The organism is Sinorhizobium sp. NFACC03 (assembly GCF_900103435.1).
In the GTDB taxonomy this organism is placed as follows: Bacteria; Pseudomonadota; Alphaproteobacteria; order Rhizobiales; family Rhizobiaceae; genus Ensifer.
In genome coordinates this window covers 166,960-220,437 of sequence record NZ_FMXF01000001.1, presented here as the reverse complement: position 1 = coordinate 220,437, position 53,478 = coordinate 166,960, and the positions used below count along the sequence as shown (strand labels likewise).

The 53,478-nt window shown below is 59.8% G+C and carries 69 protein-coding genes (1 of these 69 only partly in view); 24 read left to right on the top strand and 45 right to left on the bottom strand.

What is annotated here, in order from left to right; translation table 11 throughout:
• The 7 genes from BLU35_RS01105 to BLU35_RS01075 all read left to right on the top strand — a co-directional run.
• Positions 1-802: the 3' end of a bifunctional rhamnulose-1-phosphate aldolase/short-chain dehydrogenase gene (locus BLU35_RS01105; protein WP_093231942.1), read on the top strand. The gene continues 1,298 nt to the left of window position 1, outside the view; only the last 802 of its 2,100 coding nucleotides appear in the window; its start codon lies off the left edge, out of view; it ends in the stop codon at positions 800-802.
• 14 nt (positions 803-816) lie between these two features.
• Positions 817-2,112 carry an L-rhamnose catabolism isomerase gene (rhaI, locus tag BLU35_RS01100; RefSeq protein WP_093231941.1) on the top strand — a complete coding sequence of 432 codons (1,296 nt, stop codon included), beginning with the start codon at positions 817-819 and terminating at the stop codon, positions 2,110-2,112.
• A gap of 156 nt (positions 2,113-2,268) precedes the next feature.
• Positions 2,269-2,523 carry a GlsB/YeaQ/YmgE family stress response membrane protein gene (locus BLU35_RS01095; RefSeq protein ID WP_057248181.1) on the top strand — a complete coding sequence of 85 codons (255 nt, stop codon included), beginning with the start codon at positions 2,269-2,271 and terminating at the stop codon, positions 2,521-2,523.
• 143 nt (positions 2,524-2,666) lie between these two features.
• Entirely contained in the window at positions 2,667-2,855 is a 189-nt protein-coding gene (locus BLU35_RS01090; RefSeq protein ID WP_057248180.1) for a hypothetical protein, read from the top strand.
• A gap of 88 nt (positions 2,856-2,943) precedes the next feature.
• On the top strand, positions 2,944-3,405 hold the full coding sequence (locus tag BLU35_RS01085; protein ID WP_058323563.1) for a YbaK/EbsC family protein: 462 nt from the start codon (positions 2,944-2,946) through the stop codon (positions 3,403-3,405).
• A 120-nt stretch (positions 3,406-3,525) separates the two neighbouring features.
• On the top strand, positions 3,526-3,912 hold the full coding sequence (locus BLU35_RS01080) for a DUF930 domain-containing protein (RefSeq protein ID WP_057248178.1): 387 nt from the start codon (positions 3,526-3,528) through the stop codon (positions 3,910-3,912).
• 512 nt (positions 3,913-4,424) lie between these two features.
• On the top strand, positions 4,425-5,672 hold the full coding sequence (locus BLU35_RS01075) for a glycosyltransferase family 2 protein (RefSeq protein WP_093231940.1): 1,248 nt from the start codon (positions 4,425-4,427) through the stop codon (positions 5,670-5,672).
• A 90-nt stretch (positions 5,673-5,762) separates the two neighbouring features.
• On the opposite strand, the gene BLU35_RS01070 is transcribed toward BLU35_RS01075, so the two are convergent.
• Both BLU35_RS01070 and BLU35_RS36815 read right to left on the bottom strand, forming a co-directional pair.
• Positions 5,763-5,984: a hypothetical protein gene (locus BLU35_RS01070; RefSeq protein ID WP_093231939.1), complete on the bottom strand. Its 222-nt coding sequence runs from the start codon at positions 5,982-5,984 to the stop codon at positions 5,763-5,765.
• Positions 5,985-6,238: 254 nt separating this feature from the next.
• On the bottom strand, positions 6,239-6,550 hold the full coding sequence (locus tag BLU35_RS36815; RefSeq protein ID WP_093231938.1) for a flagellin: 312 nt from the start codon (positions 6,548-6,550) through the stop codon (positions 6,239-6,241).
• A gap of 340 nt (positions 6,551-6,890) precedes the next feature.
• Here BLU35_RS36815 and BLU35_RS01060 point away from each other — a divergent pair, with 340 nt between their 5' ends.
• Positions 6,891-7,721, top strand: a complete 831-nt coding sequence (locus BLU35_RS01060; RefSeq protein WP_143032879.1) for a hypothetical protein — start codon at positions 6,891-6,893, stop codon at positions 7,719-7,721.
• A 60-nt stretch (positions 7,722-7,781) separates the two neighbouring features.
• Here BLU35_RS01060 and BLU35_RS01055 read toward each other — a convergent pair whose 3' ends face one another.
• From BLU35_RS01055 to ligD, 4 genes are all read right to left on the bottom strand, one after another.
• Positions 7,782-8,255 carry a toll/interleukin-1 receptor domain-containing protein gene (locus tag BLU35_RS01055; protein ID WP_093231936.1) on the bottom strand — a complete coding sequence of 158 codons (474 nt, stop codon included), beginning with the start codon at positions 8,253-8,255 and terminating at the stop codon, positions 7,782-7,784.
• Positions 8,256-8,259: 4 nt separating this feature from the next.
• Entirely contained in the window at positions 8,260-9,213 is a 954-nt protein-coding gene (locus BLU35_RS01050; protein ID WP_093231935.1) for a caspase family protein, read from the bottom strand.
• A 10-nt stretch (positions 9,214-9,223) separates the two neighbouring features.
• Positions 9,224-9,595, bottom strand: a complete 372-nt coding sequence (locus BLU35_RS01045) for a TIR domain-containing protein (protein ID WP_093231934.1) — start codon at positions 9,593-9,595, stop codon at positions 9,224-9,226.
• Between the two features lie 137 nt (positions 9,596-9,732).
• Positions 9,733-10,713: a non-homologous end-joining DNA ligase gene (gene ligD, locus BLU35_RS01040; RefSeq protein ID WP_093231933.1), complete on the bottom strand. Its 981-nt coding sequence runs from the start codon at positions 10,711-10,713 to the stop codon at positions 9,733-9,735.
• A 108-nt stretch (positions 10,714-10,821) separates the two neighbouring features.
• On the opposite strand from ligD, the gene BLU35_RS01035 reads away from it, so the two are divergent.
• Positions 10,822-11,373, top strand: a complete 552-nt coding sequence (locus BLU35_RS01035; RefSeq protein ID WP_093231932.1) for a hypothetical protein — start codon at positions 10,822-10,824, stop codon at positions 11,371-11,373.
• A gap of 73 nt (positions 11,374-11,446) precedes the next feature.
• Here the strand turns inward: BLU35_RS01035 and BLU35_RS01030 are convergent, their stop codons facing one another.
• From BLU35_RS01030 to BLU35_RS36580, 4 genes are all read right to left on the bottom strand, one after another.
• Positions 11,447-11,746, bottom strand: coding sequence for a hypothetical protein (locus BLU35_RS01030; protein ID WP_093231931.1), 300 nt, complete (start codon positions 11,744-11,746; stop codon positions 11,447-11,449).
• A 168-nt stretch (positions 11,747-11,914) separates the two neighbouring features.
• Entirely contained in the window at positions 11,915-12,367 is a 453-nt protein-coding gene (locus BLU35_RS01025; protein WP_093231930.1) for a hypothetical protein, read from the bottom strand.
• A complete protein-coding gene (locus tag BLU35_RS01020; RefSeq protein WP_093231929.1) occupies positions 12,360-12,902 on the bottom strand; it encodes a type II toxin-antitoxin system HicB family antitoxin in 543 nt (180 codons plus the stop codon). The genes BLU35_RS01025 and BLU35_RS01020 overlap by 8 nt, the downstream gene beginning before the upstream one ends.
• Positions 12,899-13,150: a type II toxin-antitoxin system HicA family toxin gene (locus BLU35_RS36580; protein WP_093231928.1), complete on the bottom strand. Its 252-nt coding sequence runs from the start codon at positions 13,148-13,150 to the stop codon at positions 12,899-12,901. The genes BLU35_RS01020 and BLU35_RS36580 overlap by 4 nt, the downstream gene beginning before the upstream one ends.
• A gap of 618 nt (positions 13,151-13,768) precedes the next feature.
• Between BLU35_RS36580 and BLU35_RS01010 the strand changes: the two genes are divergently transcribed.
• A complete protein-coding gene (locus BLU35_RS01010; protein ID WP_143032878.1) occupies positions 13,769-14,437 on the top strand; it encodes a hypothetical protein in 669 nt (222 codons plus the stop codon).
• A 9-nt stretch (positions 14,438-14,446) separates the two neighbouring features.
• Here BLU35_RS01010 and BLU35_RS01005 read toward each other — a convergent pair whose 3' ends face one another.
• The 3 genes from BLU35_RS01005 to BLU35_RS00995 form a co-directional block, all read right to left on the bottom strand.
• Positions 14,447-14,812, bottom strand: coding sequence for a DUF1515 family protein (locus BLU35_RS01005; protein ID WP_353615010.1), 366 nt, complete (start codon positions 14,810-14,812; stop codon positions 14,447-14,449).
• Between the two features lie 12 nt (positions 14,813-14,824).
• The gene (locus tag BLU35_RS36005) at positions 14,825-15,058 is read right to left on the bottom strand and encodes a hypothetical protein (protein WP_502688131.1); all 234 of its coding nucleotides are present in this window, start codon (positions 15,056-15,058) and stop codon (positions 14,825-14,827) included.
• A gap of 128 nt (positions 15,059-15,186) precedes the next feature.
• Positions 15,187-16,074 carry a chitinase gene (locus BLU35_RS00995; RefSeq protein WP_093231924.1) on the bottom strand — a complete coding sequence of 296 codons (888 nt, stop codon included), beginning with the start codon at positions 16,072-16,074 and terminating at the stop codon, positions 15,187-15,189.
• A 203-nt stretch (positions 16,075-16,277) separates the two neighbouring features.
• Between BLU35_RS00995 and BLU35_RS00990 the strand changes: the two genes are divergently transcribed.
• Entirely contained in the window at positions 16,278-16,505 is a 228-nt protein-coding gene (locus BLU35_RS00990; RefSeq protein ID WP_143032877.1) for a hypothetical protein, read from the top strand.
• On the opposite strand, the gene BLU35_RS00985 is transcribed toward BLU35_RS00990, so the two are convergent.
• The 8 genes from BLU35_RS00985 to BLU35_RS00945 form a co-directional block, all read right to left on the bottom strand.
• Entirely contained in the window at positions 16,488-16,751 is a 264-nt protein-coding gene (locus tag BLU35_RS00985; RefSeq protein WP_093231922.1) for a hypothetical protein, read from the bottom strand. The two genes, BLU35_RS00990 and BLU35_RS00985, sit on opposite strands and share 18 nt — an antisense overlap.
• A gap of 511 nt (positions 16,752-17,262) precedes the next feature.
• Positions 17,263-17,946: a hypothetical protein gene (locus BLU35_RS00975; RefSeq protein WP_093231920.1), complete on the bottom strand. Its 684-nt coding sequence runs from the start codon at positions 17,944-17,946 to the stop codon at positions 17,263-17,265.
• Positions 17,947-17,957: 11 nt separating this feature from the next.
• A complete protein-coding gene (locus BLU35_RS00970) occupies positions 17,958-19,484 on the bottom strand; it encodes a hypothetical protein (protein ID WP_093231919.1) in 1,527 nt (508 codons plus the stop codon).
• A complete protein-coding gene (locus BLU35_RS00965) occupies positions 19,484-23,581 on the bottom strand; it encodes a phage tail protein (RefSeq protein WP_093231918.1) in 4,098 nt (1,365 codons plus the stop codon). The genes BLU35_RS00970 and BLU35_RS00965 overlap by 1 nt, the downstream gene beginning before the upstream one ends.
• Positions 23,582-23,589: 8 nt before the next feature.
• Positions 23,590-23,994 (bottom strand): DUF6950 family protein, encoded by a 405-nt coding sequence (locus BLU35_RS00960; RefSeq protein WP_093231917.1) that lies wholly within the window; start codon positions 23,992-23,994, stop codon positions 23,590-23,592.
• 4 nt (positions 23,995-23,998) lie between these two features.
• Complete coding sequence (locus tag BLU35_RS00955) at positions 23,999-24,592, bottom strand: DUF2163 domain-containing protein (RefSeq protein ID WP_093231916.1); 594 nt, start codon at positions 24,590-24,592, stop codon at positions 23,999-24,001.
• Positions 24,589-25,242 (bottom strand): hypothetical protein, encoded by a 654-nt coding sequence (locus BLU35_RS00950; RefSeq protein ID WP_093231915.1) that lies wholly within the window; start codon positions 25,240-25,242, stop codon positions 24,589-24,591. Before BLU35_RS00950 ends, BLU35_RS00955 begins: the two co-directional genes overlap by 4 nt.
• Entirely contained in the window at positions 25,242-27,131 is a 1,890-nt protein-coding gene (locus tag BLU35_RS00945; protein ID WP_093231914.1) for a phage tail tape measure protein, read from the bottom strand. Before BLU35_RS00945 ends, BLU35_RS00950 begins: the two co-directional genes overlap by 1 nt.
• 140 nt (positions 27,132-27,271) lie before the next feature.
• On the opposite strand from BLU35_RS00945, the gene BLU35_RS00940 reads away from it, so the two are divergent.
• Positions 27,272-27,451 carry a hypothetical protein gene (locus BLU35_RS00940; RefSeq protein WP_093231913.1) on the top strand — a complete coding sequence of 60 codons (180 nt, stop codon included), beginning with the start codon at positions 27,272-27,274 and terminating at the stop codon, positions 27,449-27,451.
• A 238-nt stretch (positions 27,452-27,689) separates the two neighbouring features.
• On the opposite strand, the gene BLU35_RS00935 is transcribed toward BLU35_RS00940, so the two are convergent.
• The 14 genes from BLU35_RS00935 to BLU35_RS00870 form a co-directional block, all read right to left on the bottom strand.
• Complete coding sequence (locus BLU35_RS00935) at positions 27,690-28,091, bottom strand: hypothetical protein (RefSeq protein ID WP_093232305.1); 402 nt, start codon at positions 28,089-28,091, stop codon at positions 27,690-27,692.
• 11 nt (positions 28,092-28,102) lie between these two features.
• Positions 28,103-28,513, bottom strand: a complete 411-nt coding sequence (locus BLU35_RS00930) for a phage tail tube protein (protein ID WP_093231912.1) — start codon at positions 28,511-28,513, stop codon at positions 28,103-28,105.
• Between the two features lie 33 nt (positions 28,514-28,546).
• Positions 28,547-29,011: a hypothetical protein gene (locus tag BLU35_RS00925; RefSeq protein ID WP_093231911.1), complete on the bottom strand. Its 465-nt coding sequence runs from the start codon at positions 29,009-29,011 to the stop codon at positions 28,547-28,549.
• 1 nt (position 29,012) lies between these two features.
• Positions 29,013-29,306 carry a hypothetical protein gene (locus BLU35_RS00920; RefSeq protein ID WP_093231910.1) on the bottom strand — a complete coding sequence of 98 codons (294 nt, stop codon included), beginning with the start codon at positions 29,304-29,306 and terminating at the stop codon, positions 29,013-29,015.
• Between the two features lies 1 nt (position 29,307).
• Positions 29,308-29,637, bottom strand: a complete 330-nt coding sequence (locus BLU35_RS00915; RefSeq protein WP_093231909.1) for a head-tail joining protein — start codon at positions 29,635-29,637, stop codon at positions 29,308-29,310.
• Positions 29,634-30,056 (bottom strand): hypothetical protein, encoded by a 423-nt coding sequence (locus BLU35_RS00910; RefSeq protein ID WP_093231908.1) that lies wholly within the window; start codon positions 30,054-30,056, stop codon positions 29,634-29,636. The genes BLU35_RS00915 and BLU35_RS00910 overlap by 4 nt, the downstream gene beginning before the upstream one ends.
• Positions 30,057-30,139: 83 nt before the next feature.
• Positions 30,140-31,168 (bottom strand): major capsid protein, encoded by a 1,029-nt coding sequence (locus tag BLU35_RS00905; protein ID WP_093231907.1) that lies wholly within the window; start codon positions 31,166-31,168, stop codon positions 30,140-30,142.
• A 27-nt stretch (positions 31,169-31,195) separates the two neighbouring features.
• On the bottom strand, positions 31,196-31,552 hold the full coding sequence (locus tag BLU35_RS00900) for a head decoration protein (protein WP_093231906.1): 357 nt from the start codon (positions 31,550-31,552) through the stop codon (positions 31,196-31,198).
• Positions 31,553-31,554: 2 nt separating this feature from the next.
• Positions 31,555-32,109 carry a hypothetical protein gene (locus BLU35_RS00895; protein ID WP_093231905.1) on the bottom strand — a complete coding sequence of 185 codons (555 nt, stop codon included), beginning with the start codon at positions 32,107-32,109 and terminating at the stop codon, positions 31,555-31,557.
• Positions 32,110-32,132: 23 nt separating this feature from the next.
• The gene (locus tag BLU35_RS00890) at positions 32,133-33,041 is read right to left on the bottom strand and encodes a S49 family peptidase (protein ID WP_089043282.1); all 909 of its coding nucleotides are present in this window, start codon (positions 33,039-33,041) and stop codon (positions 32,133-32,135) included.
• Entirely contained in the window at positions 33,038-34,759 is a 1,722-nt protein-coding gene (locus BLU35_RS00885) for a phage portal protein (protein ID WP_093231904.1), read from the bottom strand. The genes BLU35_RS00890 and BLU35_RS00885 overlap by 4 nt, the downstream gene beginning before the upstream one ends.
• Positions 34,756-34,992 carry a gpW family head-tail joining protein gene (gene gpW / locus BLU35_RS00880; RefSeq protein ID WP_093231903.1) on the bottom strand — a complete coding sequence of 79 codons (237 nt, stop codon included), beginning with the start codon at positions 34,990-34,992 and terminating at the stop codon, positions 34,756-34,758. The genes BLU35_RS00885 and gpW overlap by 4 nt, the downstream gene beginning before the upstream one ends.
• Before the next feature lie 8 nt (positions 34,993-35,000).
• Positions 35,001-37,040, bottom strand: a complete 2,040-nt coding sequence (locus BLU35_RS00875) for a phage terminase large subunit family protein (RefSeq protein WP_093231902.1) — start codon at positions 37,038-37,040, stop codon at positions 35,001-35,003.
• Positions 37,037-37,699 (bottom strand): hypothetical protein, encoded by a 663-nt coding sequence (locus BLU35_RS00870; protein WP_176907098.1) that lies wholly within the window; start codon positions 37,697-37,699, stop codon positions 37,037-37,039. Before BLU35_RS00870 ends, BLU35_RS00875 begins: the two co-directional genes overlap by 4 nt.
• Positions 37,700-37,913: 214 nt before the next feature.
• On the opposite strand from BLU35_RS00870, the gene BLU35_RS00865 reads away from it, so the two are divergent.
• Positions 37,914-38,396 carry a hypothetical protein gene (locus BLU35_RS00865; RefSeq protein ID WP_093231901.1) on the top strand — a complete coding sequence of 161 codons (483 nt, stop codon included), beginning with the start codon at positions 37,914-37,916 and terminating at the stop codon, positions 38,394-38,396.
• On the opposite strand, the gene BLU35_RS00860 is transcribed toward BLU35_RS00865, so the two are convergent.
• The 9 genes from BLU35_RS00860 to BLU35_RS36575 all read right to left on the bottom strand — a co-directional run bounded on the left by BLU35_RS00860 (position 38,397) and on the right by BLU35_RS36575 (position 46,347).
• Entirely contained in the window at positions 38,397-39,143 is a 747-nt protein-coding gene (locus tag BLU35_RS00860; RefSeq protein WP_093231900.1) for a hypothetical protein, read from the bottom strand.
• A gap of 232 nt (positions 39,144-39,375) precedes the next feature.
• A complete protein-coding gene (nusG, locus tag BLU35_RS00855) occupies positions 39,376-39,924 on the bottom strand; it encodes a transcription termination/antitermination protein NusG (protein WP_286161419.1) in 549 nt (182 codons plus the stop codon).
• A gap of 94 nt (positions 39,925-40,018) precedes the next feature.
• Positions 40,019-41,266 carry a helix-turn-helix domain-containing protein gene (locus BLU35_RS00850; protein ID WP_093231899.1) on the bottom strand — a complete coding sequence of 416 codons (1,248 nt, stop codon included), beginning with the start codon at positions 41,264-41,266 and terminating at the stop codon, positions 40,019-40,021.
• A gap of 58 nt (positions 41,267-41,324) precedes the next feature.
• The gene (locus BLU35_RS00845) at positions 41,325-41,564 is read right to left on the bottom strand and encodes a hypothetical protein (protein WP_093231898.1); all 240 of its coding nucleotides are present in this window, start codon (positions 41,562-41,564) and stop codon (positions 41,325-41,327) included.
• A complete protein-coding gene (locus tag BLU35_RS00840) occupies positions 41,561-43,354 on the bottom strand; it encodes a DNA cytosine methyltransferase (protein WP_093231897.1) in 1,794 nt (597 codons plus the stop codon). Before BLU35_RS00840 ends, BLU35_RS00845 begins: the two co-directional genes overlap by 4 nt.
• A complete protein-coding gene (locus tag BLU35_RS00835; RefSeq protein ID WP_093231896.1) occupies positions 43,341-43,655 on the bottom strand; it encodes a hypothetical protein in 315 nt (104 codons plus the stop codon). Before BLU35_RS00835 ends, BLU35_RS00840 begins: the two co-directional genes overlap by 14 nt.
• Complete coding sequence (locus tag BLU35_RS00830) at positions 43,652-45,472, bottom strand: hypothetical protein (protein ID WP_093231895.1); 1,821 nt, start codon at positions 45,470-45,472, stop codon at positions 43,652-43,654. The genes BLU35_RS00835 and BLU35_RS00830 overlap by 4 nt, the downstream gene beginning before the upstream one ends.
• Positions 45,469-45,948, bottom strand: coding sequence for a phage regulatory CII family protein (locus BLU35_RS00825; RefSeq protein ID WP_093231894.1), 480 nt, complete (start codon positions 45,946-45,948; stop codon positions 45,469-45,471). The genes BLU35_RS00830 and BLU35_RS00825 overlap by 4 nt, the downstream gene beginning before the upstream one ends.
• 237 nt (positions 45,949-46,185) lie before the next feature.
• A complete protein-coding gene (locus tag BLU35_RS36575) occupies positions 46,186-46,347 on the bottom strand; it encodes a helix-turn-helix domain-containing protein (RefSeq protein ID WP_353615015.1) in 162 nt (53 codons plus the stop codon).
• A gap of 123 nt (positions 46,348-46,470) precedes the next feature.
• Between BLU35_RS36575 and BLU35_RS00815 the strand changes: the two genes are divergently transcribed.
• The 11 genes from BLU35_RS00815 (at position 46,471) to BLU35_RS00765 (ending at position 51,845) form a co-directional block, all read left to right on the top strand.
• Entirely contained in the window at positions 46,471-47,196 is a 726-nt protein-coding gene (locus BLU35_RS00815) for an XRE family transcriptional regulator (protein ID WP_286161418.1), read from the top strand.
• 449 nt (positions 47,197-47,645) lie between these two features.
• The gene (locus BLU35_RS00805) at positions 47,646-47,828 is read left to right on the top strand and encodes a hypothetical protein (RefSeq protein WP_093231891.1); all 183 of its coding nucleotides are present in this window, start codon (positions 47,646-47,648) and stop codon (positions 47,826-47,828) included.
• A 145-nt stretch (positions 47,829-47,973) separates the two neighbouring features.
• Complete coding sequence (locus BLU35_RS00800; protein ID WP_093231890.1) at positions 47,974-48,216, top strand: hypothetical protein; 243 nt, start codon at positions 47,974-47,976, stop codon at positions 48,214-48,216.
• Positions 48,213-48,533 (top strand): nucleoside triphosphate pyrophosphohydrolase family protein, encoded by a 321-nt coding sequence (locus BLU35_RS00795; RefSeq protein ID WP_093231889.1) that lies wholly within the window; start codon positions 48,213-48,215, stop codon positions 48,531-48,533. The genes BLU35_RS00800 and BLU35_RS00795 overlap by 4 nt, the downstream gene beginning before the upstream one ends.
• A complete protein-coding gene (locus tag BLU35_RS35505) occupies positions 48,526-48,699 on the top strand; it encodes a hypothetical protein (RefSeq protein ID WP_176907096.1) in 174 nt (57 codons plus the stop codon). The genes BLU35_RS00795 and BLU35_RS35505 overlap by 8 nt, the downstream gene beginning before the upstream one ends.
• Positions 48,692-49,207 carry a hypothetical protein gene (locus BLU35_RS00790; protein WP_093231888.1) on the top strand — a complete coding sequence of 172 codons (516 nt, stop codon included), beginning with the start codon at positions 48,692-48,694 and terminating at the stop codon, positions 49,205-49,207. The genes BLU35_RS35505 and BLU35_RS00790 overlap by 8 nt, the downstream gene beginning before the upstream one ends.
• Complete coding sequence (locus BLU35_RS00785; RefSeq protein WP_093231887.1) at positions 49,207-49,608, top strand: DUF4326 domain-containing protein; 402 nt, start codon at positions 49,207-49,209, stop codon at positions 49,606-49,608. The genes BLU35_RS00790 and BLU35_RS00785 overlap by 1 nt, the downstream gene beginning before the upstream one ends.
• Entirely contained in the window at positions 49,605-50,132 is a 528-nt protein-coding gene (locus tag BLU35_RS00780; protein ID WP_093231886.1) for a hypothetical protein, read from the top strand. The genes BLU35_RS00785 and BLU35_RS00780 overlap by 4 nt, the downstream gene beginning before the upstream one ends.
• Positions 50,132-50,503 carry an HNH endonuclease signature motif containing protein gene (locus BLU35_RS00775; protein ID WP_093232301.1) on the top strand — a complete coding sequence of 124 codons (372 nt, stop codon included), beginning with the start codon at positions 50,132-50,134 and terminating at the stop codon, positions 50,501-50,503. Before BLU35_RS00780 ends, BLU35_RS00775 begins: the two co-directional genes overlap by 1 nt.
• On the top strand, positions 50,503-50,763 hold the full coding sequence (locus BLU35_RS00770) for a helix-turn-helix transcriptional regulator (protein WP_093231885.1): 261 nt from the start codon (positions 50,503-50,505) through the stop codon (positions 50,761-50,763). Before BLU35_RS00775 ends, BLU35_RS00770 begins: the two co-directional genes overlap by 1 nt.
• Positions 50,763-51,845 (top strand): tyrosine-type recombinase/integrase, encoded by a 1,083-nt coding sequence (locus tag BLU35_RS00765; RefSeq protein ID WP_093231884.1) that lies wholly within the window; start codon positions 50,763-50,765, stop codon positions 51,843-51,845. The genes BLU35_RS00770 and BLU35_RS00765 overlap by 1 nt, the downstream gene beginning before the upstream one ends.
• A 12-nt stretch (positions 51,846-51,857) precedes the next feature.
• Here the strand turns inward: BLU35_RS00765 and BLU35_RS00760 are convergent, their stop codons facing one another.
• Complete coding sequence (locus BLU35_RS00760; RefSeq protein WP_093231883.1) at positions 51,858-53,186, bottom strand: PIN-like domain-containing protein; 1,329 nt, start codon at positions 53,184-53,186, stop codon at positions 51,858-51,860.
• Between the last annotated feature and the right edge of the window lie 292 nt (positions 53,187-53,478).

The window sequence follows — 53,478 nt, the reverse complement described above, 5'->3', positions numbered from 1 at the left end:
GAGCCTTGCCGGCCGCATTGCGCTTGTCACCGGCGGCGCCGGTGGCATCGGCAAGGCGACGGCCAACCGGCTGATGCAGGAAGGCGCGTGCGTGGTGCTTGCCGATATCGACGAGACGGCGCTTGCGGCTGCCGAAGCCGAGCTTTCCGCACGCTACGGCAAGGATTTCGTGCGGTCCGTCGGCATGAACGTCACCAGCGAGACCGCGGTGGAAGGCGGCTTCGCCGACACGCTACTAGCTTTCGGCGGTCTCGACATTCTCGTGTCGAACGCCGGCCTCGCCTCGTCTGCCGTCATCGAAGACACGACGCTGGCGCTCTGGAACAAGAACATCGAGATCCTGACGACCGGCTATTTCCTCGTCTCGCGTGAAGCCTTCCGCATCTTCCGCCAGCAGAAGGCCGGCGGTAACGTCGTCTTCGTCGCCTCCAAGAACGGTCTTGCCGCCTCCCCCGGCGCCTCGGCCTATTGCACCGCCAAGGCGGCCGAGATCCACCTCGCGCGCTGCCTGGCGCTCGAAGGCGCTTCCGCCCAGATCCGCGTCAACGTCGTCAATCCGGATGCGGTGCTGCGCGGTTCGAAGATCTGGACCGGCGAGTGGAAGGAGCAGCGCGCGGCGGCCTACAAGATGGATGTCGACGAGCTCGAGGCGCATTATCGCGAGCGCTCGATGCTGAAGCTCAGCGTCTTCCCCGAGGACATCGCCGAGGCAATCTACTTCCTCGCCTCCGACATGTCGGCGAAATCGACCGGCAACATCATCAATGTCGACGCGGGCAACGCCCAGTCCTTTACCCGCTGATCGAGGAGAGTTTCATGACCACGACGATGATCAGTCAGGCAACGGTCGAGGCCGAGAACGACAGCCGGCTCGCCGCACTTCGCCGGGATTATGACAGCCTCGGCGAGAGACTCGATCGGCGCGGCGTTGCTATCGACGCGATCAGGCGCAAGGTCGCCGCCTATGGCGTCGCCGTCCCCTCCTGGGGTGTCGGCACCGGCGGCACGCGCTTTGCCCGCTTCCCCGGCAAGGGCGAGCCACGCAACATATTCGACAAGCTTGAGGATTGCGCGGTCATCCAGCAATTGACCAGGGCGACGCCGACCGTCTCGCTGCACATTCCGTGGGACAAGGTGAGCGACATTTCCGAACTGAAGCAGAAGGGCACGTCGCTCGGCCTCGGCTTCGACGCGATGAACTCCAACACCTTCTCCGACACACCGGGCCAGGCGCACTCCTACAAGTTCGGCTCGCTGTCGCATGTCGATGCCGCAACCCGCCGCCAGGCGGTGGAGCACAATCTCGAATGCATCGAGATCGGCCGGCAACTCGGCTCCAAGGCGCTGACGGTGTGGATCGGCGACGGCTCCAACTTCCCCGGCCAGAGCAATTTCACCCGCGCCTTCGAGCGTTATCTCGATGCGATGAAATCGGTCTATGCGGCGCTGCCAGAGGATTGGCGGGTCTTTACCGAACACAAGATGTTCGAGCCGGCCTTCTATTCGACCGTCGTTCAGGACTGGGGCACAAACTATCTGATCGCGCAGGAGCTCGGCCCCAAGGCCCTCTGCCTCGTCGATCTCGGTCACCATGCGCCGAACGTCAATATCGAGATGATCGTCGCCCGCCTCATCCAATTCGGCAAGCTCGGCGGTTTCCACTTCAACGATTCGAAGTACGGCGATGACGATCTCGACACGGGCGTGATCGACCCCTATCGGCTGTTCCTCGTCTTCAACGAGCTGGTGGATGCGGAAACGCGCGGCGCCAAGGGATTCAAGCCGGCGCATATGCTCGACCAGAGCCACAACGTCACCGATCCGATCGAGAGCCTGATGACGAGCGCGACCGAGGTTTGCCGGGCCTATGCCCAGGCGCTGATCGTCGACCGCGAGGTACTTGAAGGCTGCCAGGAAGACAACGACGCGCTGATGGCGAGCGAGACGCTGAAGACTGCCTTCCGCACCGATGTCGAGCCGATCCTTGCGATGGCGCGACTTGAGAGTGGCGGAGCGGTGGCGCCCGTCGCGACCTATCGGAAAAGTGGATACCGCGCGAAGGTCACCGCCGAACGCCCGGCCGTTGCCGGCGGCGGAGGCGGGATCGTCTGATACCGATCGAGCAGCGCCGTGCCCTTGTCTTGGGGGTCCGGCGCCCCGGCCATCATTCAAATCTCAAAAAATCGCTGCGCGATGAAATTGTCCTCTATCTGATTTCGATTCCTGATCTATCTTTCCAATCGAGATCCAATGGAAAGGGGACCATTCATGGGTATTGAAAGCATTCTCGTCTTCCTGATCGTCGGCGCGGTCGCCGGCTGGCTCGCCGGCCTCATCGTCAAGGGTGGCGGATTCGGCCTGATCGGCAACATGGTCGTCGGCATCATCGGCGCCTTCATCGCCGGCTTCCTCTTCCCGGCGATCGGCATCAGCCTCGGCAGCGGTATTCTCTCGGCCATCCTGCACGCGACAATCGGTGCGGTGATCCTTCTGGTGCTGATCCGCATCGTCAAGCAGGCCTGAGCCCACACCGTTCGGCGGCAGCCGCCTTCGCGCATGGAACGGCCCTCGGCCGTTCCATCTGGACGCGCGAACAGGGCTGTAGCACTGTGATCTGCTGGACGGGTCACCGGACGGAACACCGCACTTGCCAGACGGAGGCACGCATGAACGCGCTTTACACCGACAAGATCGAGACGGCGCTCAGGTCTTTCATCGCCGATCACCCGGGAACGCTGTCACGGGATCAGGCGATCGCCACGATCCTCGAGAACTGGTTCACCAGCCATGGCTATCTGCCGCCTGGGCAAGAAGGCCGGCGCCCCGAAGACCTTGACGCTTCCAACGACGACTGAGAGATTTGCCCGCCGAAGCCGAACGTCGTGACGGTTGTTCGCAACGCGGCCGATCGCCATCGCTTTTCAATAACGTGAATCCTTTGCCATGAGCCTGACTTCCGTCAAAGACTTCTTTTCCCAGCACGCCCCAGATATCGATGTCATCGAGCTTCAACAGAGCACCGCCACGGTTGCGCTTGCGGCCGAGGGCCACGGCGTCGAGCCGGCGCAGATCGCCAAGACACTGGCGCTTCGGGTTGGCGACGATGTGATCCTCATCGTCACGCGCGGCGACGCCCGCCTCGACAACAAGAAGTACAAGGCCCGCTTCGGCACCAAGGCCCGCATGCTCGGCTTCGACGAGGTGGAAGCGGAGACCGGGCACCCGGTCGGCGGCGTCTGCCCCTTCGGTCTTGCCAAGCCGCACAGCATCTATTGCGACTTGTCGCTCAAGGCCTACGACATCGTCGTGCCGGCCGCCGGTGCCACCAATGCGGCGGTGCACATCAGTCCCGCCCGCATCGTCGAACTGACCGGGGCCGAATGGATCGACGTGTCGGAAACGTAGTTCAACGTTTCGGAAACGTGATCTGCCTTGGAATGGCCACAAAGCTTAACTGAAACCGCAGGCGCGTCCCGGAGTGATTTGCCGGGTCCGGTTCTTTTTCATCGCAGGAGTCCGTCGAGCATGAAGACAATCGCGTACCCGCTCATCTTCGCCGCCACATGTTCCCCGGCGCTGGCGATGGATCAGTCCCTGGTGCGCCAGTTCGAAAAGCTCGACCCGCAGACCCGGCTCGAACAGCGGTGCGATACCGAGGCGATGGAGCGCATCAACGCCGACAAGTCGACCTTCAAGCCGGACAAGGTGATCGCCTACACCTTCGCCGAGCCGGTCGTGAAGGAAGACAAGATGAAGGCGCTGGGCGCCGTGTTCCGCAGCAAGGGGGAATGGTACAAGCTGAAGTTCAAGTGCCGCACCGACGCGGAGCACCTGGATGTCCTGTCTTTCGAATACAAGATCGGCGAGCTTGTGCCGCACGAGAGCTGGGACGAGTTCTACCTCTACCCCTGACGGGCGCGCCGCCCGAACCTTTGACCGTCGTTAGAGCACAGCCATTAGAAACAGCAGCGAGCCGAGCGAAAGCGCGGCCATGATGCTCATCAGCATCTTCATCATATGGGCTGCCATTTCGTACATCCTTGTCTCTGCTCCCTTAGGAATGAACGAATGCGTCTGCTTTCGGGCATGTGGCTCGATGAAGACCGGGTTCGAGCGCCATTGTTACAACCATCGAGATTGCGCAAGCATGGTTAACAAATCGCTAACGGGGGTCCTGCTCACCCTCTGCACAGCTGCCGCCTGACCGGCCTTTATTCAAGACAAGGCTCACGCAAGATCGAAGCGGAATAACGGAGCGTAGGATCGGCCTTCTCTGCGCGCTGCCCCTTGCGCCCTGAGGCGCCCGATCCCTGCCGTTGCATCGCCAGCCACCGCTGTTCTCGTGCCGGCGTGCAAGCAAACGAGACGCGACCGGCGGTCTGCGGAAGGCCCGCTGTCGCATGTGACTGACAATGGAGAGGCGAGTGAGCCAGGTTAAGCTGAGCATCTGCATTCCCACCTATAACCGCGCGCCCTTCCTCGAAAAGGCGCTCGGCTACTTCGTCGAACTCTACCAGTTCTCCTTCAAGTACGAGATCATCATTTCCGACAATGCCTCCACCGACGGCACCCGGGAGATCGTCGATCGCTTTGTCGCCAAGGGGTTGCCGATCCGCTATTTCCGCCAGTCGGAGAATTTCGGCGCGATTCCCAACGTCATCAGCGCCGTCAGCCGCGCGGTGGGCGAATACACGCTCTACCTCGCCGATGACGACGTGCTCATCAACGATGGCTTGCGCGAGGCAATCCGCTATCTGGATCTCAATCCGGAAGTGACGGTGTGCTTTGCGCCGTGGTACACACACGACGAGATCGACGAACGTGACGCTGCGCCGTTCTTCTCGGTCGATAAGGATACCAAGTTCAAGAAACGGGACTTCGAGCCGGTTTTCGATTTTCTCGTCGACCGACATGTGTTTCCCGAGATTGGCATTTACCGGACCTCGGCGCTGCGCTCCGCCTGGGCGCCCCGGCACTTCGCCTATTGGGCCTTCTCCTATCTCGCACATTTTCTGGAACTGGGCGCCGTCACCTTCCTGAAGAAGCCTTTCTATCGCCAGGTGATACGCTCCAAGATCGTCCGCGATCGGCCACAGGCCGGCCACGCCGAGACGCTGACGGCATGGGATACGTATCGGGGCGGTCTTGAGTACTTCCTCTACAGCGGCGCCAAACGCGGTGCTGTCAAGCTGACTGCCGATCGCCGGGCCTATTTCGATGCGCAGATCAGGGATTTCACCATGATCCGCATGAGCGTTGCCTTGCGCATGTGGATGATGAAGAAGGACTACGTTCGCGCCTATGAACTCTATACGCGGCTAATGCTGGCCGGCTTCGAGCACCATCCCGACGTGCAGCAGGCAAGAGGGGCGCTGCCCCTCATGGTCGCTCTTCAGACTGTCACGTGGCATACAAACGCGATTGCAGAAATCGACCGGCTTGTTCTTCACGGCGTGGACGACCACCGCGCGATCGAGGAACTGTTGCGCGAGTTGGGCCTGCGCTCCGAAATCGCTGTCGTGCCGGCAACGACACAATTGACAGCGGACGAGGTTGCCCGCACCGCCGTGTTCATTACCGCCGATAGCGACCGCAAGCAGTATCTGCGCAACGGCCATCCGCCGAACATGGTGGTCAGCGAAGGCGATATTCTCAGTCATGTTCTGATCTAGAACGAAAGGGCGCCACGGCGCCCTTCCTTGTTTTCAAGACCGTGATCGAGAGCCGCCGGCTTTTCGGCCGATTGCTCCCACGTGCCTTTCCTACTTGCGCATGATGCCCTTGTAGTAGGAGCCGTTTCTCGGCGGCGGGCGGTTTACGGTCTTTCCGGGCGGATTGTACTTCTCGGTCCGGTGGCCTTCGTTGACCGGCGTCGGCGATACGCCCTTGTAGTAGCTGCCTCCTGCGAAAGCCGGAGCCGCGGCACCGGCGGCGATCGTTGCCGCGACGAGAGTTGCTAAAGAAAGCCTGGCAAATTTACGCATTTCTAATCCTCGGTTGACCCTGCCACGACCCTGTTTTTGTTGTGGTTTCGTGGCATCAATTACGCGGCGAAGGCATTCGCCGCTCAGGTCCTCCCGGGCGTGAGAATAGGCGGAAGCTGCGACGAACATGTAACGCAGGTAACAGCCGTCGATTCCCACCTTCGCTAAAAGCGAGGATCGATGCCCGATCAGCGACGTGCTCGAACCTTCTCGGCTGCGATGCTTTCGTCATCGCTTCGCGACGACGCGATCACTCAGCGGAAAAGCTGCAGGATGTTCTGCGCATTGGAGTTGGCTATCTGCAAAGCCTGGATTCCAAGCTGTTCCCGCGTCTGCAATTCCTTCAGCCGCGTCGACGTCTCGTTCATATCGGCATCCACCAAACGTCCGACCCCCTTTTCGATGGTGGCCATCAGCGTCTGAGCGAAGGTCGTCTGCAACACGACTTCAATGTACTGAATGTAGGAATCGAGCGACTGCGGGTTCGCGGCGACATCGATATCCAGGAAGTTGCGTCGCCGCCGCGATCCGCTTTCGCGAGATGCTGGTGCAGGAGTGGACGACATATTGAGGGCAAACGAGTGACGCAACGCTCAGTAAACGCCGAACGTGGCTTTCAAGCTTTTCGAGACCAAACATTCAAGGAGATGACTTATCTTTGATGGTGCCCGGAGGCGGGCCACCTGAATCAAGCAAAATTAACCCCTTATCGGAATGCTGGACACGGGTTCGTCCAGCATTTTTGTTATGTTTTTTGGCGGTAGTGTCCAGCCCCCGCAGAGGGGCACGATACCGAACGACAAACACGAGGTTTTAACCTTTTTGGAGGACGAGCTTGATTTGATGCGCCTCCTGCATTTGCAACGGTAAGGTGCGAGAACAAGGGGCTAACTGACGGGGGTGAAAGTGGCAAAGCTTGCAAAAAAGAAACAGTGCTTCGTTGTAGGACCAATCGGAGGGGAGGAGAGTGACGATCGAGTCCACGCGGACTGGTTGCTGGAAGAAATTATTCTTCCGGTCTTCGAGACGCACTTCGCGAGCTTCGAGGTTACGCGCGCCGATAAGATGAGCGCACCAGGCCGCATCGACGCGCAAGTGATCACCTCGCTCTTGGAGGCTGACTTGGTGATCGCAGACCTTACAACTTTAAACCCAAACGCATTCTATGAAATAGGCATTCGACACACGATCCAAAAGCCGATTGTCCACATGCATCTTGAAGGGCAGACGATCCCATTCGATATCGCTTCTTTTCGATCGCTTAGGTTTCAGCGCAAATGGCCCCGAGACCTAAAGAAAGCTAGAGAAGGCTTAAAACAAGCTGTAGACGCTGCGATCGATCCGGATCATATCATTGATAACCCAGTGACTTTCTCCCGCGGCAAAATCGAAATCTCGCAAAGTGCTGCGCCAACCGAAAAGATCTTCCTACAGGAACTCGAAACGGTCTCAAGCAGACTAGACCGGATAGAGCAAACGTTTGCTGACGACGCGCGATCAACGCGACGGGACGATCAATACGGCCAGCTTATTTTCCGGATCAGGTCGAAGAATACGACGTCAGAGCAGAACTTTTACGACAGACTTACTCCAGTGATGTCAAAGCTCAAAAGTGCCGAATTGAAGAGTGTCGGGAGTGCAGGAGCCGTTTTGGCGATATCCGCTGAGAAAAATGACCTGCACAAGATTCGCCAGTGGTTGACCTTAGAACTTGGTGAAGATTTTCTCGTTACCTAACTCAAAAAAGCAGAGGGCCGGGCGGTCAATGAACCTTGCCGGCCTTCAGCTCTCCTGCCGCTACTGGCCCAAGCTCTTTCTCAGTGTGTCGTAGAATTCGCGCGTCGAGCTCGGGCGCGCATCTTGGTGACCAAAACCGCGCTTATAATTGTAGCTCGTCTCGGCTGCTTTCGATGCTCGCGCGTATAAATCAAGATCATATTCGCTTCGCAGGTATGGCCACTTGCGGAGAAACTCTGGCGGCATAGTACTTCCTCCCGCATACGTCGCCAGGGGAAAGTCTTTTTCGGTGGCAACCCCGATCTCCCATGGCACCCACCACGATTCCCGTGTCTTTTCCGAGATTACAGCGAGCAACTGATTGCACTTTCCCATCTCCTGCTGGATATGGCGCGCGAGATCCTCGCCACGAGTAAGATTGGGATCGATGACATCCAAATAAGAATCTATGCTGTGATAAGAGCGCAGCCGGTCGGCGATTTGTTTTGCAAGCGAACTATCCGCGTGCTGATGTGAAATGAATACTTTTGCCATTATTTTAGATCAAACCCTTCTCAACTAGACGACGGTAGTGCTCGCCTAGCGCCGTCAGTCTCACTGCCTTACTTTCCATTGCTGCGTGATACATGTGCGGCGCTCCGACCGGCACCAACAAATTCACGCGGTTGTATTTCTGTAGGACCGCAAAAACGACCGTTTTGTCGGGATCTGGGTTCATACTTTCAGGCTCGTACTCGGGGCTCAATTGAAATTCGAACCCGGGTTTGGGGAAGAACTCCGCGATCCGTCTGAGTTCGCCCAACCCAAGTGGGGGCTGCACAGAGCGCAGGGAGACGAACGTCTTTACATTGGTTTTGAAGACCGGCCTCTGAGCCCAAGGCCCCAAGGATTGATCGACGTGGGCATACACTCCACCCGGCGTGACCGCGCCAACCAAATTTGACGCGGCGCCGCCCAGCGCGTCCACAAGAAGACTTGTGAAAACACCCGAACCATTTTCTTCTGTTGCGTATTGCTCAGCCGTGGAAGCCGTTAAGATCGTCATTCCATCTGAGAGTTCAGACATGGCCGGATTGCCCGCGTCCTGCGCAACGCCACCGCCATGACAACTATCCAGGATAACGACTTTGTTGCGAACCTTCGAGGCGTTTGCAAACCCCATCACATCCGACAAAGAGAGGCCATCATGTCCCGTCCTGGTATCCGTGGCACACAAATACCCGCCGACAGCTTCGATGTAGCCGTGCCCAGCGAAATAGAAAAGCGCGATCTCCTCATCGCCGGCGAACAAGTCCTTAACGGACTCTCGAAGCTCTTGACGTGAAACCGTATCGTTTGGACCTGTCGCGGTCAGCAACTTAACGCCGAAGTTTACCGACCCATCGGCGTTGCGCTCTAACATAGCTTTCACCGAGTGCGCATCGTTGACGCAGCCATGAAGCGAAGAAATACTGTTGTAGTAATCTATTCCGACGACGAGAGCTTTACGCATTACAATTCCCTCAAATACGGTCGATGAAATTACGAATATTATCCCAAGTCCACGCGACAGTATTTACGCCATCCAGGCGCGTACGATCATCGGTATAAATCCAAATCCCGAGGATTGGTTTTCTTTCTTCTTTCGCGCATTGAATCTCCCACTTCTGACCGGATGATTGCAGCGAGTTCTTGCTCGCCAGCACTATTACACCGTGGGATCTGCGAATGCGGGTCCGCACCTTCTCCTTCCAGTCGGCCGCATAGGCCTCCTTAACAGACATGTCGACGTACTCGAACGGCGAATTTGTGTGGAGCGACTGGCCTTTTAAGAAATCACGGGAACGCTCATCCTCGATCGCGAATGCTACGAAAACTACTTTTCTCTCGGCCATTTTTCTCCCCAACGCTCAATTGCAGTTCGGAGGCTATCAATTGCATTGATAAGTAGCCGACCGCAGCGACGCACATGGTATTTTTCCTCGCCGCTCAACCATCGGTGACGGGGATACAGACACCCGAGCGGAAATAGTCAACGGTCGTCAAGTTCACAAACCTCTACGAGGCCATTCATCTCGCGCACAGCTTTGAACGAAGGGTGCCGAAGCTTGCCGTCCTGCGTCCAAGCGCGATACTCGATCTCGGCGACCAGCAGCGGCCGAGCGAAGACTGCGCCTTTGCGTTTCAGAGCAACCGCCGGCCGATCGGCCGGGATTGCGTTGAGTAGTTCGCGCAGCATCACCGATTCCTGATTGCTCCACCCAGTGCCGCACCCGCCGACGTAGACTAGGTCGTCCCCCTTCCGTGCCGCTAGCAACAACCGACCGATCGCGCCCGGCATCGTCGACGGCTCGTAGCCGACGATCGCGAAGGTGTCGCGCCGAACGCATTTGATCTTGAGCCATTCAGGCCGGCGGCCCGATCGATAGGGGGCGTCTCGCCGCTTCGCGATGATGCCTTCGAGCCCGAGCTCGCACGCGGCGCGGAAGAAGTCAGCGCCGTCTGCGTGCACCTCCTCGGAGAAGCGGATCGCGCCAGTCCTGCCGGCGACGATCGGCTCAAGCCGGCGCCTGCGCTCCGCCAGGGGCAATGATCGCAAGTCGTCGCCGTCGAGGTAGAGAAGATCGAAGGCATAGAAAATGATCTCGCTCGGCTCGTGCAGGCTCGGCTTCTTGCCGATTGCGCGCTGTAGCAGGCCGAAATCTGACCGCCCTTGGTCATCGAGCACGACAGCCTCGCCGTCGAGGATCATGGAAGCGTGCCCGAGCTCGCGCGCCTCGGCAACGATCGAGGCGAATTTCTTCGTCCAGTCATAGCCGCCGCGGGTGATCGCGCTCACCTCACCTCGCTCGACATGGATCGCCAGTCGGTATCCGTCCCACTTCACCTCGAACGCCCACTCTGGTCCTTTCGGAGGTTTGTCAACGAGGGTTGCGACACATGGCTCGATGCGCCGCGGCATAGGATCCGCCGGCGGCGCTGAAGACGGTTTCTTCCGTAGTGTTTTAGCCATTCCGCATTAACGCATGGAACGGAGAGAATGTCGCAAGCTAAAGCTTGACGACAGCTTGACGTGCTGGACTGCGGACCCATGATGAGGCCGTCAAGATAGGGGCGATCCATGAAGTGCATCTCTGAACTTTTGACGGGATTGGCGGGAGCGACCTTGGTCGTCATCAGCGCAGTTCAACCGGCGAAAGCTAACGGTGACAATGGCGAAGACCCATCTTGTGAAATCGTCAACTTCGCATACGCTGCAACCATGAACGCTACCCGGTCGAGCGTGACGGTTTATACCGAGCAGGACGATGGATCTTTAGTGTTTACTGCCGATTTGCGAACCCAGTCAGGTACTAATTATCTGAAAGATTCAACGCGAAAGCAATGGATCCGCTACCCACAGACAAAGTGGGTCCCAGCGGACCGATTTGGCCCAAAAATAACTGACTGTGTATTTAAGGGTGATGAAAGTCATCTGGATCTCGCAGCAAAGCACTATTCAGCTATCCGTCATGAGGGACCGCAGGTCTCTAAAGTGGATTTTTGGATTACGCATGACGATGGACGAATTGTAAAAATGCGAATTGGGCCGTGGGGAGTCAAGCTTAAGTCCGGACTAGGAGTAATTGAAATCCGGAAGTTCGATGATGAGGCATTAACCCCTCCGCCCTGATCCGCAGCCGCGACAGACTTGCGGTTCCATTCGAACGGCATGTTCGATGCTTTGTCGAAACCCTCAAGCGGAATCACATTGTCCGATCGTGCATTCGTCGCAGGCACCAATCCCAATAGGTCTCGACCATTTCCGAGGCCTCGCGCGCAGTATCGCGATAGCCCTGGTTTGGCGTCGGCGGCGATCCTCGAAAGGTCCGAGGGACCGACCCGGCCCAATGCCACCGTCCGGCGGTCGGGCCTCCGGTCTCTTTCCTGAGGCGGCCGATGTAGCCGGGGCCGCCGAAGCCGAGCCAATCGAAATCAGTCGGCGGATCGTTCGCGTCCAGTTCAGTGCGGCGCCACTGGTAGCGGGGCTGGTAGGGATCGGTCATGATCTAGCATGTGATCGCGACGAGCAGAAATTCAAGCCGTCTGGAACCTGTTGCCGCCATGGCCGTTTATGCTGCACAGGCCTGAGTGTCCCCTTTTGGACAGCGCACCCTTTCTTGGCCCCACGTCACGTCGGGGCCATCTCTTTGCTTGTCGCGTGACGTTCGGATTTAGGAGGAAGCTTCTTCGTCCTGTCGTATCTCTACCCCACTCGGCGTAACCGGCAGCGGCGGAAACTCGATCCTCATCTGGTGCGACAGAAGTCCAAACAGAGATGTGAATTGACTCCAAACGATAGTTCCAGCGTATCCCTTCGCCACCGTTTCTATACTTTCCAAACTTCCGCCTTCCGAAAAAACGGAGCAAGCATATGCGGCGGAAATTTGGATGAAGCTTTCCTCATTCTCAGTGTGTTTTTTACCTACCGCAACGTGGCAGGTGAAACCAAATAAGCCGTCGGTCAATTCCTGCAGGTTGGATATATAAACGTCATATGTAAGCCTGTACTCTTCTTCACTATCTGGTTCGTTTACATAAACGTCCACATCAAATAGCGTTAAAAACCTTATCTGATGCTTATTTTGCGAAGATGGCGGCTGTTTCGATTTGGTCGCCTTAGGCATTCGCCTTGCCCCAAGGTTGAAGTCGCTTTTCACCAACAGCGACTAGACCGCTCAGATTAAAGCGTTCGGCGTGAACCGTCTCAGGATGATTTCGCCCAGAGTGAGCGACAACAAATTCGGTGTCTGCCTGAAGGGTGCGCAGGGTGCGAATGGCGCGCATTTCACTGTCTTTGCGAGCGATCACTCCATCGAACCGATCAACGAGCCTGCCGCAATCAAGCTTTTCTGTGACAGCCTGGCATACCCAAGCGTTCAAAGAGATGCCGTCCTCGGCTGCGGCCATTGCCACTTTTCTGTGTTGCTCAGGCGTCATCCGTACGTTGAATGAGCCCTTAAACGGCGGCTCAGGATTACGACCCAACTCCTTACAAGTTTCGAGGTAGTCATCGATTAGAGCGCGCGCAGCGCCCTCGGCCTCGGAGGCCTTGTCGCACTCAGCCACGAGTAGATCGCTGATGTGAAGGACTTTCACGAAAAGTGTGCCCTCCTCATATTCAACAGAAGCCTGATAGCCCTTGTAGCTGACCGTTTTCATATCTGCTTTCTCTCTCTGAGCAGGTCCTGGATCTCGCGCACCTTATAAGCCTTCACCTCGTTACCCGGGTGAGGCTCATGCAGCAGGATGAGTTGTTTGGTTTCGGCATGCGCAAACTTCCGCCCGCTCCCACCTTTGGACTTCAATTCCTCGTATCCCAACCCAGACAGCAACCTTACAAGCTTAGGGAATGGGAACGCCGCTTTGCAGCTTTTGAACTCCGATATCAACGACTGCAGCCGCGACATAATCAACCTATTGAACGTTTGCCATGCGCGACTGTTCCAGAGCAACTGAAATTCAGTTGCACCTTGGTCGTATAGTTAATGATCGTTACTGGCAAGTTAAATCCTGTCCATGATTGCAGGGAGCGAATCTTTCCGCAAAAGTAGCAGGACAGCAGTCAGCGCCGCAACTGCCGCCTTCGACCCGCTGGAGTATCTCCTTGATCACCTTCAGGTCGCCGGCCGCGACGGCGCCGGCCATCATTGCACTTTTCTGTGCGTCCGCTGGGAAAACATCTTCCTCCGCCAGCCACAATCTGACATTGTGCGCCACCGAAAGGAGGCAGCTCATGTCCTACGATTGGGAAACCACCAGACGGCAACGGTTTAGACACGCTCGGGTTTGGCTTTTGATCGCCTTGGCAGCTTGGCTGGTCGTTCTAGCTCTTGCGCCATAATTTCGCGCGTCGTTACCTCCTCAACTGCCCGCCTTCGACCCGTTGCAAAATCTCTTTGATCACCTTCTGGTCGCCTGCCTGCTGGCTGTCGCGCGATTGCAGATTGTTGGTTGGTGTAGCATCTAGCCGTTGCATGTGAAATTGTCTCGAAAGGCGGCAATTCCGCACCTCAAGAGGTATGACGATGACTTCGCAGGCGGACCAGGCAATCGTCGACGAAACTCGGCTGTTAGGATTGCTGGTTCAAAACATCGCCCGCGAAACTGTGCAAGAATTTGGGGGCTTGCCGGGCGTTGCTGGTGATGTCTTCTCCCACGACTTCATGTCTACGTGGGAATGGGCATCAGGACTTCTTGTCGAACTGGCCGTCGCGACGCCTTTGAAGCCGACTGAAGGCGGGTTTGTCTGCTATTTTCGACTTGAGATCAGTGTCGACGAAATTGCAAACAGCTTTTGCACGAGACCTCATCCTGGCCAAGCGATCTTCGACAAAGTTCTGTCTCACTGGCTGTACTGCCAAAGCAATGTGGTACCGACGACGCGGAGCCCGTTCCTGCTCCAACGAGGTCCATTAGGAAAAGCTATGGAAGAGGTTTGGTCGATCATGGAGCACCTTGCGAACTCCGGCTACGCCACTGCTTTGAAGGACTACCGGTACTTGTGGACCGACAAGGCTGCAGGTGCAATGACGGAGATGCCGGCGAAGGCGTGGAATGAAGCGCTCGACGCGTGGGTTGACCAGCCCGAGGAAGCTCCGCCAGTTTCGGACATCGAAAAACCGGAAGATGAGAGCACTCCTTTTCTTCAGAAGTTATGGCATGAGCTTCGCGTCGCTTGGCGAAACAAACCTTAACCCTTCTTCTCACACCTTTCCGAGAATGACGAATACGATCCGGCGGATAGCTTCCGCAAAGCTCACGCCGAGCGCCATAGCCGCGATCCCCGTGACGCCGAGTGCGCCGATGCCCATCAACTTCCAGCGCTTCACGTCATCGGTGACTGGCTTCATCTCGGAGACATCCTCGCCGATCGTGGCAACCGAAGCCTCGACGTGCCCAACGCGGTCGACAAGCTGATCCATGCGTTGGTGAACGGCGGCGCGACTAGTCGCCGCCTTATCCTCGGCTCGCACCGATCCCTCCTCCAACCGCCGGATAGATTCCTGCAAGCCTCGCATGCCCGCGACCAGCTCCCCAAGCTGACGGTGAACCGCCGCATCAATTTCCATTGGTGCCATCCCTTAGCGCCCTTCCCCGTGCCGCTCGCATTCCGTCTTCGTCCAGATCGCCGCGGCGCAGATGCCCACGGCAGTCCGGTCAATCTTCCGCTGATCTTCAGTCGTCGCCCCTCGCGCGCCGATCAGATCCGTGCCGACCACGCGCCGGAGACCGTCGACACTTGCCGGCTCCGTGGTCCCACACGCCGCCCCGATCGAGGCATAGGTCAAAATAACTGCGAGCATTGCTCGCTGCATCACCGCTCGCATCGTTCTGCCTTTCAATCTTGGTGATGACCGACCGGGCGCCGTCCTCGTGGATCTCGACAACCAGCCAGACGATGCCGGCGAGCGCGAGCCCGCCGGCGATGATACGCGGCCACATCTCAACGAGCCGGGGCGCGGTTCACCGACCAGCGGCCGGTGAGGAACATGAAAGCCGCGATCGAGCCGATAACGATCAGCAATGCCGCGATACCGAAGCCGTAGGGATTGTTGACGCCGAGCAACGCCGAGAGACCCGCACCGCCGAACAGACTGCCCACGGTCGTCAAGGCCGTGCCACTCTGCCCGGCCGGCACGTCGTCTGCCTTGGCCGCTTCCGGCCTCACGTCCGGCAGCTCGGCCGGCGCACGCGACGCCTCGATCGCGTCGAGGAAGTTCTGGTAATAGCCGGCGATCAGCTTCGCCTTGTTGGTGCCGTTTATGATCGCGCGCGCGCCGACGGGATCGTTTGCCGTCTGGTTGAAATAGTCGGCGAGCTTCTTGCCGGTGAAGATGCCGCCGATCATACCGTCGAAGAGGATGCGGACGGCGGTTGCCATTTCGCCAGCCGTCTCCGGCGTGTCAGCGATCCCGAACCTCGAATAGTTCGACTTCCCGGTGATCTGTGCGAGACCTCGGCCGCGATAGCGCCAGCCGTCGTCGACCGCCGTGTTGCCCATCCGATAGCCATAGACCTTGTTCGCCAGCTTGCGCGGATTGCGGGCGAGAGGCTTGGCGGTGGCGAGATCGGGGAAGCGCGTCGGCCAGACCTGCGTCAGCCGCTCGGCCGAGTAATTCAGGTTCTCGGTCACCGGCTGCATCTCGCCGCCGGTTTCGAGGAACGTGGTCGCCAGCATGTAGGCGAGATGACGGCTGTCGATCACCTTGCCGATCGCCTGGCGCCGATCCCACTCGTCGAGTATGGCATTGAGGCCATCGATCTGGGTCTGCTTCAGGCGACCGCCAAAAGGCGCGCGCCTCGCATAGGCGAGGAACGTCGTTCTGTTCATCTGATTTACCTCTTCGATAGGAAAACAGGCCACCATGCCGCTCGGCATGAAGCCGGCAGGGGAGCATGATGGGCTATGATTGGAACGGCGCTCGCAGGCGCCGGATGAAGATGGTGCGATTCGGAACGGCCGTCGCACTGGCGGCCTTACTGGTATCGGTCGCAGCGCAGGTGGTGACGCGAGCGATCTGAATGGAGACAGAGATGGATACCGCAAAGCTGCGATACCGCATTAACCTGCTTGACGACGGTTCTGTCGTTACCGGCGACGGCGAGTATCTGGGCACTTGGGATACTGACGAGACCGACGCGCTGTATCGATTTTCCCCAGACGGCGCGGCAAGCCCACTACTAATTCACCCATTTCGTAAGTTTCTGTGCGAAGCGATTGACACGTGGAACAGCCAGAACGCCTTAGAAGCCGGACTTTAAGCCAGGCTCCTTTTCAGATTCGTTTGATATCGCCGTCAGCGCGCCAACCACACCCGATTGCGTCGTCATCTGTGAGACGCCGAAGCGCGCACGCATGCCGGCGACAAAGTCCGGATCGTGGCTCTCCAACGCCGTCAGGGCCTCATTAAGAGCGGCCACCACCGTGTCCAGGCTGGTCGCATGGCGTTCGTTCTCTTCCTGGGCGAGCGCCAGTTGTTTCTTCAGGGATGTAGCAACAGGGGTCATTCCAGCTTACAAAGTACCTTGCGAATATCCATTTGATGAGGGAGCTTGAGAAAAGCACAATCAACGGGGACATATATGAGGCGAATATGTTTGTTGGTCTCGCTGGTCATTATTCTCCTAGTGCCGTTTTCGATTTGGGCAAGCGATGCGCCAAAAGGTCGAGAAAACTTCGAGCGCAAGGCTGAAATCATGCGAAAATACCCCATGGCTCGACTTCGCTTCATCCAGACCTGTTCCACATCTCTACTAGAGAGTGTGGGTGATGATGAAAGGTCCGAGATCGCGCGCCTCAATGGTATGCCCGCAGCGGAAGTTGTCGCGGAAATTTGCGGGCGCATAGTCAGGGGTATGGCCTCCGGAGCACTCACATACGAAATTTATAGGCGGTGGCTCGCAACATGGAGTGATGGAGCGCCGGTTGCAATTCCTGATTATAAGTAATGCTCCTATCACGGCTTCGGACCAAAATCGGATGATTGCTTTCGCCAGTTCCGCGCCAAGAGAGGACATATCAGGCTCCGAAATTGACGTTGGAAGCCGTGTGAATCGCCTCGGCCGTGGCTGCCTCTGTAACGGCCTTCTTGGCGCCGAGGCGCTTAGCCTCGATGCCGGCCGAGATCGTCTGCCATTGCTCGAAGGTCGCGATGATCTCGGTAGCCTTGACCTCGACCGTGACCCCGTCGACCGCCGCCTCCGCGACGATGTGCGGGATCTCGGTTGCGGCTGCCGGCGGATCGGCGACGGCCGCACGTGCCTCCGCCAGCTTCTGCTGGTAGGCCATGACCTGACCGGAACCGGGCGTGATGAAATTCCGCCGATACTTTTCAGCTTCGCGGTCGATCTTGCGGATGGCGTCCGCTCGCAGCGCAGCGAGATCAGGAGCAGGCTGCACCGGATCCCACGATGCGAACAGGCCTGCGAGCGACGGCGGGACATCGGGCCACTCCGATACCGGGTTGTCGACGTAGGCGTCTTCCTGCTTGCCGAGCTGCGCGACGATGGCGTCCCGATCGGGCGCCGGCAGCATCGCCGTGACGCGGCCGGCGATCTGGAACCAATACTCGCGCTCGTTCATGATCTGCTGCCGGCCGAGCCACCAGGCGATGGCCGCCATCGAGCGATGGACGGTTCCGGCCGCCATCGCGGCATGAAGCGCTTCCATCATCGGATTGTAGCTGTTCTCAATGCTGTACATGCGGGGTTCCTTCAGGGTTGGGGGATGCCGAAGATGAAGTAGCGGATGCCGCCGGGCGCGTAGGCGCCGGAGGTGCGCCAGTTTCCGGGACTGTCGGCGCGATTGTAGTAATCGCCGACGTTACCGGCGAAGGTGTAGAACCGGGCGTTGTTGGCCGTCAGCTCGCAATAGGTGCTCTCCCCGGCGTGGGCTTGCCCGCTGTAGGGGTACTTCAGCCGCTTCACGAACGGCAGGCGCCACATTGCGCTCCACGACATCGGCAGGTTGTTCTGCCCGACGCTCGCTCCGTTCCCGGCGCCATGGTGCGTGAGGTACTTCACCATCGGGAACATACCTGTCCCGTCAAACGGAATGTCCGTGATGACGCCGTTTCCAGCGCCAAAGGTGAAATAGCCCTGCGCCAGGATCTGCACTTGCGGGCGCCGCGTATCGACGATGATATCTGCCCACGACGGCGGGTCGGCGGAGCCTGGGCGGAGGATCTGGACCACGTCCACGCCACCCTCAGTGAATTTCCGCAAGGGCTTATTGCTTCCGCCGGTCGGCACGCTCGTATCTTCCAGGTAGAGCATGAACCGAGCGCGCATCGCCTTCGTTGCGTTGAAGCCGATGTTCGTCCCGTCAAACCAGTACTCGGCGCCAAAATCGAGCACTTGCGGGTTTGACGGATACATGATCGTCGCGCTGTCGTAAAAATGAACGTCAAGCACGACGGTGTCCGGGAGCGGAACTCCGGTGTTGTAGTAGCTGACGCCAGCGGGAAGAGCGATGTCCGCCGCTGCGATCACCTTCACCGGCATTTTCGATGGATCCATGGCCATCTGTTGAGGCGTGGCAGTGTCGACGTTGTAACCCGGCTTGGCGATCTTCGTCTCGGTTGAGGTGATCTTGATGGTCTTGGTGCCGTTCGGCGCCAAGATCGGCGCATCATCCGGGGCGGCATTGTTGCCCGGCAAGTTCCAGACGATCACACGCTTGTCGCGCGATCGGAACCTGTTGAATGCATCGATACCGTCATTTGGCGTGACGATGACGGGGATACCGTATGCGAAGTTTCCCAGACTGTTGTTGAGAACCATGTTCTCCACCCAGCCAAGCTGAGCGAAATTTCCCACGGCGTAGTAGCCGCCCTGACCGTGGTAGTATTCACCACTGTCGGTCCAGGCGACCATTTGTTGATTGTAGACGTTGCTGCCGCCGCCCTTCTTCGCCTTCACGTCAAACAACGGAACATTGTAGCGAAGCGTCGGGAACGCCGAGTTGCGAAAACCCCAGAGCGTTCCCTGCGCAACAGTGACAGACATGTAAGTGAACGTCGCGGCATTGCTCCCAGGCGGATAGTAGGTGACGCTGTTGCCCGCCTGGAACGTGTTCACGACCCAGATGTCACACAAGCTCGCTTGAATATCGAACTTGCTGTTGTAGAGGAACTTCCAGCGTTCACTATCCGGCGTCGAATAGGGATCGTCGGCGTTGTTCTTCATGATCTTCAGCGCACCGGCGCCGGTGGAGTCGTTGCCGATCCGGATCCTCGCCATCAGGTGAATACCTCGATACCGCCGTTGTTGAAATCCAACAGCAGCTTGCCGTTGACGCTCCGAGCGATGCCGGAGAAGTAGGCATCGCCGAAGTTGGCCGAGATGGCTGAAAGGCTGTTCACGCTGAGCTTATTGGCCGTGATCGCCCCGTCGACGATGAGCTCTGCGCCCGCAGCGCGGCGCATGACCGGCTTGGACCAATAGGTGGAGGTGCCCGTGCCGCCGGTGCGATCGGTCATGAGCATCATTTGGATGTACGTCCTGCCTGTGGGGACGGTTACACGGCCCTGCAACCGCACCCATTGATTTTTCAGGTTCGTAGACGCTGCGAAGAGCCACGCGGTGTTACCGCCATTGCCGTCAGTGATCATCGCTAGGATGTTTGCAGAACCGACGTCTGAGTTGTTGACCCAGACATCGAAGAAGTAAGCCTCTCCCGGCGAACATGCGATCCTTTGCGAAATGGCGCATTCACGGCCGAGGCTTTGCAGGACATAACCGGCAGCGTTGCCACCGTCCTCATTCGGATTGAAATAGAAAGCTTGCATGTAGGAGGTCCACCACGCCTCCAAAGTGCCACGCTGCCACCCGTTGTCGGCAATGTTGGAGAAATCCGTCAGCACAAGCTTGCTCGCCGAGATCGAGTTCGCCACGATATGCGAAGCGGTGACGCTGTTAGCAGCGATCTTGTCTGCGGTAACAGCGCTTGCGGCGATTTTTTCCGCCGTCACGGCGCCTGCGGCGATCGCGCCAGCGGTGACAGCGCTCGCGGCGATCTTTCCGGCGATGACGGCGCCCGTTCGGATGTAGTCAGCGCCAATTGTCGTAATGCCGCCAGGCTCCCAGGGCGAGAACTGCGCCTGGTTGGGGTACGCCTCGCCGAGATAAGGCCGAACCATGTGCATGAAGCTATTGACCTGCCCAGGAAGCGTCGGCGACTTGCGAACGTAGAACAGTGCTGTTGCGGCATTGGCCGGAGCAATGGCGAACAGGCCCGATTGCGTGTAATTCGAAAGCGGCTTGCCGTTGCCGCCCTGCACCTGAGCGTTGATCCAGCCGGTGCTGGCCTCGGAAATCCCTGCGCCATTGCTGTCATAAAAGGCGATGGCAACGAGATGTTGGCACCGGTGGGAACCCAGAAACGCATAAGCTTCGTAGCGTGAGCCGGCCTTCACTGGGACGCGGCGATCGCAGGACCATTGTTGAACTTCGTTGGCGGGGTTGCCATCGTGCTGCTCAAGCACGACCGTCATAGGCTGCCCGGTAAGCGCCCAGGTGTCGCCTTCGAGCCGGGTGGACGCCTGACGGTTCGCTATGCCGCCCTGGTTCCAATAAGACCAATCTTGAGTGCCGCCGTAGTTTTCGGTGTTCGGCAGCATGTTCTTGCCGGAACCGACCGACATGTGTTTTGCGTAGACAGCGCCGTCGACGATCAATTCGGCGGCCGAAGCCCGCCGCATGACTGGCTTGGACCAAAGCGTATATGTTCCCGTGCCCGCTACTCGGTCCGTTTGGAGGCAAAGAGCGATCCGCCCCTTGCCGGCCGGGACCGTCGCGATGCCTTGCAACTTGATCCACTGGTTCTTCACGTTCGTAGTTGCGACTGGATTTGCGGCGAAACCACCCGTTCCCGCCGCATCCCATGTGAACATGTAGAGATTCGCTGACGAGGCGTCGGTGTTGTAGACCCACGCCTCCACGTAATACTGTTCACCAGGCGTGCAGGCGATGTGGTTTGAGAAAGCTTGGTCTCGCCCGACGCTATGAATTCTCCATCCCGATGCATCTCCCGCGCCGGTGTCCAACACGAAACCCTGAAGGAAACTGGTCGTCCAGCCGTCGAGCGTGCCCGTCTGCCAACCGTTGTCCACGATGTTAGAGAAGTCCGTCAGGACCAGCGAACGCGCGGTGACGGAGTCGGCCGCAAGCGCCGTGGCCGTGATGGCGTTCGCCTGCAGTTTTGGCGTCGAGATCGCGTCGTTGGCGATCTTCGTCTCGGTGATGGCGAGATCGACGATCTTTGTGCCGGTGATGGCCGCGTCCGCGATCTTCGCGCCGGTCACGGCGGCATTGGCGATCTTGTTTGCCACAACGGAGTTGTCGGCAAGCCGCAGCGCGTCGATCGCACCCACCTGGATCTTCGCCGTCGTCACCGCCTCGGCCGCCAGCTTGAGGCTGGTGATGGCCTCATTCATGATCTTGTCGGCCGTCACGGCGGCGTCAGCGATTTTTGAAGCCGTGATCGAGTTGTCGAGCACGCTCAAATTGCCGGTCGGAGCGGCAGTCGTCACCCACGGCGTTTCCGTCCGGAATCGATCCGGGTTCGTCGTGATCGTCGCTTTCGCCCGGTACGCTTTGCCCGAGACCACATTGTCTGTCGTCAGCTTTAGCCCGCTCTCAGGGGCATTCGACACATCGCTAAAGGTCTGGGTGTCGCCCACGACCTGATAGGTGATGTTGACCGAGACGATGGTCGGATCTTCTGGTGGGGTCCAGGTGAAGCGCAGGCACGGAACCTGGCTGCCGCTCGCGCCGGCGATAACGCCGGTCGCGACACCGAAATTCTGGATAACCGACAACTGCGATGGATTGACCGGAGGTACTGGCGGAATGATCACCGGACCAGGCGCGATGTCGCCGTCGTCATAGATATCGGCGCCGGTCTCGGTAAGCACGAAAGTGAAGCGAAGATCGGCGTCGCAACGCCACTCCGAGACCATCCAGTCCTTGCCCTGGTAGGTGACCCATTCGCCTTCCATGACCTTTAGGCCGACGCGGCGGCTGACCGGCAACGTGACGGTACCGCCCTTGCGGTTCTGGCGATAACGGATGTTGAGCAAGTATTGCGCGATGTCAGCATCGTGCACCTGCAGGAAGTCGATCGACGTCTGACGCGGGCGTTTGTCCGCGGAGACGTCGGCATTGACGACGATCGGTTTCAGGCTCTCCGGGTTCCACATCGAATCGGGCGAGGTGAACTGTCCGGAGAGGTGGTTGAAAAGGTCGAAGGCCGACTTGCGTGGCTGGCGCGGTTTCGGCCGGTCACTCGGAATGTCGGCATCCATGATCGTCAGCACCGGGATCTGCGGCGCGCCGACAACGACGCCCGAGAGGCCGCGGCGGTTCAAGCCATAGCCTGCCATTGCGTCGTCAAACGCCGACAACGCTTCGGTGTGATCGGTCTCGGAATTGACCCAGAGCGAGCACTGGTAGATCGGCTTGCCCTTGCGCAGCGTCCGGCAATAGTTGATCGCGACGAAGTACGACGACAGATCCAGCTGGCCAAGCGACTTTCCCTCGCCGATCAGCGTGCGGCCAGAGAGCAAGCCCCTCAGGCCGAGCTGGTAATTGAGGCGATGGATCGCCGGGTTCAGCGTATGCACATGTGTCGACGGGTCGTTGAGCCGCTGCGGGCCATTCCCGCCGGCAACGGTCGAATCTTTCGTCGGGTCGTACTCGCGCAAGCCGCGAAGCATCCACTCAATGTCCGGCCGACCACGGCCAGCATCGCGGAAGAACTTCAGGTGATAGTAGCGGTAAACCACAACATAGCAGACGCCACGCAGCCGGCTCGTCGCCTTCCACGTGTTGCCGAGCGCGGCGGTAGACGCGGCAAGCTCTGCATCGTGCACCTGGTCAGGGCGGCCGTCATAGAAGCGAATATCGATCGAACTGTTGCCATCGCCATCGATGAAGCCCTCGACGCCATAGCGGGCAGCCTCTCCACCAGCGAGGGCCATCGGCACGAGATTGTATTTCTCGCCGAACATGAACATGTAGGGCTCAAGGCCATCGCACCAGCCATTCGCGAGCGCGAAGACATCGGCGTTCATCTTGTTGCCCTTGCCCCACTTGGCATAGAAAAGCCGCTGACCGCGCGTCTTGCCGGTACCGAGCAGCGCACCGACCGGCACGTCGCCGCCAATTTGCAGCTCGCCCTGTACAGCTGTGAACTTCTGCTTCTTCTGCTGCGTCTGACCGAGCTTCGTCAGTCCAAGCTTCGCGCCGAATGCCAGCGCTCCGCCCACGAGATTGCCGATAATGGTCGAGCCGAACAGGGCGCCGAGCCCGGTCGTGATCAACGAGAAAATTGCCATGGTAGGGATTATCCGAGATGGAAAGTCGCGACGACGTCGGAAAGGCCGTGGTCACTACGGCCCCTCTCGGTTTTGGTGGTGAAGCGATTGCCGATGCAGACGCCGACATGCTCGGCGCCATCAGCAAGGCGTAGGATGACGAGGTCGAAATAGCGCGCCGAGGCAGCACCATCGGGATCTTGTCCGAGTTCCGCCGACCAGAAGTCGACGAGGCTGGAAAATCCGCGCCGGCGGAGCGCGAGATGCGCGCCCTTCAGCGTCTTGTAGGCGCCGCGATACTTCTCGACGATCGAGGTGCCATGCAGCGCGTCGGCCATGGCGCAGCCGAGGTGGAAGCAGTCGGCCGGGCCATAATCATAGGGGGTCGTCAGCTCACGCTCCAGCGTGGCCGATCCGATGCGAAACCGTTCCATGTTGCTATCTCGACACCTGTCCCCATTCCTCGGGGATCGTGCCGACCGTCGCGACATATTCGAAGCCGGTATCGGTCGCGTCGTTGTCGAACTGCTGCTCGGCCTTGCTGCGCTTGACCAGCGTTTGGCCGCGCGCGGATCGACCGGGCGGCTGCAGATCAATCGTCAACGTCAGAAGCCCCGAGCCCTTCGCGTCGAGCGCATCGTCGTTGTAGCTGATGCGATCGATCTCGTAGATGTTCGAGACAAGGATGCCCACAACCTCGTTGGTCGCGGGGACGCCGGCGAGGTGGGTGATGATGACCGGCGAGTTCGGATAGTCGTACTGCTCAATCTGGGCAACCGCATCCTCAGGGTCCGCAACCGGGATATTCGAGAACACGATCGTCCGCGTTGTTACCGCCACGCCGACGGAGCTATTGATGTCGCCCGCCTCAAGGTATCTGTTCGGCAGATACTTCAGGCCATTATAGGTGAACGGCCGGCCGCCACGATGATAGCCGACAGTCTTGCCAGGCAAATCGAAGCGGATCAGGTCGAGCGTCGCGAACTCGCCACTCTCGACGATCGCCTCGACTTCAGGAGAAAGGACGCTCATGAGAAGAACAGCTCCGTAGCTGTGAATTGGACGTTGTAGTTCGGCCAGGACTTCGGAAGGCTGTAGCTACCCTCGTCCATCTCCATGATGCAGGCCGGTTTCTCGAAATGGACGGCATTGCCTGCGGCAAAGGTCTGGGTATCGAGCGCGAAGCGAATGGCGAGCGTCACGACACCGGCTGCATTCGCGAAAGCTGGCGCCGTGATCCGATGCAGGGAGCGAACCAACGGTGCCTTTCGCACCTCGACATAGTCGCCAGCCGAAAGCTGGAAGCCAGCCGGCAGCCCGTTGACCACGATCGAGAGCGGGTTCGTGATCGATTGCAGCACTGCCGAGCCATCAAACGCGCCCCCGCCTGCCTTCACGCCGGAAAGCGGTGTATCGCCTTGGTACGCTATCGGCCGAGGCCTGTGCGGATCGTAGCCGGCGAACACTCCGCCATCGCTGGCGAGCATGTTGAAGGCGTCGAACGCCGCAGCCTCCGCCGCCGTCAGCTTTCCCGCGGCATAGGTCGCCACCCAAAACGGCGTGCCCCGAAGCAGCGTTTCGGTGCGCCGACCGAGCATGCGCGAAGTGCTACGGGTCCGGATCGGGTCAAAAGAAATCGATGGCCCATAGACCACATTCGGAAGTGCGATCAGATCCGGCATCAGTAGTCCCCGCCGTTCTGGTGGATGTTCTGGCGCGCCGCCTCGTTCCGCTTCATCAACTGCACGGTCTGCCCGCTCGCCTGTTGCAGGATCTTGGCAACCAGGTCCTCGCTCAGTTCTAGCTGGATAACGGTGCGATCGTCGGCTCCGCCTCCATTTCCGGCATCGCGAATCTTCGAAGGAGCGATAATCCTGCCGTGCTGCGACGGCGAGAAAAACTCCTCTTCGTACTCGTTGACCCGGTAAATTCGACCTGGCGAAACATCGCCGCCGCCGGCCCGCGCGCCGCCAGTGAGGAAGTCGCCGAGCGTCGAGTTCGGTACGAATTTCGGAGAGAAGAGCCCCTTTCCGCCGCCGCCGAACCCGCCAGAAAACGCTTCGAACAGCGAGCCGAAGAGCCCTTTGCCATTGGTGTGCACATTGATCAGTTCCGTCAGCAGAGCCGCGAGGGCTTCCTTGGCGTCGAAAGTGCCGTCGACAATGCGGGTAAGCTGGTCGTCGAGTGTGTCACCGACGCGCTGCGCCGCATCCCGCATCCGATCCTGCTGGTCGATCAACTCTTCCTCGGCGGCCATCTGCCGATACTTCTGGTCGATCAGCTTGGAAATTTCCTGCCCCTCTTTCGAGGCAAAGGTAACGCCCGCTTCACGCAGCGCGATCGTCCGCTCACGCTCGATATCAGTCAGCCCCATCACCGCGAGCTCGTCGCGCAGAGACTGGATGACATCGTCAATCGCCTTCTTTTCCTTTTCGGCCGCACTGGCCGCCTTCGATCGACCGCCTTTTTCCTTGCCGTCATCGGATGGGATTACAGGCGGAGTCCAGGTCTTTTCGGCGGTCCTGTTCATGCGATCAACACGGTCATTCAACGCGTCGACGATCTTCGCTTCCTCGGACTTTAGGTCTGCAATCTGCTTTTTGAGCCCATCAACCTGACCCGTGACACCAGCTGCGACGATGTTCTTGCTGTTTTCGAAGCCGAGGTTCTTGGCAACGTCAGAGAGCTTCTCCGTCTCAGCCGTCTGCTTCTCTTTCGTCTCAAGGATTTTGTTTTCCAGATCCAATACCTTCAGGCCTATCTCCGCCTGTCGGTTTCTGAGTGTGCTGCTCCTCTGGTTCTGATAGTCCCGAAAGCCGTCGATGAACTCGGCGAGGCTGTCGGCCGCGGAAACGACGGCCGACTTGAGCTTGACGCCCACTGTCGTGGCGATCAGGTTGAACTTCCGATCGACCTCGGCGGCCTTCTTGATCAACTGCTCGTCGAGTACCAACCCAAGGTCGTTTGCGGCCTTGATTTGGTCGCGGATCCCAGCCTCCCCAGCCTCAATAAGTTGCACGAACTGCTCGCCACCAGTTCCACCAAAGACCTCATCCAAGATGCGGATCTGCGCAGCCTTGTCGAACTGCTGCAGCTTTCCGATGATCTCGGTAAACAGGGCCGATGGGTCCTTGAGCTTTTTCTTAAGATCGTCGGCACTAAGGCCCAGGCGCTTAAACGCTTCAGCAGACGAACCGCTGCCGGTCGAAATGAACTCATCGGCCCTCAGGTTAAGTTCCTTGATACCATCCGTCAGGGCATCAACACCGACCCGGTTTTGCTCGGCGACAAACTTCAACTCCTGGAATGACTTGACGTCCAAGCCGGCCCTCCGCGCCTCATCCCCCACGGCGGCAATCGCGCTAGCCGCATCGCGAACGACGGCCACAGTACTGGCGGAAACAATCCCGGCCACGATACCTGCCGCACCACCAGCGAGGCCCTTGATCCGATCGAAGGACGCGAGCACATCTGTGGCTGTCGACTTGGTCATCGCCCGAATGCGGGCAAGAGAAGCCTCGAAGCCTTTCGAGTCTCCTGAAATAGTGACGGGGATATCAGGGCGGCTCATTTGCGGATCTCGATTTACGGAAACTGATCGCCACCCACCACAGGGGAGAACGGCACACTTGTGATTGACTTCCACGCCTTCTGTGAGAGTCTCGCGACGCCGAGCGCTATTGCTCGTTCAAGTCGCATCCGGAGGAAGCCATGGCCGTGTTCATCCTGCTGTTGGGATTGCTGCAGATGTTCGGAGGCGTGATCGTCGCATTCCTCGCCAAATCGGCAATGCACGAGATACTTGGCGCCACGGCTTTCGGCCTGGGCGTCGTCAGCGTTGCGCTCGCGATCATCATCGCCAAGATCGATGATTTTGCGAAGTCTCGCTAACTTCCCCCAATTGTCTGCGCCTTCGGGTTCGTCTTGAGCGACGGTCGCACCCCATAGGCCGCTGCGGCGCGGCGAACCGCTTCGCGAGAGATAAACGGAGCGCCGCTGAGTTTTCCGGAAAGCCCCTCCAGAGCCATCTCAAATTCGGCCGCCGTCGCCTTCCAGAAAACTTCCGGCGACCAGCCGAAAAGCTTCGGAGAAGTGGCGACGCGAAACGCCGTTTTGAGTTGGTCAGCAATCAGGAGGGGCTGACGGGCTTTCCCAAGACGGCATCCGAAGCGATATCGGTTGCCGTCTGTTCATCTCGGCGAATGCGCCCGGCCTCGATATGTCCTGCAAGTGCAGTCTCGACCGCATCGCGCCAGTTCACCTGGTCGGCGATAGAGATGTTGCTGTCGTCGAGGATCTTGGCCACGAGCGCGTCGAGCTGGTCGGCATCATCGACGACGATCAGGCAGCGAACGGCGCAGGCGACGGCCTTCGGCTCGAAGCCGAGCAGTCGGGCATAGATCTCGTCAATCGTCTTGGCACCCAGCGCCTGCGACAGTCGCGCAAGTCCCGAGAAGGTGACGGCGATACGGAAGTCGATGGCGCCGATTTTTACCGGCGCCTCGCCACGGATGGGGTTAGCGTGTTCCACCATCGCCTCCGTCAAACGGCCGGAACGAAGGTGATCACGCCCGTCATCGCTCCGCGGATGTCCGCCTGCAATTCGTTCGTCTTGTCACCGGAGAAGGTGCCTGACATCAGCGCATCGCCCTCGAAAGTGCCGACGCCGGGAACTGTGATCTGCCACTCGCGGACCACCTGGTTCACGATGTCGGCCGCAACCGACTTCATGGTCGCAGTGTTCACGAACGCGCCCTGACCGTTGAAGCGGATCGACTGGGTGCCATGCATCAAAGCCAAAACCAACTTGCTGCCAGGCGCGGCACAATTCGGCTTGGTAATGTCGATTTCTTCGTTGTTGATTTCGAGCGAGCGAGACTCGACGATGCAGGCAAGCTCGAAGTTGCCCGTATCATTCGCACGGGCAAAGGTAAGTTCGCGGCCGAGAGCCATGGCGATGTCCTCTGGTTAGGTGAAGCGGTAGCGCTAGAGCGCAGTCTGCTGGGGATCGGCTGCAAGCGTCTTGTAGGCGATCCGGTAGTTGATGGAGCCGGCGCAGAGAGAGGTGCCGGTTTGCGAATTCACGTAGTGCCGCTCGTTTTCGAGCAGTGCCTCGATCACGAGACCATCGAGCTTTATGGCAGCACCCATGGCACTTTCGACCTCGACGCAGATATCGTCGAACTCAAGCTCCGGATCATCGTCGCGAAGATGCACGACGATCGAAAGCGGCAAACGGCGATCGTAGCCATCCTCGCCATTCGGTCCCGAAAACGGTCGAAGGTCGGCGATCTCGTTACTGTCCGACCAGGTGAGCGTCAGCGCCGGCAACGCCTCCTGTTTGATCGCGCCCTTGCGACCACGAACGACCTTGTCGGGATCGGAGAAGCGCGGAATGGCGACCAGCCGCGCCTTCACCGCGTCGAAGATCTGGGTGCGGAGGTGCGCCATATCAGACGATCGCCTTCCCGAGATCGCGAAGCGCCTGACCGAGGATCTCGACCGAATAGCCGAGCGCCACAATCTGCTCCCGCGTCTTCTTCTGGTCGGCGAGCCGGCCGACGTCCGAGCGGATCGCCGAACGCAGACGGGACGGCAACTGCTGCCACGGCCGCTGCGTCATACCGCCGACGGCCTTGCGAGCCGCTTCCTTTTTCGCGCCTTCCTCGGTGGCGAATAGCGCCTGGCAGATCTCTTCGGCCGGGTCGACCTTCGCGGCCGCCGGCGCATCCTGTTCCTGTTTCATGTCAGATGTCTCCTGAAAGCGAGAGCTTGAGCATGGCCCGGGCGTCGTCGCTCACATTGATGATGGGATAGGTCACGCCGTCTATCGTGACCGTGTCGCGCTTACTTTCGAGACCCGGCACGTCGGTCGCGGCAACAGCGAGCAAATGCGTCGTTCCCTCGACCGCCTGGTCGACCTCTTCCATAAGTTCGACATCGCGCCAAACGCGGAGGATGCCCCGAACAGCCTTCGGACTGACGACGCCGGCGATGGTGAACATGGCATCGACGTTGCCGAAGGCCTTCGCGAACTTCGGCCCCATGCGGGCGAAGATTTCGGGGCGCCGCGTCATTTCGATTTCAGCTTGTCGACTTCGGCCTGCAGCAGCTTGACCTGGTCGGCGAGCACCGTCTGATCCGTTCCCGCCTGATCAAGCTCGGCTTCGAGATCTTCGTTCTTCTTCGACAGAACCTTGGTGTTTTCGAGAGCCGTGTCGCGCTCCGCGGTCAGGGTGTCGACCTTGCCCAGTAACTGATCACGCTCGTTGGTCAGTGCTTCGAATTCTTCGCGGATCCGCGCAAGGTCGGCACTCGAAGGGGCCGCGCCTTCCTTGACCGATGGGCCGCCGGTGTAATCGCCGAACGCATCGCGAAAGTTCTTGACCTCCTCTTCCGAGAGACCTCCCGCGCCAACGGGAACCGGGTCGCCGGCCTTGTAGACCTTCTTGCCGAGGGTGATGGTCACATTGAACTGCTCAGTTTTCTTGCTCATCGGAGCCTCCTGTTTACCGACTGCGGTCTCCGCCGCTTGAGAGCGACGGAGCCGAGGCTAGGCATGGGGTTACGTGGGGTAGGTCAGCGCACCAGCGCGAAAAGGCTGGCGTCAGGTTCTGGGGCAACCGGGAGCGGTGCGGCCTGCGTCTGCACGATCGTGCGAGACGGATTCCTTTCGCGCCACATGTCGGGGAAGCGTTCCATCGCCTGCAGCACGTCGTTGTCAAGGATCGCGCCGTACGCGAAGTGGCCCTGAAAGCCGTAAGGATCGAAGATCGCCACACCCATCGACGGCCAGAAGTTCTGTTTCACGCCGCCAACGGTGTAGGGCTGCGAATACTGGATGAACGTCAGTTCGCCGATCGTGCCAAGCACCGTGTAGTACTTGTTCTCGGCGCCGGTCGAGACCGGCCCAAGCTGCATGATGCCGCCGTCCTGACGCCGGTTGTCGAGCATCTCCTGGAAACGAGGCGATTTCTTCAGGAGCCCGGCGGCGCCCGGTCCCAACAGGACCTCGCGGGCAGTAAAGCCGCTGGTGTCGCCCAGTAGCTGCGTCCATGCATCAATGCTATCCATCGGATCGACACCTGCCTCACCCCAGCGCGCGGCGCCGGCAAGCGCGATGGTCAACGCAGCATCGCGCCCGAATGTCACCGTCTGCGTCGGATAGTCTTCGCCCTGCACGATCACCTGACCGGTGCGCAGAACCTGCGAGCACATGAACTCTTCGCGGCGAGTAATCCGCTGGTCCTGGTCATCGATGATGGTCGCGAGATTGTAGGCGTAGCGATTGGCAGGCGTATCCCGACCGCCGATCGGTTCGCCCGGAATGCGGATCATGTTGCCGCGGGGACGAAGCGTGTTCTGCGGCTTCACGTATGCCGGGGTAAAGCTGGTCGCCTTGAAGCCGCGATTGGCAGAGTCCTTGCCCGGAACATCCGGATGTACGAACGGAGCGAGCTCGCGATCGGGAAGGATGCGGTCAAAAACGATCTCTTCCATGTCGGAAAGCACGGTCGTCGAGAAATAGCGATCGCGCAGGAAGGCTTCCGGTCGGTCGCGGGGCGGCAGAACCTGAATGAGTTCCGCGGTATTGAGGAGGATATCCATCTGTCAGTTGCCCTTTCGGTTAGGCCGTTACTTCAGGACGCGAACGTAGAGGGGCGAGCCTTCCTTGCGGAAAGCGGCTTCCACGGTCGCGGCTGTATGACCGGCACCAAGGATGAGTTTCGTGGAATCGAAGGCGCCGCCGGCGTAGGCAGCGGCTACGACGTCAGCGGCGGATGCGTCGCAGTCGGTCGCGAGCACGAGGCCCGGCGTCTGCGAACCATCGGCGGCGGCCGAGGCGGACAAGGTGTACTTGTCCGAAGCGGTGATGTTGCCGATCACGGCGCCGCGCTTCAGGTTCTGACCGCTGGCGATGGTGATGTTGCGGGTGACGACCGGCACGTCGGAGACGAGCAGGTCGTTCGGGGCGAAGGTTGCTTCAGCCATGGTCAGGCTCCTCTGCGGTTACGGCCATGCATGGCCTGGATGGTGTTTCGAACACCGGCGACAACCGCCTGGCGCTCGCTCGACTTGCCGCCACCCGGCGTTCCCGCTCCGAGCTTCGGGCTCTTGCCGGCCATGCGACTGCCGAGCTGACCGCCCCCGCCGCCCATAGCTGACAGCAATGCGCCAGCGTCCTTGGCGGAATAGAACTTCGATCCGAAGGCCAGTTCAGCGGCGAGCCCCGGATTGGCATCGGCTTTCGGATGGGAAAGGATCGAGCGGATCCGCCCCTGCTCGGCGCGGCGGATCGCACTGGCAGAAGTGGTCTTGCCGTCGTCCGCCTCGTCCTCCTCGGTTTCGGCAGAGGTGTCTTCTTCCTCGGTCTCAGCCTCGGGGTCCGTCACGTCGTCTTCGGCAGAGGTTTCATCCTCGGTGCCTTCGGCGGTTTCTTCGTCTTCGAGTTCTTCCGGCCGCTCTTCTTCCAGCCGGGAGCCCTTTTTGCCGCTAATGGCGGCGAGCACGCTCCGCGTGAGCGCGCTGGTGCGCGTCAAGTTCGACATCGTCGTCTCCGTATGATGGTGGGTTAGCCGGCTGTCCGGCTCAGTTCCGCTTCGAAGGCCGCAAGGACCTGCGAAGGACGTGCAACCGCGTCGGCGAGGCCGGCATCAACCGCCTTCTGTCCGCGATAGACCCGCGCCTCGGTGGCGAGAGCGGATTGCTGGGTGAGGCGGCCGGCGCGGAAGCGCGCAACGGTCGCCGCAAATTCAACGCGAAGCTCTTCGAGCTCGGCGAGTTCCTGTTTCAAGACATCTTCGGGGATGGCCTGATAGGGATTGAAGTCGGCCTTGTGTGCGCCAGCCGAAAGGATCGTGACGTTCAGCCCCTCTTTCGCCAGCCAGGCGCTCATGTCGACATGCATGGAAATGACACCGATCGAACCGCAGATCCCGGTCTGGGGAATGACGACCTGTCGGGCCGGCGATGCACACAAATAACCGGCGGAGCAAGCGTGGTCGGTGAGCACCGCGATCGTCGGCTTCATCTGCGAAAGCTCGAAGATCTGCTCGGCGCAGTCGAAGGCGCCAGTCACCTCGCCGCCAAAGCTGTCAACCTCAAGCACCACTGCCTTGACGTCGGCGCTCTCCATGCAATCGCGCACCTGAAGCGAAATCGCTTCATAGCTCGTCATCCCGCACGACTGGCCGATCCACTTGCCCTTGTTGACCAGAGAGCCCTCGATCTCGATCAGTGCAATGCCACGCTCGGACAACATCTTGGGACCTTTGTAGACGTCGTCCCCCCAATAGTCCTTCGCGTCCCGCAGCTTCTCGCCAATCAGGCCCATCTCCTCGCCACCGGCCACATGCGCGGCAACATCGGGCGCACCGAGGACCCGCGGCCCGAAGGCGCGCGCGATGATGTCGCCCTTTGCCGGATGCAGCATCAGCGGCGTACCGAACATACGGCTGGCGATTTCAGGATAGTTCCTCATGCCGGTTTCCTTCTGGCAATCGCAGGGATGCCGACCGGGTGCCGGCGGGCAGACTTGCGGCCGTTGACCTCCTCCTCGGTATCCTCGCCGGGTTCGCGATCATCAGCCGGGTTCACGCGCGGACGCGCCGAGACATCGGCAGGCCCCATGGGCAAGCCCAGTTTTTCATAGAAGCTGCGCTCACGTGCCCGCTGCAGCGCGTCCATTTTCCAGTCCCGGCCCTGCTCTGCCGACTCCTGCTGGAGCGTCGTCAGGTTGTTTTCGATGCGCTCGCCGGCAGCCTGCGCTTCGCGCAACGGATCAATCCAGCCACGGCCGGGACCGATCCAGTCCGCGTGGCACCACGCCGCCGGGTTCTGGTCGAACGGCACGGCGTCGGCGGGAAGTTCGATCAGGCCCTTGTCGAAGACCTCCTCAAGGAACGCACGATAGATCGGAGCCATGAACTGGGCTGCAAAACCACCCTTCTTCGCCGTCAGTCCGCGCCAGATTTCGAGCAGGGCCGCGCGTGCCGACGAGTAATTGACGTTGCTCCAGTCCATCGTCAGCTGTTCGTAGGTGATGCCGATCGCGCTCGCGACCTTGCGCAGCGCAGCATTGACGAAGGCCTCAAAGTTCGCATTCGGATGCTCGGGCTTTGTCAGGGTCGCTTTTTCCCCCGGCTGCAGCATGTTGATGCGAACGCCGGGAAGGTCGATTGGCGCGGCGCTGTAGTAAGCCTTCTGCGCGTCTGACATCTCGCCGTAGACGCTCGCGACTTTCTGGGCCGACACGTCTTCACCCATGGCATCGAGAAACTCTTCCGGATCGAAGGGCGTCTCGATGAAGGCGGCCATGACTGCGTTCAATGCCGCCGCCTGGCTCTCGAAGTCCTCATAATCGGTCGACTGTTTGATCGAGCGGATGATGGGCGCCCAGTCCGAAACGCCGCGCGTCATGCCGGCGCGCTTCTGTTCGAAAGCATGAACGACGATCGGTCGTCCCCATTCGGTTTCCCGCTCGACATACTCCCATTGCCACAGACCGGTATTGCCGGCGAAGACTTCGCCGGGATGCGACTTGCGGAAATGATAACCCTGAGGAGCGCCGTAACCGTTGATCACAACCCCATCGCGCAGAAATTCGTCATCCATACGCCCGTTCGGGTTTGAGCACCGTGCCGGGTCGACGACATGAACAGCGGTCTGGAACAACGGGGCGTTGTCGTGCCAGACGATGACGCCCATCGCCTCACCTTCAGGGCCGAATCGCTGACGGGCGGCAAGGCCGAGAATGCCGGCCATCGTTTTCGTCCGCTCGGCATCGCACCACTTGTCGACGTCCTGCGTGTAGTCGCGCCACAAGGCCTCGATCCTGTCGGAGATCGCGTCGGCTTGTTCGAACGTCATGTTGAGCGAGACATGGTTCGGCCTGGCGGCAAGCGTCCAGCCGGAACCGATGATGTTGTCGACCAGGCGCGAGGTGCCGGCGGCACCCCAGCCGTCATTGCGGGCGACGTCGTTGAGCCGATCGACCAGGTCGACACGGTTCCACGACAACGCCGACTGGCCCGACCAGGTGCCCGGCCGCCATTTGGCGAGCGACGGATGATCGCTGGCGGCACCCTGATAGGCGGTCGATGCCATCATCCGGTTCTTCGTCATCTGCATACGCGCCGCCGCGCGCATGGCATCGGGCAACGGCTTGTCATCCGGCCCGTAGATCGCGACATCGCTCATCCGAAGATCACCCCACGGCTACGGGCCCGGCCCATTCGACGCTGGCCCAGCTGCGCCTCAAGACTGCGCACATATTGGCGCAGATTCCCGACATTGGCGGCGGCATAGGTAATCGCCTCGCCGTTGTAGTTCAGGCTGACTTCCGCGCGGCCGATCTCCAGTTGGTGGAGTGCCTCGCGCGCTTCTGCGAGCCGCGCCTGCAGCACGGAGCGTTCCTGTTCGGTCAGAGCCATCAGAGATCCTAGCGATTGTTGCGCTGGCGTGCCCGCTCGGCACGCGCAAGTGCGGCGGCGAGCCGCGACGATGCGTCGGTTGCCGTCGTTTCGGGCGGCGTTTCCGTTTTCACCTCAACCCGGTTGAGATGGTCTTCGAGGTCACCTTGCTGCGGCGCTTCGATCCGGCCGAGGCGGTCGGCTATTGCGTCCCACTCTTCGTCCGTCCAGTACGGCACGCCCCAGCGATAGGCACCGGCAAGACTCTGGTTGAGCATGTCGATGATTTCGTTGCGGCGACCGTCGAGCAGCTTCCAGACATAACGGGTGTGGCCGCTACGGGTCTTTTCCGGCACGCGCGCCTCCGAGGTCGCCTGCTGGTAGAAGTCGTCGCCAAACCCTCTGGCAAAGCGGATGTAGCCTGCCCGTTCCGGATCGCTTTTCTTGTAGTCGCGATAGAGCCGCAGCTTGAAGGCCGAGGCATTGAACGTGAAGAAGCGCGACGACCACTTCTGCTTTTTCGGCTTGCCGCGCTTGTCGTACTCTTTCGTCTGCACGATCGGCGGCGCGGCCTCGGTGTTGCCACCGCGAACCATGATGACGCGAGATTTCGGGTGCTTACGAACCCAGTTCCAGACGTCGTCGGTGTACGCGTTACCGTCGATTGCCAGACGATCGGCGGCGCGCTTCCGGCCAAGCTCATCGAGCCATTGACGCTGCAACAAGTTGTCCAGAGCTGCCCGCACCTCTGGTTCGGAAATGTGCCCCGAGTGTTCCTTGAACCCAGGCAGATGACTGCCGGCGCGGTTGTCGATTACGCCGTGGTCGATGACGGCGCGATAGCGGTTGCGTCCATAACCGACGAGGAGCCATTCGACGCGGTCGCCCTGGACGTCGAGACCGAGCACCAACGCCAGCGCTTCCGCCGGAATAACGCCGCGGCGGAAACCTTGCTCCTCGCCGCGGTCGCGTAGAACTTCCCAATCGACCGCCTTGTTGTCGGCCTCATAGGCAAGACCGAGCCAGTCGTTGAAGAAGGTCTGCTCGGCTCCGGAGCCATTGTCCCGCTTCTCCGGTCCACCGGCCTGAAGCGAGAGCCATTCGCGCGCCAGGTTCTCCCAGCGTTCGAAAGGCGAATACGCCATCCATATCCGGAACGACCGATGTCGGCGCGCCCGTTCGGGATACTTGGCGACCCACTTCGCGCCGTTTTCCGGCCGCACCATCCATTCACGGTGATGCTCGTGGATCTCGCAACCGCAACCGATGCAAACGAAGTGCGCGTTTTCCGGATGCTCGGGATCGATGTGATCCCGCATGTTTTCCCAACGCAGCTCCTGCAACTCGCTGCAGTGCGGGCAAGGAACGTGATAGCTCTCCTGCGTCCCCTCGCGATAGTTCGCCGTGATCTTGCATCCGGGCTCGACCATCGGCGTCGAGATCTTGAAGACCTTGGCATTGAAGAAGGCCTTGCTGCGACTGTCCGCCTGGACTTCCGGGTCGCCCGCCTCGTTCATCTGCCACTTGGCAAGGTCGTCTTGGACCTGCTTTCGCGGCGAGATCATCGACAGGCCTGCCGGCGAGTTGGCGCCGGCCGCCTGGATGGCGCCGCGTCCGTCGATGCGCTCCTTGTAGAGCACCGAGTTGCTGGCATCGCGGCTGTTCTGCGAGAACAGTTTGGCGACGGCCGGCATCTCGCGCACCAGCGGCATCAGCTTCGTCTTCGACCAGCGCCCCGCGTTCTCCTCTGTCGGGTGGACGTAGAGGAAATCGCCGGGCGCCATATCAAGCGAGCCGAGCGTGAAGATGTTGGCACAGATGGTGCCGCCGATCTGTGCCGATTTCGCCAGGCTGACGATGTTGCACGGGTCCTCGGGCGACAACGCCCGAAGGATCTCCGAAAAGAACGGGACTAGGTCTTCGTTGTACGGCCCCGGATGGTCCGTGATGCGCTCCGAGAACACGATGTTCCGCTTGGCCCAGTCGAGATAGTCGACTGACGGCGGCGGCTCGCAGATCTCGGCCAGGACCGAATAGATCATCCGCTCCGGATTGAACAACATCGTCACGGCTGTTGGTCCTCGACGTGTTCAGCCTGCCCCGCAGCGGTGCTGGCAAAGTCCTTCGCAGCCTTTGCCCGTGTTTCGCGGAACGACTTGAGCAACGCATGCATGACGTCGTGCATCGGAACATCGAACTGGGCAGCCATCGCCTTCGCCATGGCCGGAATACCAAGTTCCATCACCTTGAAGGCCTCGGTGACGGCTTTGACCGTCTGACGCCTGGCATCGTCGGCAAGCATGTACCGCCCAATTTCAAGCGCTTCCTCACGCTCCAGCTGGGCTGTCTTGATCTGCTGCTGCCTGAGACGCTCGGCCGCCAACTTGTCGGCAACGTCGTCCCGGACAATCAGGTCCGCTTCGTCTGGATCCGAGGTAACCGGCACCGAGGCCGGTCGCGCCGCGCGCCCACCGAGGTTCAGCGCTGGCTGGCGGGTTGGCATGTTCAACGATGCCTGCCCGTTGGCACCAAAGCGCTGGGAAGGCTCAAGCGTTTTCTGCAACTGGGACTGGGCGATGGCCGGCCTGATCTTCGCCGCCCTACCTTCGCCTTCAAGTGCATCGCCGTAGATCTTGCCTTCGGCGATGTACTGCGAGATCCGGCCAGCGCTCACGCCGATGTGTGCGGCGAAGGCACCCTTCGTCATCGTGTCAGCGGACAGGCTCATTTTAGCTTTCGACTTTAGCCAAGCTCTTTAGTTTAGGCTCTGACTTTAGGCTTCAAAAAGTCGCTCAGACTAGGCAACCACCGCGGTGCCAAATACCCGTAGGTCGGGTTTTCTCAGGAAGGACCCGCATTCCTGTCCCGCCCGACTAGCGCAGCCTCGCAGGTTCGCTAATGTCCCGACGCGCGTTATCGATTCATGAGGCAATGGAGACACTATGGGCGAGTTGCTTGATAGGCATTTTCAACACCAAGTTTTGCAAACTCTGGCGGGCGGATACCCCGAACGCATGAACATTGAGGAATCATTCGGCGAAGAATGGGGCAGCCGCCTAAAGGTGAACATGCACTATCTTCAAGAGCACGGCTTGCTCGAACTGCATCACCCCAACCCCAAGGGATACGGAGACCCGAGGGACGCATCCATAACCGCCAGTGGTCTAGATTTCCTCGCGGGCGACGGTGGACTAACTGCGATTCTTGGAGTGGTCACAATCAAGCTTCACGAAGATTCGATTAAGCGAGTGCTTGCGGACAAGCTGATCGCATCAGACGCAGATGATAGCGTAAAAGAAAAACTGCTTTCCCAACTTCAGGCACTCCCTGCTGAGGCGACAAAAGAGACGATGATGGCGGGACTCAAAGCAGGGCTTGATAGCATCCCCGATTTCGTCGTTTGGCTTTCCAATTGGATCAGCTAGTCAGTGGGCCGTTCGAACCGCCCGCTCGAATGCAACTGCGAAGTGATCGTGAATGTTCGCGGCCACATAGCGCTCGACGACCTCGCGAAGGTGGAGGCGGATGCGATACGTGCTTTGCGACACGAACAGGATGACTGGGAAGATCGCCTGCGTGGTCGGGTCTCGCTGCCATACACCCGGAAACAGATGGCTCGGGCGCGTCGCAGCGAAGAACCGCGCGTTCTTGTAGTTCTTGTTCCGCTTCGCCGACTTGTCGGAGCGGACGCGGGTAGCACCGGCACCTCGATAGTCGATCTGCAAGTCAGCCATGACACGGTTCAGAAAACCTTGCGTCATGTTGCCATACCGATCGAGAGGCGCACGCTTGGCAGGAACGGCCACCTCGTTACGCTTCATCAGTCCCCGATCGATAAGCTGCCGCTCGAACGCCTTATGCGTGCGCATCCAGCCTTCGATCTGTGGTCCGAGGAACGCCGTTGCTGGCAACCCGCCCTTGGTTCGATCACCCGTCACCACGACGGCAGCCTGCAGGTTCTGCCTGGTTGCTCGATCATAGACGACCCCGCGCTTTGCATAGGGCGTAGGCCGATCGAACACGCGATCCATCTCGCGCTGCACTTCGAGCCGCCCGCCCTTCGCCGTCTCGTTCAGCGTCAGCATGATCGCGTACGGCAACTGCTTGCGCTCGATATCGCGCAAGGACCGATCAAAGCCCGACAGATCGAATTTGATGTGGGCGTCGATCATCGGCGAAGACCAGCGAGAAACTCATAACCCTTAAAACGAAAAAGGCGACCTTTCGGCCGCCTATCATCTGGTCATAGCAGTAGCACTCGCCCTGACTCGGTGCCTCGCTTCGGAGGCTGTGAGGGCGTGGGGCCGGTGCGTTGGTTCCCTGAGGCTTTCGCCTGCTCTGCCCTAACACCTGGCTAGGGGATCGGAGGGTAACGTCATCCGGCTCGTCCGTGGCAGATGACTCTCACAGCTTCTTGAGAAACGCAAGAGGCATGCTTTCAATGTCGAACGGCGTGCTGTGCCCTTCTTGCCCGACATTGATACGGACACTTGCCCTTGCCTCTCTGCTCCACCTCACGGCCGTCACGACACACCGGAAACCTGCGAAGGGACCGAAGACGATATCCGCCAGTGTGCCCTGTCCAATCGATTTGTCAGTCGCCACGCGCGGCGCTTGGAGTCCATCTGACAGTGCTTTGAAAACAGCCACATCGTTATCACTGACCACGTGGTAATACGCGTCGCAGCCTACGATATTGATGACATTTTTCTGATGGCGAAGCGCCAAGAACGCCTCAGCAGAACCGACCACACGAACGAGCAGATAGCTCGCCAAACGCGGAATCTCGGTCTCTATTTTCTTGCCGCGACGTATGGAAACGATCTTTTCACGCGGCACAAAGACCTCAACGTTGGCCGCCGTCAGTGCGTTTTCCACATCGAATTCTTTTCCGCGCACGACGTGCAGGCAGTACCAGCGGGCGTTTTCGGGGTTCATTTCGGTCACTTTCATTGAGGCTGCCTTCAAATTCATTGCTGTGATTCGCCGCATTCGGTCCATGAAACCGTCTCGCGATGCGGTTGCGATCGGCTGACCCTTCAATCCCCTATGCTGCATCATGGTCGCCCTTGCTCCTTGCCGTGAGATAGTCGGAAATCTGTTCGCGGTATCGATCGACCGCCGACGCAACGGCGCGGTCGAGATCCTCGTCGGGGTCGAGCGCCGGGAAGTAGACCCAGTCAGGCAAGCGCCCGTCGAAGAACGGCCAGCCACGGCGCTTGTGTTCGCGACGCCAAGCCTCCATGTGGTCGGAATCTCGGTGCACCTGTTCAAAGCCCTTGGCGGGCTCCTCGATCGCGAGCTGGCATACCCAGCCCTGCCGATCTCTGGCCCGCTCGTGCATCGTGTTCACGGTCGGCCAGCCGCCGCGCATGCGCTTCTCAGCCATCACGTCGGCGAGGGTCGTCTTGCCGTGATCGATCTGGAGCTTGTCGAAAGCTGTCGGCCCGGCAATGGAGCCGGTCGGAGGGCACAGCAACTCGGCAATGCGTGTCGCATTCCAGAGCTTGCCGTAAGGGTTAGCCATGACACTGGTCGGCTTTTCGGCCTCTTTCGCCGAGGGCACGGCCTGCCACAGCTTCTCACTAAAATAGGTCGACGGCGCCGGCACGTGGGATTTCTTCTGCGCCTTGAGCAACGCCAACCAACGCGGGAAGCGCTCGGCAGCCTCGTGACGCTCGTCGGCCGTGAGCAGGTACCAGGCGCGACGAGCCGGCTCTTTCGGCATGCCGGCGAAACCCGGCCAATCCTTCACCAACGCCCAGAAGGCCCTGTCGATGGCCGCTGCGCTTTCCGTGGGGCTTTCCTGCCCTTCCGCCTCGCGCACGCCCTCTCTCAGATTCTTACAATCAGTATTTGCTGAATCTAAGTTATTACTATGTGCCGACTTTACCGGCGACGGCGAAACCGGCGACGGCATCACCGGCGCCGGCATTTCAGTCTGCGGTAGAAATGCAACACTCTCGCCGGAAGCCATATTTTCCAGCACGTTGCGCGGCTCGTCGAAGATCACCAAAACCGACGACCCGAACTTGCCGTCGTCGCGCTGCTGCTCGCGCTCTGCATAGCCGCACTCGACCAACTCGGCGATCATCTTGCGGGCCTTGTCGCGTCCGCAACCACCCTTGTTGGTGATATCGCGCAGCACCACCGTCCAGTTATCCGGCTTGGAAAGCAGGTAACTTAGCAGCCAACGCGCCTCCATGGAGAGACGCGCATCTTCAAATACGTGGTTCGGTATCGCCGCATAGCGCGCATTTCGCACGCCGCGCCGGATGGTTGCCTCTTGGCTCACTCCACCGCCTCCAATTCCAATGCAATTCGCTGATGTTGAGAAATCCGCGTCGGCGCCGTCACTGGCCACCGCCTTCCGGCGCCAACTGCGCCGCGCACAGAAACGCCTTGAAGCGGATCTCGACTTGCCGGGTCGCGGCGGCTTTCGACGGCTCCGAGCCAGAAACCTTGCTGCCGCTTTCGGTCAACCAGATACGCCAGCGCCATACCTTGGCGCGCCGGGCCGGAGGATAGATCGCACCCACATGGACGCGACCGCACATCAGCGCAATTCGGTAACCTTCATCCGACCAGATCATGCCGCAGCCCTCCGCACCGCGAGGTGACTGCAATTGGCGGCGACCAGGGCGCGCGCGACGGGAGGGCATACGCTGTTGCCAACGCATGAAACTTGCACCGACTTCGAAAAGTCGCGCCAAATCGGCCCCATGCCATCGAGCTGATAATCCCAAGCCCCGTCGATGACGTAATCAGGCGGAAAGCCTTGCGCGTTGTAGAGTTCGCGCGGCGTCAACATGCGCATGCCGATATCGACAACGACAAAGGTCACGGCATCGACCTCAATCGTCACGAACTCTCGATCATCCCAGAGGCCATGCGCCCGCATGAATGCGGCAACCTGACGGGCACGGACCGCCTGCGCCTCAGTAAAGGGCGGCACGTCAACAACCGCCTCGACCAGACCGTGACGAGCCTTGACGGTTGCCGTGCGCATAGCCTCGTCGGCTCGCGCGCCCTCGCCCGTTCCGTAGTAGGATTGCAGATACGGCATAACCAGTTGGCTCTTGCCCTGCCCTTCCGTTGTGATGGTGCCCGCCGCCCGCTGGACGCTATGACAGGTCCCGGTCCCGAACTGACGGGCGACGTAAGCCGACACAAGTTGTTGCTGGCTGTCCGACTGAGTGATCGTCGATGCAGCTGTGTCCAATGGGCGGCCGGTATGAACACCGCCGGCGAACTTGCCATTGTTGTACTGCGCCATGAACCCGCAGATGACCGCGTTCTGATCTTTATCGCTCGCAGTGATCGTATGCGCCTGCCCTTCGACCGAGCGCACCGCACCACCCTGCTGCGCATAGGTCAGCACCGGCGCAATAAGCGCATGCTTCGCCCCGCCAGCCACAACCGTTCCGAGCGCCTGATCCACGCTCATGCAGCGCGGCAACTGCCCGACCCGCTCGCCGTATCCCGTTTGTACGAGAAAGGGCCGATGCGCACGGATCACGAACCGGTCCATCCCACGAGCGATACGGGCGTGTGAGTTGTCGGCCAGCGGGCGCTGCGCCCGTAGCTGATACTTGCTCCAAATCTCGTCGGCCGTGTCAAAGATCGATGGGCAAGGAAGGCTCCAGTCGATGCAGTCGGCAACAATCGGCCAAGGCTGCTTGCGTCCGGCGATCACGTCCGGATCGTCCGGCGAACCATGCGTCGGCTCAGGCCAGACGATCTTTTTTCCGTCGAAGCGCATAATGATGAACAGCCGCTTGCGGATCGTCGCCGCGCCATAGTCGCGGCCTCTCAACTCGCGGCTTTCCATCCTCGCGCCGCGACGGCGCAGCTTGCGGCACCATTTCTGATAGGTCTCGCCCTTCCTGTCAGGGTCCGGCCTAAGGCCTTTCGGGGTCTCGATGAGCGGCCCGTAGTCTTTGAACTCCTCGACGTTCTCCATAATGACGACGTCGACCTTGCCGCCACTTTCTTGAATGCGCTCGATCCAGCCTGGAATGATCCAGCATAGGTCTCGAATGTTGCGCTCCACCGGCTTGCCACCCTTGGCTTTGGAGAAGTGCTTGCAGTCGGGCGAGAACCACGCCAAGCCGATATGCCGCCCCTTGATGTAGTCCAAGGGGTCCAGCCTGTAGACGTTTTCCGAAAGGTGGTGCGTTTCCGGGTGGTTCGCAGCGTGCAGCGCCAGAGCGTCGGCGTTGTGGTTGATCGCAAAGTTGGGCGATCGGCCAAGAGCCAATTCGATGCCAGTCGAAGCTCCGCCGCCGCCGGCGAAACTGTCGATGATCAGCGGCTCGCCCAGATGAACCGACGCCATGATCGCGTCGCCGCTTGTCTCTGCAAACAGGTCAGTTCGAAACATTCATGCCCCCTGCCCTAGCGCCTCGGCGCGCGATCTCGACGAGCTGCAAGCGCGCGTACTCACGCGAGACCCGCAAAGTGATGGGATGGCCGCCGTCATCGCAGCGGGTGCCGCAGAGCGCGGCGATTTCGGTTGCCAGGCAGGTGAGGCCCGGCTGAAAACCCGCCCGCTGGAGCGCGGCGCGGATTGCCATCTGGTCGCGCAGCAGCACGTCCAGCGGTGCATTGAGGATCCAGCGAGCCCGAGCGGCATCATCGGTCGCGTCGAGCAGTTCCTCGACGATTGGAAGCAGCGCCGTCATTGTGTGACCGCCTTCAGCAACAGGGCTCCGGCGGTCGCATGCAGCGCCGATGTCCCGGCATCAGACAATGCCCAAGTCACCCCGTCGCGCGACTCGATCAGCCCATCGTCCGAAAGGCTGGCTATCAGCGCTTCCGAAACTGTCGGCCGCACCCCGATCCCGCGCCGCAAGGTCACGTCGTCGAATTCGCCATGCTCCAGCATCCAGACGAGTGCACGAGCCCGCTCCTCGTCGAGCCGTTCGTCCATCGTCTTGCGGGGCGTCTCGCGGGCGAATTCGTCGGGCTGCGGCTTGAAGGTCATGGGCGCGACATTGCCGCCGGCCCCCGGCAACAACGGCGCGGCGTTCTCATAGGCCTTCCAATCCACGCGAATGATGCGCGGGAAGCCGTCGCCGTAGCTGCCGTCTTCGTTCTGCTCCCAGACAAACCAAGCCGTGTTCATCTGGCTCGACGCTTCCGGGCCGTCCCATCCGTCCCGGTGCATCATCGGCAGGCGCCGGGTGAAGAGGTAGACGCGCGAAGGCGGGTTTTCGTCCATGACGAAGACGCGGTTCGGGTCGTCGAAACCAGCCGCGAAATTCCAGTTGAGCAGTAGCGCCATCTTGCGCGGCTTGTGCTCGCGCAGCGCATGAGCCGGGAAAGAGTTCGCCAGCTCCGCATAGGGCGGGTTGGTGACGATATCGACGCCGACGGAACTACCGGCGACAGAAAGCAGGAAGTCCCCCACCTGTTGCGGCTCGCCGCGCCGCGTGGCAACGCCCCGGTCGACGAGATCCGCGATCATCACCTCATAGCCGGCATCTTCGAGCGGGCGCATGATCGCGCCCTTCCCGACGGCCGGCTCTTTCACCGTCGCCGAGAAGCTTTCCAGCGCCAGCAGCGTGCGCATGGCCTCGATCGGCGACTGATAGAGCTGGTCGCCCTTTTCATCAGACGGGGCCGATCGCGTGCCGATCGCGTGCGACAGGCTGCGCCGGCTCGGATCAAGCCCGGCCTCCAAGCGTGCTGCAATCACGCGGTCGACGAAATCAGGCTGCTCGCGCACAACGTTCCGCAGCTTGCGCGCCTCATGCAGGCGGCGCTTGTCGATGCCGACATCGTCGAGTGAAAAAACGTCCGCATCGCGGACCTTTGTTGCGCGCCCCTGCTTGGCGACCTTCCCTTTTTCCTGCGCCTCGTCGATCGTGTCGGCCATTGCGACGTAGCACATGCTTTCGATCTTCAGCGCTTCAGCCTGCATAAGGCGCGCCTTCTCGATCAGCTCGCGCGAGGCCTTGACCTTCTCGGCATAGTTCACCGCCGCCTTCGCCTGCTCGTAGGCCCCGGTCGAAAGCAGCAACGCCGCCCGCACATCACCGGCGCTCAAGAGAGCGCGCGCCGTCTTGATCGAAGCCACCAGGTCCGAAGATTCGGCAATCGGGGTCGCAACAGGCACGGGGACGGCGAAATGCTCGCAAGGTGGCGAAGTAAACAAAACATCGACACCGCCGCCATCGAGCCCGATATCGATGCTGACCGGCAGCACATCACGCGCCTGCGGATGGTTTGCGGCGTGGAGGGCGATTGCCTCGGCGCTGTGGTTCACAAGGTCGGCCATGGAGGTTGGCCGGTCCACGCCCGCCAGCTCGTACGCCTTGTCGGCCGGATACCAGATGCTGGCGTCCTGCGGATGGCGCCGCAGCAGGCCCCGGCCGTTGAGGTTACGGCAGGTTCTCACTTCCGCTTCGGTCCCGACGACCAGCACACCCTCAGAGAGGGCGGCAGCAAGAAGCCGTTCCGCCCTCTCGCCCATGTTTTTCGGAAGGTTGCCGGTCACGATGCCGCCCCCTCGTCGAGGCCAGCATCGACCTCCTCCAGGGCGCGGATTGCTTCGCGTAGCTCCTTGCGGATCGTCTTGCGGTCGAGCGCATCGACGTTGCCGTCGCGGAAGGCGTCGAGGATCGCGCGCGCAACGTCGGTCGCCTCGTAGAGCACGCGATGTGCATCCGCTTCGGTGAGTGCTGTGCTTCGCTCGCGCTGCGACATGGGCGTCAGGTCGAAGCCGAGCAACCGGGCCATTGCCTTGACGATGACTGGGGATTTCGCCCGCCGGTCGGCCTCGATCGCGACGTCGATCGGGATCAGCCGCTTCTTGTTGCGCTCGTCGAAGCTTGCATACTCGGAAAGCTTGCCAGTCGTGACACGGGTCAGCGGCTCGAAGCCGGTCACGCCGCCGCCGAGCTTGTAGCAAGCCTCGGTATCCGCTTTCAGCGTGCGGATCTCTTCATCGGAAATTGTGCGAATGCCGGACATGCGAAAACACCCCGCAAAAGTGGCAAGGGAAGGATCTTGGGAAAGGATTCGATGACGCTCGGCTGTGCCGCGCGTAGGGTTCAGGCCATCAGATCAAGGGAGGCCCACATGGGTAGGCAGATACAAAAGCAGGGGCGCGGCAACGATGCGTATCAACACCGCGCCCCTGCCCTTCAGCAAGGCGCCCGGGCGGGAGGAGGAAACCCGGTCTTCTCGCGCCTCGCTTGGGAAACTCTATCATTCATCGACCTCCACGGAGCGAACGGCGGACCGTCGATCTTCAAGCAATCTCTCGATCAACTTAAGAACCGGTCGGGAGGGCTTGGACTTGCCATTTTTCCACCGCGACACCGTGGCCTGATCCACCCCCAACGCGTCCGCGAGAAGCGGCTGGTTCATCTCCAGCGCGCTCAAGGCCTCAACGATGATGTTCGGACAAGCGTCTACGTGCGTCATGCATTTTAAATGCACTACGCATTCTTTCGAGTCAATGCCTATTGCATTTCAGTTTCGGATATCAAAATGCGTATGAGCGATGAAAAAGAAATCGGGCAGCGTCTCAAAGAGGCGCGAAAGCGAGCGGGCTTCCGGACGGCGAAAGAAGCCGCAGAGTCGCTTGGCGTTGCTTATCCCACCTACAGCCAGCATGAGAACGGCACGCGCGGTATTCTCCGAGAAGCTGAGCTCTATGCGCGCCGGTTCAAGGTTTCCCTTGACTGGCTTCTTCGCGGGAAAAGTGTAGACACGCTCGCCGGCTTTCCGGAGGAAACGGGACCTAATTTCGAACAGACCAGCAAGCCAAACGCGAGCTTCCCGCCGAAGTACCAATCGTTCTCTGGCACTCACTCGATACCTTTGCTCGGCCAATCCGCTGGGGGCCCCAATGGCCAATTCATCCTTAACGGAAGTGAGGTTGGCCGGGTCTTCTGCCCTCCAATGCTGGAGGGCGTCGAAGGCGCTTACGCTGTGCGAGTTTACGGGACATCGATGGAACCCCGGTTCAAGGCAGGGGAAACGGTGTGGTTGAACCCGAACGAGCCCGTTCGCGCAGGGGACGATGTAGTTGCTCAGATCCTCGGCGCCGACGAGGGCCAACCGGAAAGCTACATCAAGGAATTCCGGTCGAAGTCTTCGAAGGTCTTGCGGCTATGGCAGCACAATCCTGATGAAGGAGAGGAGAAGGAGCTTAGCTTCTCCGCCGACCGAATCTTCTCGGTCCATAAGATTGTGTTTCACGCTACCGTCTGAGCCGGCAAATCTGAAAACCATGTAGGCCGGATGGTCAGATTTCTGTGGGCGGGAGGCACCTTTGGGCACTCGCTGCAACGGATCTTGCGGCACAACTGCATGTAGTTGTGCACTCCAAGCGCTGACACCTGGCGCAAATTCGAAAGCTTGAGCACTCGCGCATGACCGCAGTCATCGCAGGCGACATACACGCTCGAAAGCTCAACCACCAATCTCAAAGCGTCTGGATGGTCAATTGCCGGCGCCTTTGGCATCTATCAAGCTCCCGTTTGTTCTCTTTTCGTTCACGCGAACTCAAATCAGATTTCCGACCTTGAGTCGAGTGGTTTCCGGTTGACGATTGCGACGCACTACCTCAAATAAATGCTTTATGCATTTTTTGGATTGACGCATTAAGATGCGTTATGCATATTTTCTTCGCTTCCTACACTTCAACAGCGGAGAAACACATGCAACCGAACGGCGGACTCAAAACTCGAAACACTCTCAACCGCATGGTTCTCGCCATGGTCGAACATGGCGACGGCTGCACGGCCGACGACCTGAAGCGCAAGAACTTCACCCCCGAAGAAATTCGCGTGCTCGGCCCGAAGGCCGCAGACCTCGCCACCGCCCGGGCGAACCCGGCGTAAAGCCCGTGGCGAAGAGAGCCCGCCGCCGCGATCCGCAGTTGGTGTCCCCTGTGAACGACGCTCCTGTCTGGATCGTGCGCGGCGCGCTCGCCGCCATGGCATCAAGCCTCATCTTCTTTGCGGCCTTCTTCTGGACCCTCTCGCCATGACCCAATCCACCAACGGTTGGCTTCAAACTGTCCGCCAGTCCCACGGCACGCGGCTCGCCGCTGCTCTTGTCGACTCCCGCCTTGGCAGCCTGACTGACGCGACCGAGAGCTTCCAGGAGATCGCCGACCGCCATGGCGTAGATGCTTACGACCTATGCGCCCTCTGGCTCGACGACCCGACCCGATCTTTCTCAACCGCCATTAACGCCGCCGCGATCCGCGAAGGAGCAGCCGCATGAGCATCACCCTCTGGAAACCGGAAACGGACATCGTACTGCATCAGGCGCTCGGCAAGTGCGCCGAGGAATGCGCAGAGCTTTCTCAGGCCTTGGCACGTTGCCTCATTCAAGGCTTCCACGAAGCCGAACCCGTCACACACAAGCTCAACCGGACGCATCTCTTCGAAGAGGTGGCCGATCTCAACGCGGCGCTGCGCTGGCTTTACGACGTCTTGGACGAGCCGTTCAAAGGCGAATCCGAACGCGAACGCCGCAAGCTCGACGGGTTCAAACGCTGGCAGGCCATGCTTGAAGCAGAGGGCGGCACCAATGGCTAACGCCCTCTACCCCTTCCGCATCCATTTCCACGATCCGGACCTGTCGCCGATCGACATCGACGCCGCCGACGCCAAAGCCGCGCGTGACATTGCGGCCGAGCGCCGCCGCGTTCCCGTCGCTGCGATCCGCAAGGTCAAAGTCATCAGGGAGAACGCCGATGTATGAACCCTTTTGTAATCCGCAAAAGGAAGTCGCAACGAGGTGGTGCCCAACTGTCTGGCTCGACGAGGTCGCCGGCATCCTCGTCGCCGACCCCGCCGATTGCGTCCACACCGACGGTAGCGGCGGCTGGTTGTTGCTCGACGAGGATGCGGAGAAAGATCGCAGCGATGGCAATAGCCTGCCGGTGACGCCCGGCCAGGTCGTGAGCTTTTGCGCTCATCGCACGTACGGTTACTTTGAGCTGATCGTGAATGACGATCGCACCTTCGAGTGCGACCCTTACCCCGACGACGCCACGCATTTCGCCCACGCGGACGAATGCGACTGCGAAACGATGTTCTATAGCGTCGCCGAACTCGTCGAGCAGGGCGATCCGGACGCTCTGGGCACCGCCCCTCTACCGGCTGGCCTGCACCTCATCAACATCTGGCACTGGTCCGACGAAATCGCCTTCCGCTTCGAGGTCGAAGACGGCAAGCCGAAATTCGTCCGCTGCGCGGGAGCAAACTGATGGCTGACGGCACCAAGCCTGTCCGGCTTCAGCTGTCTCGTACCAAAGGCTTCAGCCTGCAGCAGATCAGCGAGGCCACCAACGGACTGCCGGCGGTCAACGTCGCGCGGCCGTCAAAGTACGGCAATCCCGTCATCAAGCAGGACTTCGACGACCTCCAGGCGATCTATGCTGCAATCGGTCGACCGCCGATCGAGGGCACGTGGCAGTACCATGCCATGAAATGCTTCGACGCATGGATCGGCGGAGAGATACCGGAACTCGACGCGCCGCCGACTTGCGACGAGATCCGGCGTGAACTGCAAGGCAAGAACCTCGCCTGCTGGTGCAAGCCCGGCGACCCTTGCCATGCCGATGTCCTGCTTTTCATCGCCAACGACGCCGGCGAGGCGAAACCATGAACATCGACATAGCGAAGGAAAAGTATCGCGACGCGCGCAAGTTGCTCGCCCTTGCCAGCGAGGAATGGTGCGAGTCCTACGATGTGGAACGCGGGAAGAATGAGATCTGCTCCAAGGAGCCGATGACCGGCGAAGTCGAGCCGATCGCGCTGATCTTGCCGGAGTGCGGTCGCGAAGATCGCCGCCTGATGGCGCACGCGCCGACCTATATGCGCGCGATGGACACGCTTCTGCAGTACGCCTTCGATGAGATCGTCAGGCTGCGCCGACGTGTCGAACAGCGCGTGGAGAAGCCAAAGGACTTTGCGGCCGAGTGCTCCATGAAATGCGCAGAACCGGCCTTCAAGAAGTACCTCGAAGAGAAGCACGGACTTGAAGCCCCGCTGACCAACGACCGAGCGGCGACGCGCGTGCGCTCGGTTCTCGCGATCTCCTCCCGCAAGCAGTTGAACGACGACCCCGCAGCCGCCGAGCGCTGGAAAGCACTCCGCTCGGACTTCGACCTCTGGAGGCGGCACGGATGATGATGAGCCGCCGCGACGAGATCCGCGAGAAGATCATGGCGAGGGTCGTCACCGACCCCGTAACCGGCTGCTGGATCTGGCAAGGCCCGACGTCGGGAAAGACCGGTCGCGGCAAGGACTATCCACGCATGTCTCTCAGCGGCCAGACGGTCGCCGTGCATCTGGTCATGTGGACCAACGAGCACGGTTACATTCCCGGCAAGAAGCAGCTCGACCACAAATGCCGCAACCGCCTCTGCGTCAATCCGGACCCGAAACATACGGAGCTGGTGACGCACAAGCAGAACCAGAAGCGCCGCGACCAGGCGCGCGCAGTCGCTATGCTCGGCCACAACGGCGGGCTACCGCTCGAATGCGAGGAGGTCGCCTGATGGTAGCTCTAAGCCGCTCGACGCCCAGAGTGACGGCCTGCCCACTGCCGCCCGTGCGCGGGCTCAACCGTGAGCAGGCGTCGGCCTATGTCGGCGTCTCGACCAGCCTGTTTGACGAAATGGTGAAGGATGGCAGGATGCCCCGACCGAAGAGGCCCAACGGACGCACCGTTTGGGACCGACTTCAACTCGATCGGGCATTCGACCGCCTGCCCGGTGGAGAGATCGACGAGGGCGGCGAGTGGGATGTTGAAACCTGATGCCAAGGAAGCTCAGAAGAAAATACCTGGTCGAAGACAAGACCGATGGAGTGCTGCGGTTCTATTTCCGCAAGAAAGGCCAGCCGAAGATCCGCCTGCCCGGCCATCCTGGCTTGCCAGAGTTTGAGGCAGCCTATTTCCAAGCCCTCGAAGGTAAGTTGAAGGCTGACAAGGTCGGGCCGAAGCTGTCAACGAAAGGAACACTGCGTTGGCTCTGCGAGCAGTATTTCCAGTCGGCAGTTTTCAAGCAGCTTGACGCCGGCACACGGAAGGTGCGGAAGGGGATCATCGAGCACATATGGGCCGAACCCACCAAGCCAGGCGGAACCCGTCTGTTCGAAGACATGCCGCTGCCGTCGTTCGGCGCCAAGGCGGTGCGCGTTTTGCGTGATCGCAAGGCGGAATTGCCCGAGGCCGCGAACGGGCGCGTTAAAGCGCTCCGCGCCGTGTTCAACTGGGCGACCAGCAAGGACGTTGAACTGGCGCCGGCCAATCCGGCTCGCGACGTCGATTACTTCAAATCTGAGGGTGAAGGCTTCCACTCATGGACCGAGGCCGAGGTCGCCCAATTTGAGGCGCGCCATCCGATCGGCACCAAGGCAAGACTGGCGCTCGCGCTGATGATCTACACGACGCAGAGGCGCAGCGACATCGTGCTCTTTGGCAAGCAGCACATATCCAACGGCTGGTTCAATTTCACGCAGTTCAAGAACCGCCGGCACAAACCCGTCAAACTCGCCATCCCGATCCACCCCACCCTCGCCGACATCATCGACAAGAGCCCGTGCGGAGATCTGACGTTGCTGGTGACCGAGTTTAACAAGCCCTTCACGTCGAACGGTTTCGGAAACTGGTTCCGCAAACGCTGCGATGAAGCGGGGCTGTTTCACTGCTCTGCGCACGGGCTGCGCAAGGCGGCAGCAGCTCGCCTCGCCGATCGTGGCGCAAGCGAACATCAGATCATGTCGATGACCGGCCATACCACCTCGAAAGAGGTGACGCGATACACGAAAGCCGCCCGCCAGAAAGTGCTGGCAAAGGCGGCTGTGGAGTTGCTCGACAGGAATGTCTTAGAAGATTGACCTAGGCAAGACCTAGGCAAGGTGCTCGGGCCAACCGCCCGAAAATCTTTCCCCTACCTTCGTCAAGCGTCCGCCCTCCTTGTCAAAGAACACCAATGTATATGGCGTAGGCAAGCGGAGCGGGGAAAAAGCTTGGTCAACGTATTCTTGGCTAATCTGAAACTTGTCCAAGACTACGACAAAGCAGAGATAGTTGAACCCTTTTACTGAGGTCCTGGCCTCCACGTATAGCTTGTTTACTCCGGCAAAAAACTGCTCGATGCTTGAAACCGCCTCCCATCGGAGCAATATAGTTTCCTCTAGGAATTCGCTCTCTAAAAATATCTCGCGACGCGCTTGGTCGTAACTTGTCATTTTGTACGCAAAGAAGCGCAGGGCCGCCCAATCGACTATGTTCGAAGTTAAATTAGCAATTGTCGGCATAGGGCCGGCGATGTTTGAGATCTCCGAAATTTGCGAGATCGTAACCTCATCAACCTTAACCGCGAAGGCTCCTTGCGCGTGCTTGAGGAAGTTGGCTGACGTGTACATGTAGAACATGCCGCCTTTTGTCGCGCTACTGAGTTCAGCTACTAGTTCGGGCCTAGGTCCAAGTTTCTTTTTGCCGCCAGAATCGATTGTCCACCACCAATCCGCCTTCTCATCGTCGGTGATGAAGATAAAATCACCACCCCGTGCCTTTGCGTGGTTAAGGAGTTGGAGCCACAAAAGAACGTCACCATACTTCGCGTGATACCTCACGCCGTTATAGCTATAAGCCTCGACTTTCCGGCTATCGGCGTAACCTGGCGGGCTCTGGAACTTTATTCGCTCATCACCCTCCTTTTGGGCCTCAATTACCGCCTCTTGTGTTGGGGGATCACCAATTCTGCCTTCGAGCAGGCTCTCGATTTTATTCCGGATCTCATCATCATCGTTGACATCAAATTGCGAAGCCTCGAGTTCGTCCAACTGCGTGTAGAACTGGTCCGCGTGCTGCTTCAAACCAGCAAGCAGATTGCCTGCATCGATTAGAGAATGACGCTTGTTAAGCTTCGATTCCAATTCGCGCTCCAGCGTCTTCAGGGACCCGTCGATCAGTGAGCGCACCTCGGCAAACTTTTGTTTCTGCTCCCCCACCACGGAGGCCCGATTACGGTGATACTCCAGCGCGACTTGAAACGGGACCCACAAGCGATCCTGCACTTTGTCAAGCACCGAGAGCAGTTCATCGCGGGCAGTCTTGGGATATCTATAGAGGTTTAGCAGCACATTGGCGTCCAGCACGATCGTGGCGGAGCCAAGAAGAGAATTTAACTGGTCTGCGCCAGGACGATAGTAACCGGGAAAAAGCGTGCGCATGCCAGCCTCTAATTTGACAACTGCTGGTATACTGCCGTCACGTTCCCAGGATGACAACCGCCCCAGCAACAATCGGACAGTTGTACATCGACATAAGCGCAAAGCGGGAACAAAAGTGTCCAGCTTTTAGGGGTAGTGTAGATTTTCTGGACGTTTAGGGCGAAAAACCACAATAAAATCAAAGGTTGATTTTAGTGATGGTGCCCGGAGGCGGGCCACCTGAATCAAGCAAAATTAACCCCTTATCGGAATGCTGGACACGGGTTCGTCCAGCATTTTTGTTATGTTTTTT

Coding starts and splice junctions, on each gene's coding strand:
- rhaI (WP_093231941.1), top strand. CDS start 817: ATGACCACGACGATGATCAGTCAGGCAACGGTCGAGGCCGAGAACGAC.
- BLU35_RS01095 (WP_057248181.1), top strand. CDS start 2,269: ATGGGTATTGAAAGCATTCTCGTCTTCCTGATCGTCGGCGCGGTCGCC.
- BLU35_RS01090 (WP_057248180.1), top strand. CDS start 2,667: ATGAACGCGCTTTACACCGACAAGATCGAGACGGCGCTCAGGTCTTTC.
- BLU35_RS01085 (WP_058323563.1), top strand. CDS start 2,944: ATGAGCCTGACTTCCGTCAAAGACTTCTTTTCCCAGCACGCCCCAGAT.
- BLU35_RS01080 (WP_057248178.1), top strand. CDS start 3,526: ATGAAGACAATCGCGTACCCGCTCATCTTCGCCGCCACATGTTCCCCG.
- BLU35_RS01070 (WP_093231939.1), bottom strand. CDS start 5,984: ATGCGTAAATTTGCCAGGCTTTCTTTAGCAACTCTCGTCGCGGCAACG.
- BLU35_RS36815 (WP_093231938.1), bottom strand. CDS start 6,550: ATGTCGTCCACTCCTGCACCAGCATCTCGCGAAAGCGGATCGCGGCGG.
- BLU35_RS01055 (WP_093231936.1), bottom strand. CDS start 8,255: ATGGCAAAAGTATTCATTTCACATCAGCACGCGGATAGTTCGCTTGCA.
- BLU35_RS01050 (WP_093231935.1), bottom strand. CDS start 9,213: ATGCGTAAAGCTCTCGTCGTCGGAATAGATTACTACAACAGTATTTCT.
- BLU35_RS01045 (WP_093231934.1), bottom strand. CDS start 9,595: ATGGCCGAGAGAAAAGTAGTTTTCGTAGCATTCGCGATCGAGGATGAG.
- ligD (WP_093231933.1), bottom strand. CDS start 10,713: ATGGCTAAAACACTACGGAAGAAACCGTCTTCAGCGCCGCCGGCGGAT.
- BLU35_RS01035 (WP_093231932.1), top strand. CDS start 10,822: ATGAAGTGCATCTCTGAACTTTTGACGGGATTGGCGGGAGCGACCTTG.
- BLU35_RS01030 (WP_093231931.1), bottom strand. CDS start 11,746: ATGACCGATCCCTACCAGCCCCGCTACCAGTGGCGCCGCACTGAACTG.
- BLU35_RS01025 (WP_093231930.1), bottom strand. CDS start 12,367: ATGCCTAAGGCGACCAAATCGAAACAGCCGCCATCTTCGCAAAATAAG.
- BLU35_RS01020 (WP_093231929.1), bottom strand. CDS start 12,902: ATGAAAACGGTCAGCTACAAGGGCTATCAGGCTTCTGTTGAATATGAG.
- BLU35_RS36580 (WP_093231928.1), bottom strand. CDS start 13,150: ATGTCGCGGCTGCAGTCGTTGATATCGGAGTTCAAAAGCTGCAAAGCG.
- BLU35_RS01010 (WP_143032878.1), top strand. CDS start 13,769: ATGACTTCGCAGGCGGACCAGGCAATCGTCGACGAAACTCGGCTGTTA.
- BLU35_RS01005 (WP_353615010.1), bottom strand. CDS start 14,812: ATGGAAATTGATGCGGCGGTTCACCGTCAGCTTGGGGAGCTGGTCGCG.
- BLU35_RS36005 (WP_502688131.1), bottom strand. CDS start 15,058: ATGCAGCGAGCAATGCTCGCAGTTATTTTGACCTATGCCTCGATCGGG.
- BLU35_RS00995 (WP_093231924.1), bottom strand. CDS start 16,074: ATGAACAGAACGACGTTCCTCGCCTATGCGAGGCGCGCGCCTTTTGGC.
- BLU35_RS00990 (WP_143032877.1), top strand. CDS start 16,278: ATGGATACCGCAAAGCTGCGATACCGCATTAACCTGCTTGACGACGGT.
- BLU35_RS00985 (WP_093231922.1), bottom strand. CDS start 16,751: ATGACCCCTGTTGCTACATCCCTGAAGAAACAACTGGCGCTCGCCCAG.
- BLU35_RS00975 (WP_093231920.1), bottom strand. CDS start 17,946: ATGTACAGCATTGAGAACAGCTACAATCCGATGATGGAAGCGCTTCAT.
- BLU35_RS00970 (WP_093231919.1), bottom strand. CDS start 19,484: ATGGCGAGGATCCGGATCGGCAACGACTCCACCGGCGCCGGTGCGCTG.
- BLU35_RS00965 (WP_093231918.1), bottom strand. CDS start 23,581: ATGGCAATTTTCTCGTTGATCACGACCGGGCTCGGCGCCCTGTTCGGC.
- BLU35_RS00960 (WP_093231917.1), bottom strand. CDS start 23,994: ATGGAACGGTTTCGCATCGGATCGGCCACGCTGGAGCGTGAGCTGACG.
- BLU35_RS00955 (WP_093231916.1), bottom strand. CDS start 24,592: ATGAGCGTCCTTTCTCCTGAAGTCGAGGCGATCGTCGAGAGTGGCGAG.
- BLU35_RS00950 (WP_093231915.1), bottom strand. CDS start 25,242: ATGCCGGATCTGATCGCACTTCCGAATGTGGTCTATGGGCCATCGATT.
- BLU35_RS00945 (WP_093231914.1), bottom strand. CDS start 27,131: ATGAGCCGCCCTGATATCCCCGTCACTATTTCAGGAGACTCGAAAGGC.
- BLU35_RS00940 (WP_093231913.1), top strand. CDS start 27,272: ATGGCCGTGTTCATCCTGCTGTTGGGATTGCTGCAGATGTTCGGAGGC.
- BLU35_RS00930 (WP_093231912.1), bottom strand. CDS start 28,513: ATGGCTCTCGGCCGCGAACTTACCTTTGCCCGTGCGAATGATACGGGC.
- BLU35_RS00925 (WP_093231911.1), bottom strand. CDS start 29,011: ATGGCGCACCTCCGCACCCAGATCTTCGACGCGGTGAAGGCGCGGCTG.
- BLU35_RS00920 (WP_093231910.1), bottom strand. CDS start 29,306: ATGAAACAGGAACAGGATGCGCCGGCGGCCGCGAAGGTCGACCCGGCC.
- BLU35_RS00915 (WP_093231909.1), bottom strand. CDS start 29,637: ATGACGCGGCGCCCCGAAATCTTCGCCCGCATGGGGCCGAAGTTCGCG.
- BLU35_RS00910 (WP_093231908.1), bottom strand. CDS start 30,056: ATGAGCAAGAAAACTGAGCAGTTCAATGTGACCATCACCCTCGGCAAG.
- BLU35_RS00905 (WP_093231907.1), bottom strand. CDS start 31,168: ATGGATATCCTCCTCAATACCGCGGAACTCATTCAGGTTCTGCCGCCC.
- BLU35_RS00900 (WP_093231906.1), bottom strand. CDS start 31,552: ATGGCTGAAGCAACCTTCGCCCCGAACGACCTGCTCGTCTCCGACGTG.
- BLU35_RS00895 (WP_093231905.1), bottom strand. CDS start 32,109: ATGTCGAACTTGACGCGCACCAGCGCGCTCACGCGGAGCGTGCTCGCC.
- BLU35_RS00890 (WP_089043282.1), bottom strand. CDS start 33,041: ATGAGGAACTATCCTGAAATCGCCAGCCGTATGTTCGGTACGCCGCTG.
- BLU35_RS00885 (WP_093231904.1), bottom strand. CDS start 34,759: ATGAGCGATGTCGCGATCTACGGGCCGGATGACAAGCCGTTGCCCGAT.
- gpW (WP_093231903.1), bottom strand. CDS start 34,992: ATGGCTCTGACCGAACAGGAACGCTCCGTGCTGCAGGCGCGGCTCGCA.
- BLU35_RS00870 (WP_176907098.1), bottom strand. CDS start 37,699: ATGAGCCTGTCCGCTGACACGATGACGAAGGGTGCCTTCGCCGCACAC.
- BLU35_RS00865 (WP_093231901.1), top strand. CDS start 37,914: ATGGGCGAGTTGCTTGATAGGCATTTTCAACACCAAGTTTTGCAAACT.
- BLU35_RS00860 (WP_093231900.1), bottom strand. CDS start 39,143: ATGATCGACGCCCACATCAAATTCGATCTGTCGGGCTTTGATCGGTCC.
- nusG (WP_286161419.1), bottom strand. CDS start 39,924: ATGAAAGTGACCGAAATGAACCCCGAAAACGCCCGCTGGTACTGCCTG.
- BLU35_RS00845 (WP_093231898.1), bottom strand. CDS start 41,564: ATGATCTGGTCGGATGAAGGTTACCGAATTGCGCTGATGTGCGGTCGC.
- BLU35_RS00840 (WP_093231897.1), bottom strand. CDS start 43,354: ATGTTTCGAACTGACCTGTTTGCAGAGACAAGCGGCGACGCGATCATG.
- BLU35_RS00835 (WP_093231896.1), bottom strand. CDS start 43,655: ATGACGGCGCTGCTTCCAATCGTCGAGGAACTGCTCGACGCGACCGAT.
- BLU35_RS00825 (WP_093231894.1), bottom strand. CDS start 45,948: ATGTCCGGCATTCGCACAATTTCCGATGAAGAGATCCGCACGCTGAAA.
- BLU35_RS36575 (WP_353615015.1), bottom strand. CDS start 46,347: ATGAACCAGCCGCTTCTCGCGGACGCGTTGGGGGTGGATCAGGCCACG.
- BLU35_RS00815 (WP_286161418.1), top strand. CDS start 46,471: ATGCGTATGAGCGATGAAAAAGAAATCGGGCAGCGTCTCAAAGAGGCG.
- BLU35_RS00805 (WP_093231891.1), top strand. CDS start 47,646: ATGCAACCGAACGGCGGACTCAAAACTCGAAACACTCTCAACCGCATG.
- BLU35_RS00800 (WP_093231890.1), top strand. CDS start 47,974: ATGACCCAATCCACCAACGGTTGGCTTCAAACTGTCCGCCAGTCCCAC.
- BLU35_RS00795 (WP_093231889.1), top strand. CDS start 48,213: ATGAGCATCACCCTCTGGAAACCGGAAACGGACATCGTACTGCATCAG.
- BLU35_RS35505 (WP_176907096.1), top strand. CDS start 48,526: ATGGCTAACGCCCTCTACCCCTTCCGCATCCATTTCCACGATCCGGAC.
- BLU35_RS00790 (WP_093231888.1), top strand. CDS start 48,692: ATGTATGAACCCTTTTGTAATCCGCAAAAGGAAGTCGCAACGAGGTGG.
- BLU35_RS00785 (WP_093231887.1), top strand. CDS start 49,207: ATGGCTGACGGCACCAAGCCTGTCCGGCTTCAGCTGTCTCGTACCAAA.
- BLU35_RS00780 (WP_093231886.1), top strand. CDS start 49,605: ATGAACATCGACATAGCGAAGGAAAAGTATCGCGACGCGCGCAAGTTG.
- BLU35_RS00775 (WP_093232301.1), top strand. CDS start 50,132: ATGATGAGCCGCCGCGACGAGATCCGCGAGAAGATCATGGCGAGGGTC.
- BLU35_RS00770 (WP_093231885.1), top strand. CDS start 50,503: ATGGTAGCTCTAAGCCGCTCGACGCCCAGAGTGACGGCCTGCCCACTG.
- BLU35_RS00765 (WP_093231884.1), top strand. CDS start 50,763: ATGCCAAGGAAGCTCAGAAGAAAATACCTGGTCGAAGACAAGACCGAT.
- BLU35_RS00760 (WP_093231883.1), bottom strand. CDS start 53,186: ATGCGCACGCTTTTTCCCGGTTACTATCGTCCTGGCGCAGACCAGTTA.